Below are 57,671 nucleotides of genomic sequence, written 5' to 3' on the forward strand. Positions count from 1 at the left end.
GTGACTCCCCCTCCTACTCGATCCTGCTATAAAGTGCAGGCAAAAAAAGAGCGGTGACTCGCAAGGAGTTACCGCTCTTTGTGTTTCGGACCTGTAGAGATAGTTTTAGCGATCCGGCACCGCTATAGACAGATCAAACCCACCGCCAGGACGGGGTGTTAATGTGATCGGGCCTTCGTTAATGCCATGGGGCACCTGGATCGTATCAATACCCGGCGGGTTGCCTATGGTGAAGTTCAGGTTCTGGCCATCAAACCCAACGCCCAGTTGATCGTTCAGAAAGGTCTGACTGAACGGCTCATCCGGTATCTGGGCCTGCTGCCCGAAGATAATGGGCGGAATGGTGGGGGTAAACTCCGCAGGCGGCTGCGCCCGGGCAAGTTCTTCTTGTGGCAACAGCAAGGCACGACGGAGGAATTCCTCCTCCGCGCTCTCAAGGGCACCTTTCTTGCCTTCCCGTTCGAAGCGTTCAAGGGCTTCGCGATAGGCTTCCTCTTCCGCTTCCGTTAGCACCGGCTCACCCGGAGAAATGGTCAGGGAGCGGATAATCTTCTGCCGGTCCGCGTCGGGTTTCTGCCGTTCTTTAGGCACCACGATGACGGCGGAATCCTTCACGTAGGTTTCAACCATTTCGTCAGAGGTCAGGGTCTGCACCCCGGCCATCAGCGGGGAGCTAAACGAAACAGCCAGGCTGGCCGTACCAGCCAGAGCGATGTACAAGGGTGTTCGGCGGTTCATGGCGTAGCCTCTTGCCGTGTCCAAACGCGAAATGGAGGCGCTTCCGACACTAAACTGCAGTCAGTACGCTCCTTGGTAGCAGTATTCTTCTCAGAGATTCGGATTTCAAGGCGATTTTGTGGTGTTTGTGATCAGAATCGGACTATTGTCAGTATTCTTCTGTAAAACCACGCAAACGTGTTTATATAACAGGCGTAACCATCCAGTTTTTGTAACAGGACTCTTATGTTGAAGGCATTTCGTTCGCGATGGCAGCGCTGGGTCAACCAGCGGATTCCGCGAGCCGATCAGCGAATATTCGGACAGCGCAATGTTTTTATCCTGCCCACGGGTGCCGGGGTGGTGTTTGCCGGTTTACTGTTGATCATGCTGATTACCGGAATTAACTACCAGAACAGCCTGATATACATGCTCACATTTCTGTTGGGCGCAGTAGTTGTTGCGGCCATGCACCAGACCCACCGCAACCTGTCGGGGCTGGAACTGACACTCATACAGGCCGGTGATGGCTTTGCCGGCGATACGATACCCTTCCGTTTAAGGGCTGTGTCGCCCCGTCATGATTCGCTGGCGATATCCCTGTTCTGCGATGACAGTCAACTCGAAAGCCAGCACGTGCCAGCCGGGCAGCAGGAGGATATGACCCTGGCGATACCGTCCTATCAACGTGGCTACCTGCAGCCGGAACGTATCCGCGTGGAAACCCGCTTTCCTTTTGGCCTTTTCAAGGCCTGGTCCTGGCTGCGGCCGGTCACGTCCGGCATTGTCTATCCAAACCCTCTGGCCGCCCCGGATGTGACCAGCACGGTTCAGGACGGAGAGGAGCAATCGAAGGCGCGCTCGACGGATGGTAATGACCATGCCGACATTCGGCCCTGGCGGGAGGGGGATCTGAGCCAGAGGGTTCAGTGGAAACGATACGCCCGTACCGGTGAGATGGTGATTACCGATTGGGAAGGTGAACAGGGCAGCCCCCACTGGCTGGACTATGACGCCTTCAGGGGCGTGGACCGTGAGCTGCGCCTGGGTTACCTGGCTCATCAGGTGATGGAACGGGCCCGCAACAACAGCCGTTTCGGGTTGAATCTGCCGGGGCAGGTGATTGAACCGGACACCGGTGCTGTTCACGCCAACCGGTGCCTTAAGGCGCTGGCCATCTTTGGCCTTGAACAACCAAGGGAAGGTGGTCCTCTGCCCCATGGTACCCGCTCCGAAGAGGTTGGGAATCGGACCTCTGCGTCGTCTGGTTTCGGGGAGCGACGGGCATGATTCGCAGGTTCCTGAGTAATTCGCCGAGTTCACGCTCCTTACAGGCTGCGGAATTGGTATCGGGCCGCGCGTTGATATGGCTGATCGCAGGCTTTGGGTTGTTACTGATTCCCCAGTGGGACCGATTGCCGATCTGGCTGGTGGCCAGTTGCGCTGTACTTGCTGGCTGGCGGTGGCTGGCGCAATCCGGGCAGGTCAGGTTACCGGGAAGGTGGATGCGTACCGGGATCATGCTGGTACTGGTGGCCGTTTATATCGCAACTGTGCAGGGGCGTTTCACCGTTGATACTGCGGCGTCGTTTTTTGTGCTGGCGGTGGGGCTTAAATGGCTTGAGACCCGATCCACCCGGGATTTCTATGTGCTGTTTTTTATCCTGGTGTACCTGGCGACAGTCAACTTTCTGTTTCATCAGGAGATTCACTGGAGTGTCATTAACATTGCGGGCGTTGCCTTATTGTTAATCGGCCTGCAGGTGGTGAATGCGCCGGAAATTCCCGGTGCCATGAAGAAGGGATGGCGGCGCTTGGGGCTGATGCTGGTTAAGACCTTGCCGATTGTAGTGCTCCTGTTCGTGTTCTTCCCGCGCATGTCGCCGCTCTGGAGTGTGCCGCTGGTTTCCGGCGAAGCCCGAACTGGAATCAGCGACACCATGACTCCCGGTGATATCTCGAGTCTCGCCCAGAGCAGTGAGCGAGCCTTTCGCGTCACCTTTGGCGGTGAGTTACCGGCCTACCGGGACCGATATTGGCGCGGGCTTATCCTGGATCGCCTTGACGGAGACACTTGGCAACAGGGCCTTGGAAAGCCGTTTCGCCGGCTTGGCCGTGTTGACGTTGATGGTGGCGTAGGGCCGCTCGGGCCCAACCAGTACGAGGTGTTATTGGAACCCACGGACCAGACCTGGGCCTTTGCTCTGGAGAACTCCAGGGCGGTCTCCAATAATGTAAAGCAAACGGATGAGAATCTGTTCCGGTTTGACCGGCCGGCTGACAGCGCGGTCCGTTACTGGATGGAGTTGGTCGGGAACCAAACAACGGAGGATGCCAGTGCGGAGCCCGATAACCTTCAGCGTTATCTCCAGTTACCACAAAGCGGCAACCCGAGGGCAAGGGCGTTCGGGCAACAACTGGCTGGCCAACACGACAACCCTCAGGCATTGGTGCAGCAGCTTCTGACCCGTTTCCGGGAGCAGGCCTATTTCTACACCCTGCGCCCACCCGCTATGCCCGTGGATGGCATCGACAGCCTGTTATTCGATGAAAAGCGGGGTTTCTGTGCCCACTACGCCGGGGCTACCACGTTTGTGTTGCGCGCAGCGGGTATTCCGGCCCGAGTGGTGGTCGGATATCAGGGCGGGTCACCCGGCGCAGATGACGAATATCTGATTGTGCGGCAGTACGATGCCCATGCCTGGGTGGAAGCGTGGTTCCCCGGCCAGGGTTGGGTGCGGGTGGACCCGACAGCTGCCATTGCTCCCGAGCGTATTGAGTTTGGTCTACGGGAGGCGGTGGCTGAGGAAGGCTCGTTCCTTGAGAACGATTGGACATCGCCACAGCGCTACGGCGATTTGGCGATGCTGCAGTGGGCTTCCCTGCAGCTCGATAAGATTAATTACCACTGGCAGCGCTGGGTTGTCGGATATCAGGGGCAGTCACAGATGGACCTGATGTCGCGTTTGCCTGGAGGGATAGGAATGCGGGAGCTTGGCTATATTACCGCGGGCATTGTCGGTATGGCGCTGTTACTGGCGGGTTTGGTTACCGCCTGGCAGTACCGTCGCGTGGAAAGCCGGGACCCGCTTGGTCGTCTCGTCAGCCGCTGGTATCGGTTGTGTGACCGTTCGGGAGTGCCTGTACGTCACGGTGAAACACCCTCCCAACTGGCCTCAAGGCTTGCCCGGGCAAAACCCGCGGCGGCCGGCACAGCAACGGCTTTTGCCCGATTGATCAACAAACATTACTATGGCCGGGGTTCCGAAACCGGTCATCATGGCGAACTGGCGAAAATGAAGCGATTGCTGGCCACGATGAAACGACAGGCGGATCGACCGTCAACCAGTTCATCAAAGGGGTGAATACGTGAACGCATCCATAGCAACCATGGCATGGCTTGAAGACGCCTGGAGCCGACTGCTCCAACGCATCGCCGGCAACAGGATGCCCCATGCCCTGATGGTGACGGGCGAGAACGGCGTGGGAAAGCGTCTGTTTGCCAACGCACTGGCCGGGTTGCTGGTCTGTGAAAAGGCGGATATGGACGCAGGGTCCCCTTGTGGCATCTGTAAGCAGTGCGAGCTGGTTGCCGCGGGCACCCATCCGGATATCCGGATTTATGCACCGGAAAAATCACGGATGATCAAGATTGATCAGATTCGTGCGCTGTCCGCATTCGCGGTCGGCTCTCCCCAGGTGGCCTCCCGCAAGGTGGCCATTATTGATCGGGCGGACCAGTTGAACATCAATTCCGCCAACGCGTTGCTGAAAACCCTGGAAGAACCCGCCAAAGATGTGGTGCTTCTGCTGCTACAGGAGAGTGGCAGGCCGGTATTGCCGACGATCCGTTCCCGCTGCCAGAGTTTGCTGATTGCTACGCCGGACAGGGATCAGGCTGCTGGTTGGCTGGCGACGGCGGTCAAAGCGATGGATGGCGACAACAGACCAACGCCGGAGCAATGCGCCAAGGCGCTGGTACTGGCCGCCAATGCGCCGCGGCTGGCCCTGGAATATGCTACCGGAGAGTTTATTAGCCTGCGGGATGAGGCGTTGGACAACTTCCGCCATTTCATGAAGGGTCAGCTCACTCTTTCCGAGGCTGCAAAGCCGTTCAAGGCAATGGGGCTTGAAAGTGCTCTATGGCTATTTGAAGGCTGGGCTGGTGACCTGGCCCGCATCAGTGCCGGGGGGCAGCCCCGGGATGCGGAAGCGGCGGACATGTTAACGTTCCTTGCCAGAAACAATCCTTCCTGGCGGGCCCATGAACTCCTGGATGCGATCCACGAGTCCAGGTCTGCCGGCGTTTACAACGTGAACCCTGAGTTGGAAGCGGGCCGATTGCTGATCGCATGGCAGAAACTCATGCCGCGCCGCAGGCCAGCTGCGGGATAAACGGAGTGACCAATGGCGCGGCAGGATAGGGCAGTGATTAACAACTACTGCTATGATTGCGGAATATCAGGAGTTTATTGACTCCGGTTGTTATCAATCCGGTTGCTATCAATACAGAGCTATCAATACAGAGAAAGGTGTTTACTATGGGGCCTGGTTTTGGCGCACGCAGTGGCATTCTCACGCTGACCATCAAGGACAAGGCGGTACTCTACGCCGCCTACATGCCTTATATCCGGCAGGGCGGGTTGTTTATTCCCACGCAAAAACAGTATCAATTGGGCGATGAAGTGTTCCTGTTGCTCAACCTGATGGATGAGCCGGAAAAAATCCCCGTGGCGGGCAAGGTGATCTGGATTACCCCGAAGGGTGCCCAGGGCAACCGTGCAGCGGGCATTGGTGTGCAGTTCGATGGTGAAGACGAAACCGCGCGTACCAAAATCGAGTCCTACCTGGCGGGTTCATTGAGCTCGGATCGACCCACCCACACTATGTAAGCGCTTCAATGAACGACACCATTCTGGAAACCCCACCTGATACAACAATGACGTGTCGGGAAATCAACTGGTCCCTTAAACACATCGACCTGGCAGGCCTGCACTGGCCCGCTGCCACGGCCTCTGAAACCTGGCCGGTGCTGATGATCCACGGCTGGCTGGATAACGCCCTGTCATTCGCCAGATTGGCCCCGGCGTTGGCGGGCAATCGCGATGTGTACTCCCTCGATATGGCTGGGCACGGGCGTTCCGGGCACCGGCCTGAAGGCCAGGGTTACCAGTTGATGGATTATGTGGCGGACCTGGCAGAACTGGTTGAGACCCATTTCAAAGACTCGCCGAAAGGGCAGATTGATCTGGTGGGTCATTCACTCGGCGGGATTGTCAGCGTGCTCTACGCGGCGGGGTTTCCGGAACGGGTGCGTCGGTTGGTCATGATCGACAGCATTGGGCCGATCAGTCGTAAACCGGATGAGGTGATCGATCAGATGCGCAAGTCGATCATCAAACGAATGACGGGTTCAGGGAAAGCGGTCGTATACCCTGACATAGAGTTGGCAGCCAAGGCTCGGGAGGGGGGCATGATCCCCCTGTCGCCAGAAGCCGCGAGAATGCTGGTAACGCGGGGCATGAAGTCTTCCGGTGATGGTTTCGTGTGGCAAACCGATCCGCGTTTGCGCCATCCATCGATGATAATGATGGACGAAGCGCAAGTGACCGCTTGCCTGAAGAAAGTCGTCACGCCAACACGTTTCCTGCGTGCGACGCAGGGGCTCCTGGCCAGTCGCCCGGAACTTGATTCACGTTTGGATGCGATCGCGAACCTGGATGTGGTGGCCGTGCCCGGAGGCCACCATTGCCACCTGGACGGGAATGTTGAACCCGTCATTGATGCAGTCAGAGGCTTTTTAGACGATGCAGAATAAGCGCTTGTCGCAGTCAGTAGTGTGGGTCGCCGCCATGGTCATGGGGTTTTCGACCATGGTGTCGGCGCAAATGCCACCGCCGGAACCGTTTCCGGAGGCGCGCCTTGATCAGGAAATCAGCATCAAGTCGCCGGGGCACCTGGTGTTGTTCAGCCCGGTTCGTGAGGTGAACAACGAGATCCGCTCCGCGTCCATGGCCCGGCTCCCGGTCAAGGGCGTCGGGCAGTTATATGAAGTCCAGGGCGGTGCCAACCGGGAAGAGGCTCGCGATCACTATCTAAGGGAATTGCAGGCCCGTGGCGCCCAGATATTGTTTGAATGTTCCGGAAGGAATTGCGGGCGCAGTAACGTCTGGGCCAACCAGATTTTCGATCAATCCAGTCTCTATGGGCGGGACAACAATCAGGACTATCTTGTTGCCGGTTCGGTCGATGAGAACGGCCAGCCGTGGCTGACGCTGGTGTATACGGTTACCCGCGCCAACCAGCGTCAGTTTGTCTGGGTTGAGCATTTGGTCGCCCCTCAGGGAACCGATATTCCCGGCATGGGCAACGAAAGCGCCAGAATCAAGGGGCCGGTGATTGTGCCCTGGCAGGGTGGCATCACCTACCGCTTTGAGTGGAGCGGTGCCGACCGGCGCATCATCAATGACTGGGCTGGCGAGGCTGAAGCCCGGGTAGTGCTGACGGCCTATTCCCAGCTCAAGGATAATGAAACCCTGGAAGCGTCTATGGAGCGGGCAGAGGCCGCAGCGCAGTCACTTTCTCAGGTATTGGCCAAAAGTGGTGTTTCCGAAAGCCGCCAGATGATCATTACGGTTGGCCCCACGGTTGTGATACCAAATCCCGACCGTCAAGGTGACCGGGTTGAAGTGATGGTGATTACGAAGTGATGGGGATGAACGGGCCATCCGAGACCGAGCTTCAGGATGAAGAGCAGAAGCCAGCAGACGATATCTCTCAGATTGTCACGAGCACCGGTATATCCGCTGCTCAGTCGACGTCCGAGAAAGGCGATGTCCGGCCGGCTGCCCCCGGTAAGGGCAAGACCGTTGCGCTGACTCTTGGTAGTGGCGGGGCCAGGGGCTACGCCCATATAGGCGCGATTGAGATATTGGTGGAAAGAGGCTACGACATTGTCGCCATTTCCGGCTGTTCCATGGGAGCCTTGATCGGGGGCGTGTTTGCAGCCGGCAAGATGAAGGATTACAAGGACTGGGTAACCGGTCTGGGTCAGTTCGATGTGCTGAAGCTGCTGGATGTGACTTTTAGCTCCGTCGGCGCCATTCGTGGAGAAAAGATATTCTCCGTGGTGCGGGAAATGATTGGGAATACCCGAATTGAAGACCTTCCGATCGCCTATACGGCTGTGGCGACGGATCTCCTTGCCCATAAGGAAATCTGGTTTCAGGAAGGGCCGCTGGATCAGGCCATCCGGGCGTCGGTTGCCATACCCAGTGTGGTGACGCCTCTGGTGTTGAATGGCCGCGTGCTGGTGGACGGCGCCTTGCTCAATCCACTGCCGATCATTCCGACCATTTCCTCCCATGCCGATATGATTGTGGCCGTAAACCTCAGTGGCGAAGATGACCGCGGGCGGCGATTGCCGGATGCGGCGTTTGCAAACCCTGACGACGATGATACCGAGGAATGGGTCGAAAAAATCCGTGACAAGGCCTCCCGCTGGTTTGACTGGGATGCCCTGAAGACCTTCAGTACCAAGAAAGAGGGTGGTTCGTCGGCTTCACCGGAAGAGAAAATCAGCAAGGCGGTGGCGAAGAACGAGCACAATAAAAAGACGCCCGCGATAAAATCGGAACCGAAGAAACATCAGGATGATCACGAGACGATTGACTGGGATAAGCTGGGTATTGGTAAGTTCGATGTCATGAACCTGACCGTCGAAACCATGCAAAGCGCCTTGGTACAATACAAGATCGCTGGGTATCCACCCGATTTGCTGGTGAACATTCCCAAGAACGCCAGCCGCAGCTATGACTACCACAAGGCACCGGAACTGATTCAGCTTGGACGGGAACGCATGGCCGCCGCGTTGGACAGATATGAAGAGAATCAGAACAGCTCTGGCCCGATGGCGATATGACCTCTAAACCGCAATTGCAACGGTGGGCTGCAGCCTGTGCCGGAAAGAGCGTATAATTCAGCGCCTTGATCATTTCCGAACAGGATGAGCGTGCGTGAGTAACCCCATTGATGACCTGCATACCGTCAGAGACTACCTGAGGTACGTTTCTTCTCGCTTTGCCGATTCGCCGCTTTATTTTGGCCACGGCACGGACAACGTGTGGGATGAGTCTGTGCAACTGGTTATGCGCAGCCTCCATTTGCCTCTGGAAAACAATACCCTGTTTCTGGATGCCCGGCTGACCCGGGAAGAACGAGCGTTGATCCTTGATCGCATGCAACGCCGTATTGACGACAGGGTTCCCTTGGCTTATTTGTTGGGTGAAGCCTGGTTTATGGGGCTGCCATTTCATGTGGATGAACGCGTGCTGGTACCGCGTTCACCATTGGGAGAGCTGATTCAAGGCGGGTTGCAACCTTGGCTAGGCAACAAGCCCGTGGGCAGGATCCTGGACTTGTGCACTGGGAGTGGCTGTATTGGCATTGCAGCCGCGAGCATATTTGAGGATGCCGAAGTGGACCTTGCGGATATCTCTACCGACGCCCTCGACGTGGCGGCGGTCAACATCGACTATCACGAGGTCGGTGACCGGGTAAGCACCGTACGGTCCGATGTGTTCGATGGGCTTGAAGGTCGATACGATGTCATCCTCAGCAATCCTCCCTATGTGGACGCTGACGATATTGCGGATATGCCGGCGGAGTATGGCCACGAACCGGAACTTGGCCTTGCTGCCGGGGGAGATGGGCTGGACATCGCTCATCGGATACTCGCGAGGGCAGCCGATTACCTGAACCCGGGTGGCCTCTTGATTGTTGAGGTCGGGAATAGCTGGGTGGCGTTGCAGGAAGCCTATCCGGATATTCCGTTTACCTGGCTGGAATTTGAGAATGGCGGCGACGGTGTGTTTCTGTTGACTGCTGAAGATTTACATTAAATACCCTGGATAAGATACTGAATCATGTCGGGAAATAGCTTCGGAAAACTGTTTACGGTGACCAGCTTTGGTGAGAGCCACGGGGCTGCGCTCGGATGCATAATTGATGGTTGCCCTCCGGGGCTTGAGCTGTCCGAGGCTGATATGCAGCGGGATCTGGACCGCCGCAAGCCCGGCACTTCGCGTCATACCACCCAGCGCCGGGAAGCGGACGAAGTGAAGATCCTCTCGGGGGTGTTCGAAGGCAAGACCACCGGCACCCCCATCGGGCTGGTGATCGAGAATACCGATCAGCGCTCAAAGGATTATTCGAAGATCGCGGAGCAGTTCCGTCCTGCCCACGCCGACTATACCTACATGCACAAGTACGGTGTTCGGGATTATCGGGGTGGAGGTCGATCTTCTGCGCGCGAGACAGCGATGCGGGTCGCCGCCGGTGCCGTCGCGCGGAAGTTTCTGGAGCAGCGTCTTGGCATCACGATCCGGGGTTATCTCTCCCAGTTGGGACCAATCCGCATTGAGAAGATCGATTGGGATCAGGTTCACCAGAATCCGTTTTTCTGCCCGGATGCCGATAAGGTGCCGGAGATGGAAGCCTATATGGATGCCCTGCGCAAAGAGGGCAATTCCATCGGTGCGCGTATCAATGTGGTCGCGGAGGGGGTTCCTCCCGGCTTGGGTGAGCCGATTTTCGACCGACTGGACGCGGACCTGGCTCATGCGTTGATGAGTATTAACGCGGTGAAGGGTGTTGAGATTGGTGCCGGCTTTGGGTGTGTTGATCAGAAAGGCACGGAGCACCGGGATGAGTTGACCCCTGAAGGGTTCCTGTCGAACCATGCCGGTGGTGTTCTTGGCGGCATTTCGTCGGGGCAGCCGATCCTGGCCAGTATTGCGTTGAAACCGACGTCCAGTTTGCGGTTGCCGGGGCGGAGCATTGATGTTCACGGTGATCCCGTGGAGGTGATTACCACGGGGCGGCATGATCCCTGTGTGGGCATTCGTGCGACGCCGATTGCGGAGGCGATGATGGCCATTGTGTTGATGGATCATTATCTGCGCCATCGTGGTCAGAATGGGGATGTCTCGGTCTCTACCCCGAACATAGGCCAACTCTGACCCCAGCCGCATACACCGGTAGGTCGGATTAGGCGAAGCCGTAATCCGACATTTATCAGATCGTATCAACTCGACTGATAGTACGGTGCACGCCACAGCAAGCAGGGCCTCTCAAAACACGCCGCAAGTACGTCCATGTAGGCTCGGTCGGGCCATCCCTGGCCCTCCACGGTTTTGAGAGGCCCTGCTTGCTGTGGCGGTCGGTCTTCTGTGATATCTCATTGGAGAATTCCTATCTACTGGCGCCTTTCAAACCTCTACTTCTGGTTTTTCGCTCTCCTCGGCGGTTTGCTGCCGTATTGGTCCCTGTATCTGGAAGGCCGGGGCTTTTCCTACCTTGAGATCGCCACGCTGATGGCGACAATTCAATTAACCAAGATCGTGGCGCCCAGTGTGTGGGGATGGCTCGGAGATCGAACTGGCCAACGGGTGCGGTTGGTTCGGCTTGGTGCCATTACGGGGTCGCTGTTCTTCGCCGGCGTGTTCATGGAGCCGGGGTTCTATGGGCTGTTGCTGGTCATGCTGGCGTTTACGTTCTTCTGGAATGCGATTTTGCCACTTTATGAAGTGATCACGTTACGGTCGCTGGGAACGCAACGTGAAAAATACGGCAAGGTGCGGTTGTGGGGGTCGGTAGGGTTTATTGGCGCGGTGGCGCTGGTGGGAGGGATTCTTGAGCTGATTCCGATCACTCTGTTGCCGTGGCTGTTGTTGCCGGTGTTTGCGGGGATTGCAGTGTCGGCGTTTCTGGTGCCGTCGGAGCGGGGAGAGCGTAAGCCGCCGGCGCCCAAGGGCAGCTTGAAGGCGATTGTGACTCACCCGGCGGTTGTGACGTTCTTTCTGATGAACTTTCTGCTGCAGGTGTCCCACGGGGCGTACTACACGTTTTTCAGTATTCACCTGGAGCAGCACGGGTACGGTAAGTTGGCGATTGGGTTGTTGTGGTCGCTAGGGGTGCTTGCGGAGATTGGGTTGTTCCTGGTGATGCATCGGTTGACCCGCAATTTCACCGTGCGGCAGATTGCGATTGCGGCACTGGCGCTAACGATGATTCGCTGGGTGTTGATCGCGGAAGTGACGGATGTGGTGGCGGTGCTGATTTTCGCGCAGTTGCTGCATGCAGCCTCTTACGGCGCCCTGCACGCTATTTCGGTGCAGTATATTCAGGGTTTCTTCGGGCAGCATCATCACGGCCAGGGGCAGGCGCTCTACAGTGGGTTGACCTTTGGTGCCGGTGGCGCACTGGGCGCCTGGTTGTCGGGCTTTCTGGTGGACGGGTTCAGTACCTCCGCTGCGTTCTGGGGCGGGGCGGCGGCCATGGCCATTGCCATTGTCATCACTTGGCGGGGCCTGAGGCCGCCGCCCGAGCATTGATTGGTGTTGCTGTGGTGTTTAGCGGGTTTTATTGAAGATCTGCTGCGATATCCAGCAGTGCCTGAGCCTGAGGGCTCAACGATCGGCCTTTCAGCCCTACACCGCCGAGAATGCGGCTCACGGAGTGGGGCACAGAAAGCACCGTGAGCGAGGCGTCGACCATACTCACCGGCAGCACGCTCCACCCAAGCCCGACGCTGGCCATCATCTTGATGGTTTCCAGGTAGTTGGTGGGCATCTGGATTTTCAGGGGCAGGCTCGCATCGAGAAACAGTCGGCTGATGGATCGGTAGGTGGCGGTGCCAGCTTCGGGGAGCAGGGCGTCATACCGGGACAGATCCCCGAGCCCCGGGTTGTCCAGCGAGGCCAGTGGATGTTCCGGCGACACCACGAATGCCATGGCATCTTCCCAGCGCACGTGCACATCGAATGCCTGGTCCATGCTCTCGCTCAGGGTCACGAACGCGAGCTCTGCTGTACGTTTACGCATCTGCCCGAAGGCACTTTCAGAATCCATGAACTGCAGTTCCAGAGACACCTCCGGATAATCCCGGTTCAGCCGCCGTAACCAGGCAGGGAGGTGATGCAGTCCGATGTGGTGGCTGGCAATCACCGACAGCTGTCCTGAAACCGATCCCTCACGATCTGACAGCGCCTGTCGGGCATTGTGCACTTCATCCAGAATTCGCCGGGCATGGGGTAGAAGGCGTGCCCCTGCGTCCGTCAATCGGACCTGTCTATTGCTCCGGTCGATCAGCTTCGTTCCCAGTTGGTTCTCCAAAGCAGCCAGCCGCTTGCTGATTGCGGGCTGCGTCAGGTGTAGCAGTTCTGCCGCCTCGGAGAATGACTCCTGGTCTACGATTGTCAGGAATGCTTTCAGGGAGTTCGCATCCATTGTGGTTACCTCTTTGACTGCGTCCCTTGGTGAAGGTCGCATGCCGGGAAGACTGTTCCAAAAAACGCCCGTTAATACGTCCCTGTAGGGCTCGGTCGCGCCATCCATGGCGCTCCACGTTTTTGGAACAGTCTTCCCGGCATACTCCCCAAGCTAGTGAGTTGCCTGCCATTCATCGTCTATGTGTAGGCCCGGGAAATATCAGAGTAGCGTGGTGGTAAGAGCCTCCCAAAACCGTGGAGCGCCATGGACGGCGCGACCGAGCCCCCATGGATGGGTTTACGGCGTGTTTTGGGAGGCTCTTACCGCCATGCGACTCGCACCCAACACGCAGGCCCGGCTTTAAGGTAGGCTCGCCCAAAGCCTAATATTCCATCATGGAATGCGCAACATAAAAAACATGAATTGAGGTTATTCAAAGCTAGGCGTTAAAATAGAACCATACTGAAAAAACAGAAACCCCCAGAGAGTGAGAGAGAACCATGGCGGGCAAGACCTTATACGACAAATTGTGGGACGACCATCTCGTCAAACAGCGGGATGACGGCTCCGCGTTGATCTACATCGACCGGCACCTGCTGCATGAAGTAACCTCGCCGCAGGCCTTTGAAGGCCTTCGTCTGGCTGGGCGTAAGCCCTGGCGGCTGGACGCCAACCTGGCGACGCCGGACCACAACGTACCCACCACCGACCGTGCCCGGGGCATTGAAGGCATTGTTGACCCGGTATCCCGGATTCAGGTGGAAACTCTGGACAAGAACTGCGACGAGTTTGGCATTCTGGAATTCAAGATCAAGGACCAACGCCAGGGCATCGTGCATGTAATCGGGCCAGAGCAGGGCGCGACACTGCCTGGCATGAGCATTGTTTGTGGCGATTCCCATACCTCCACCCACGGTGCATTCGGCTGCCTGGCTCATGGTATCGGCACGTCAGAGGTGGAACATGTGCTCGCCACCCAGTGCCTGGTTCAGCAGAAAATGAAAAACATGCTGGTGAAGGTGAATGGCAAGCTTGGGCCCGGGGTGACCGGAAAAGACGTTGTCCTCGCCATCATCGGTAAGATTGGCACTGCTGGCGGTACGGGCTGTGCCATTGAGTTTGGCGGCGAGGCGATTCGTGGCCTCTCGATGGAAGCCCGAATGACCATCTGCAACATGTCCATCGAGGCCGGTGCGCGGGTGGGCATGGTCGCGGTCGACCAGACCACCATTGATTATGTCAAGGGTCGCCCATTTGCCCCCAAGGGCGAGATGCGCGAGCAAGCCATTGAATACTGGAAGACGTTGCACAGCGATGACGATGCAGTGTTCGACAAGGTTGTTGAGCTCGACGGTTCCGAAATTATGCCGCAGGTGAGCTGGGGGACGTCTCCCGAGATGGTCGCAGGCGTTGGCGGTAATGTGCCGGACCCGGAAGCGGAAGCCGATCCCATCAAGCGCGAGGGAATTGTCCGTGCCTTGAAGTACATGGGCTTGAGGCCGAACATGCCGATTACCGAGATCAAGCTGGATCGTGTGTTTATTGGCTCCTGTACCAACAGCCGTATAGAGGATCTTCGTGAAGCAGCGGCGGTCGTGAAGGGGCGGAAGGTGTCGTCATCACTCAAGCAGGCGATGGTGGTGCCTGGTTCCGGTCTGGTGAAAGTTCAGGCGGAACAGGAAGGGCTGGACAAGATCTTTATTGAAGCCGGTCTTGAGTGGCGTGATCCGGGCTGCTCCATGTGTCTGGCCATGAACGCCGACAAATTGGGGCAGGGAGAGCATTGCGCCTCCACTTCCAATCGTAACTTCGAGGGCCGCCAGGGCTTCGGCGGGCGTACCCATCTGGTTAGCCCGGCCATGGCAGCGGCGGCGGCGATCAACGGCCACTTCGTTGATGTCCGCGAGATGATGAACTGATCCACAGGAGAGACACCATGCGAGCTTTAAAGCAACACCAGGGCATTGTTGCCCCCATGGACCGGTCCAATGTGGATACGGACATGATCATTCCCAAGCAGTTTCTGAAGTCCATCAAACGTACCGGCTTCGGGCCGAACCTGTTTGACGAACTGCGTTACCTTGATGAAGGCAAGCCGGACCAGGACTGCTCACAGCGGCCCATCAATCCTGATTTCATGCTTAATCAGGATCGCTACAAAAATGCCAGCGTGCTCCTGGCGCGGCGCAACTTTGGTTGTGGCTCCAGCCGCGAGCACGCCCCCTGGGCGCTTGAGGATTTTGGGTTCCACGTTATCATTGCGCCCAGTTTCGCCGACATTTTCTATAACAACTGCTTTAAGAATGGCTTGTTGCCAATTGTTTTAGATGAAGAAATTGTAGATCGGCTGTTTCATGAAACCGAGGCGGAAGAGGGCTATCAGTTGGCGATAGATCTCGAAGCCAAAACCGTTACCACGCCGTCCGGCGAATCGTTCAACTTTGAAGTTGATGATTTTCGTCGACATTGCCTTCTGAACGGCCTGGACGATATCGGTGTTACGCTCGAAGACGCGGAGGTCATAAAGGCCTACGAAGCGTCGAGGCGCGAAACGGCACCCTGGTTATTTGATGCCGGTCGCTGATCCGCCCTGAATTACCACAACGAATCGACCTTCAAGGAATCACTATGCCCCGTTCTATCCTGATGCTTCCTGGCGATGGCATTGGCCCGGAAATTGTTGCCGAAGCGGAAAAGGTTCTGCGTAAGATAAACGAGCAATTCGGTCTGGAACTGCACTTCGAGTCCGCCCTGGTTGGCGGTGCCGCCATCGACGAAACGGATACGCCACTTCCGGAGGATACCCTGGACAAGGCGCGTAAGGCGGATGCAATCCTGCTGGGCGCCGTGGGCGGCCCCAAGTGGGACAAACGCCCGATGGCCAGTCGTCCTGAAAAAGGACTGCTTGGGCTGCGCTCCAACCTTGAGTTGTTCGCCAATCTGCGCCCGGCCATTCTGTATCCCCAGCTTGCTTCTGCATCCTCACTGAAGCCAGAGGTGGTCTCCGGCCTTGATATCATGATTGTTAGGGAGTTAACCGGCGGCATCTATTTTGGCCAGCCACGGGGCGTCCGCGAACTGGAAAGTGGCGAGCGTCAGGGCTACAACACGTACGCCTATACGGAATCGGAAATTCGTCGTATTGGCCGTGTCGCCTTTGAAGCGGCCCAGCAGCGTGGCAAGAAGCTCTGCTCTGTCGACAAGGCGAATGTGCTGGAAGTGACTGTTCTGTGGCGGGAAATCATGGAAGATCTGCGCCGGGAGTACCCGGATGTCGAGCTCTCCCATATGTACGTGGATAACGCCGCCATGCAGCTGGTCAGGGCACCCAAACAGTTTGATGTGATTGTGACTGGCAACATGTTTGGTGATATTCTTTCTGACGAAGCGGCTATGCTGACGGGGTCGATCGGGATGTTGCCCTCTGCGTCTCTGAACTCTGAGAAGCAGGGTATGTACGAGCCCTGTCACGGGTCTGCACCCGATATTGCAGGCAAGGGCATAGCCAACCCGCTGGCTACGATCCTCAGTGGCGCAATGATGTTGCGGTACAGTCTTGGCGAGGAGAAAGCCGCCGAGGCGATAGAGGCGGCGGTCAGCAAAGTGCTGGATCAGGGCCTGAGGACAGCGGATATCATGTCTTCTGAGGGCCGGAAGGTATCGACCCGAGAGATGGGCGATGCCGTTCTGGCGGCACTCTGAGGCCGGCAAGTTTTGAGACCCGACGACAACGCGATGCGGTTGTCGCGGGATCATCCATCCTGTCCCTGCCAGCGATACAGGTAGAGGGCGGGCATAAAACGAGGTTCAAAGGTCGCACATGAAGCGAGTTGGACTTATTGGCTGGCGCGGTATGGTGGGCTCTGTCCTCATGCAGCGCATGCGCGAAGAAAACGATTTTGCAGATATCGAACCGATCTTCTTTACCACTTCCCAGGCCGGAAAGCCGGCACCGGACGTAGGCAAAGAGGGTGTGCCTGCGCTGCAGGATGCCTTCGATATCGATACCCTGAAAACGCTGGATGTGGTGGTTACCTGCCAGGGCGGGGATTACACCGGTGCCGTGTACCAGAAACTCCGTGATGCCGGATGGCAGGGGTACTGGATTGACGCCGCTTCCACGCTGCGGATGGTCGATCATTCCGTCATCGTTCTTGATCCGGTCAACCGCAACGTGATTGACGATGCCCTGGCGAAGGGCGTGAAGGACTACGTTGGTGGGAACTGTACTGTCAGCCTGATGATGCTGGCCCTTGGCGGGCTGCTGGAGCAGGACCTGATTGAATGGGTATCGCCTATGACCTATCAGGCGGCGTCTGGTTCCGGTGCCCAGAACATGCGGGAACTGCTCAACCAGATGGGCGAGCTGAAGGGCAGCGTGAGTGACGAGCTGGCGGATCCATCCTCGGCTATCCTCGATATCGATCGCAAGGTAACCGAAACCATGCGTTCGGACGGCTTTCCCACCGAGCACTTTGAAGTGCCTCTGGCAGGCAGCCTGATTCCGTTTATCGACAAGCAGCTTGATAACGGCATGAGCAAGGAAGAATGGAAAGCGGGCGTCGAGACCAACAAGATTCTTGGTCGCAGCAGCAATCCGATTCCGATCGACGGCATCTGCGTTCGCATCGGTGCCATGCGTTCCCACAGTCAGGCCTTGACCATCAAATTGAAGAAGGACCTTCCGGTTTCCGAGATTGAGTCCATCCTGGCCAAAGCCAACGACTGGGTGAAGGTGATTCCCAATGAGCGGGATGCCACCCTTCGGGAGCTCACCCCGGCGAAGGTTACGGGTACGTTGAGTGTTCCCATTGGCCGTATCCGCAAGCTGACCATGGGGCCTGAGTACATCTCAGCGTTCACGGTTGGTGATCAGTTGCTGTGGGGTGCGGCGGAACCGCTCAGGCGGATGCTTCGCATACTGCAGGAGCAGTAACGCAGTCCCGCAGCGGGCAATATTATGCCAACTGTGTCCGGTTTCAGAGAACCGGCTGGGGGCGGAGGCTGAAATACGCCTCCGCCCCTGTTATTTTCGGAAGCGTTTTGTACATGTTTGGGTTCTTGTGGGCTAGACTTTGGCTATTCGGGGGCACCGGATCATCGTTCGGTAACAATATGTTCCCGACCATTTATGAAAAAATGGTGCAAGGACTGCGGCTGATTGATTGATAAAAGAGGTTTTATCAACAATACTTGCCGGGCTGAATATTAAAAACTTTACATAATAACGATAGTAATCAAGACGGAAGTCATCCAACCTCGTCCGATTCTGTTTGTGAAAACAGTAACGAATAACGGAGACTGGTAAGGAAAAAGCATGAAGGTACGCAAGCTTGCGGTTGCTCTGGCTCTGGCGGGAGGGCTTGGTTCTGGCGTCGCACAGGCCCTGGGTCTGGGTGAGATTGAATTACAGTCCTATCTGAATGAGCCTCTGGACGCGGATATCAGTCTGCGTAAAAGCGAGGGCGTCGACCCTGGTGATGTATTTGTAAACATCGCTCCCGATTCGGCCTATGAACGGGTTGGTATCGACCGGAACTATTTCCTTACCAAACTTGATTTCCGCGTCACCACAGCCAGCGATGGCAGTCTGGTGGTGAACGTGTCGTCCCGTGAGCCATTACGGGAACCCTACCTCAATTTCCTGCTTGAAGTGACCTGGCCCAATGGGCGGCTGATGCGGGAATACGCGGTTCTGGTTGACCCCCCGGTTTATGCGGAGGAGTCCGGTGTGCGGGAAGAGGTTGCCGCTCCAACCACTCGCCAGGTTTCCGAGCCAGCCCGTCAACAGCAGGCCAGATCGACATCCCAGGAGCCCCGGCGCACAACCACTCAGCGTGCGAGGACTCTCGGGCCCACCGGGCCTTCCGATACCCTCTGGAATATTGCTGAGAGTGTTCGCCCCGACAGCAGTGTGTCCATGCAACAGGTCATGCTTGCGCTCCAGGACCTGAACCCTGACGCGTTTATTGCGGGCAATATCAACCGGCTCAAGCGTGGTGAAGTGCTGCGGGTGCCGGATATGGAACAGATTCGCAGTCGTTCCCGTACCGAGGCTAATCGACAGGTGGCCGCACAGAACGAAGCGTTCTCGACGCCGCAGCGCACGGTGGATGCCACGGATACCGAAGTTGCTTCAGGGCAAGCGGGTGGTGAACAGACTGGCGGTGATGAGCTTCGATTGCTTGCAAGTGAAGACAGCAGCACTCGTGATGCCGAAGAGGGCGGTTCTGCCGGCGGTGACGGTGATACCGCCGGTGGTGTAGACGCCGGCTCCGCCGTCGTCATGGAAGAGCTCGAAAGCGCCCGGCGAGAAAATGAAGAGCTGGGTGGTCGGGTTGATGATCTTCAAAATCAGGTGGAAACCCTTCAGCGTCTGCTGGAACTGAAAAATACACAGCTTGCCGAAATGCAGCAGGCTCAAGGTGACAGCGGCCAACCCGCAGATGCACCTCAGGCGGAGACATTGTCTGAGCAAGTCGCTGAAGAGGAGATGGAAACGCCCCCCGATGGCGACGCTACTGATATGGCCGCAGAAGACATGGATGCCGCGGACGGTATGGCCACCGACGAAGATGCGGCTGATCCTGCGGCAACCGACATGGATGAAACCACCGCAGCGGGCGCCGAAGAAGGTGCTGACGCACCGGCGATGGGTGATGATGCCGATATGCCAGAGGCCGACGTTGCGTCCGATGAGATGGATGCCGGTACCGCGCCTGAGGAAGAGGCCGGTCAGCAGGAAGCCGATGTAGCATCACCGGCATCCGAGCAGCCTGCCAGCGAGGTGTCAACATCACCGGCGGAGTCTGACAAGGGCTTTCCGGATAACATCATCAGCGCGATTACCAACAACCCGATGTATCAGATAGCGCTTGGCGGTGGTCTGGTTGTTCTGTTGTTGCTTCTGCTGTTGCTGGCGCGTCGCAATGCCAATCGTGAAAAAGCGTTTTACGACCAGCTGAATAGTGAAACCGACGCGGAGACCGATACCTTCGATCTCACCCTGGATGACGAAGACGGTGCGGATGCACCGGAGAGTGACCCTCTGGCGGAAGCCGACGCCTACATTGCGTATGGGCGCATGGATCAGGCGGCACAGTCTCTGGAAACCGCAATTTCCCGTGAACCCAGTCGTACAGATCTGCGCTTGAAACTGCTTGGGGTGTACGCGGATACCCAGGACAGACAATCCTTTGAGAAGCAGCTCGGTGAGGTTGAGACCCTGGACGACGAACAGGCTATCGCCGAAGCTCACGAAATGCGCGCTCGCCTCGAAGAGGCTGAGTCAATGCCTAGCATTGACGATCTGGAATCTCAGCTGAGATCGGATTCTTTCGACACCAGCTCACGTGACGAGGATACCGTATTTGATGAGCCGGCTTTGGACAGCACATCGGAAGATGAGGCTGAAGATGAGTTTGGTAGCCTGGAGACGGATTTTTCCGATCTGGACGAAACTGACGACACCTACGCCGAGGAATCCGAAAAGGAACCGGGCCCGGATGATCTGATCGAGTATGACCTCTCTGGTATCGATACCTCGAGTGGTAAAGAAGAGGCGACCACAGAAAAATCCGATGATCTGGCTGACGACGCCTTCGACTTTTCACTGGAGGACGATTCAGCCGAGGAGCCGAAAACATCCGAGGAAGACGATGATCTGAGCCTCGATTTCGCGGAGGATGAACAGGAATCCAGCGAAACAACGGACGACTCGGATGAATTCGACTCACTGGAACTTGATGAGGACGATCTGGAAACAGCCAGCGCTGACGACTCTGAAGGTCAAGAGCCGGAAGTTGACAGCCTGGAAGAAGGCGACCTGGAAGAAAGCGATCTGGATTCCCTGGACGAATCCTTCCTGGACGAACTGGATGCTGAGCTGGATAAAGTTGCCGGCGAAGATGAGACGTCTTCCGACGACGAACAAAGCGAACTTGACGACCTTGAGCTTGACGTTTCCGACGAGGACCTTGCGCTTATGGAAGAGTTTGCCGATTCCGGCGATTCCGCCGGTACAGATGCGAATAACGATCAGCAGGAGGAGGATTCTACTCCTCTGGATGAAGAGCTCGGCCTTGAGGATACCCTGACGGGTGAGGAGCCCGCAGATCCGGAAGAGACCGTTGCAGGCGTCGAGGAAGTGGAAGAAGATCTTCCAGAACTCAGCGATGATGATCTCGCGGCTGCCGAGTCCGGGGAGGAAGAGTCAGGTGAGCCTCCCGTGGCATCTGATCCCGCATCCTCAAAGGCTGCGTCCAGCGCGGATGACATCGAAGAAGCCGATCTTGGCGACGACGATGACTTCGATTTCCTGACAGGCACCGACGAAGCGTCAACCAAGCTTGACCTTGCCAGAGCCTACGTGGAAATGGGCGACGTCGATGGAGCCAGGGATATCCTTGAGGAAGTGGCTCTGGAAGGAAATGAGGAGCAGAAAGCGGAAGCGCAGGATCTCCTTAAAAATCTGTCCTGATTCGATATAATCAGTACAGCGAATGCGAAACGCCGGTTACCGGGCCCGTCCCGGATTAAAGCCGGCGTTTTGTTTTTTATTATCAGCTTGCCAATCCGGACACTTCATTGTTTGTTACGCCACAACCACTGACCACTGACGGCGCCATCGGGGCGGGGCGGGTCGCGCTTGCCTTTGAGTACGATGGCCGGGGCTTCCACGGCTGGCAATATCAGAAATCAGGCGTGCGGTCGGTTCAGGGAGAACTGATCCAGGCAGTTTCAAAGGTTGCTGACCATCCTGTTGAACTCGTATGCGCGGGCCGCACAGATGCGGGCGTGCACGCCAGTTACCAGATTGCCCATTTCGAGACGCCCTCGGTGCGTAATCCCCGGTCCTGGGTTATGGGAATCAACACTTCATTGCCGCAGGATATTGCGGTTCATTGGGCCGGTAATGGGGTGGATGACTTCCACGCCCGTTTTTCCGCGACGTATCGCCGATACCGTTATGTGATCTATAACCATGCGGTAAGGCCGGGCATCCTTCATGGCCAGGTTAGCTGGACGTTTCGCCCCCTGGATGCAGCGCTGATGCATCAGGCTGCCCAGTTTCTTTGCGGTGAGCACGACTTCTCCTCATTTCGTGCGGCTGGCTGCCAGTCGAGGTCACCCACTCGGTTTCTTGAAGCCATCGAGGTAACCCGAAAAGGGAACTTCGTCGTAATAGATGTGCAGGCAAATGCGTTCCTGCATCATATGGTTCGCAATATCGCCGGTGCACTGATGTCGGTGGGTACAGGGAAGCGGCGGCCGGCCTGGATTCGTGAGATACTTGAGGCCAGAGATCGGACTGTTGCAGGCGTAACAGCACCGCCCCATGGACTGTATCTGGTAGATGTAGGGTATCCGGAAGGGTTCTCTATCCCGGCAGCTCAGTGCGGGCCAGCGTTCGTCGCACCCTGGTTTGAGGCTGATGAAAATCGACCACGCAGCCCGACTCACATACATCGAAAACAGCGATAGACGGCTTATGAGAACCCGGGTCAAGATCTGTGGTATCACCCGAAAGCAGGACGTTATTGCCGCTGCCAACGCCGGAGCGGATGCCCTGGGCTTTGTATTCTACGAGCCCAGCCCAAGGTATGTGACACCTGATGCCGCCAGGGAGCTGGTGGATGCGGTTCCTCCCTTTGTAGCGGCAACGGGGCTGTTTGTTAACCCCGAAGCGTCATACGTCCGGGAGGTGCTGTCACAGGTGCCGCTGGGGCTTCTCCAGTTTCATGGCGATGAATCTCCGGAATTTTGCAACAGTTTCGGTGTTCGCTGGATCAAAGCCGTGCGGGTGCGCGAAACTGATGATATCGAACATGCCTTTGAGCATTACCGTAACGCCAGCGGCCTGCTGGTGGATGCATGGGACCCGAAGAAATACGGCGGTACCGGACAGTCCTTTAACTGGTCATTGATACCGTCCACGCGCCCATTGCCTCTCATATTGGCCGGCGGCCTGGCTTCTGATAATGTATTCCGCGCTGTTGCGCAGGTGCGCCCCTGGGCCGTCGATGTCAGTGGTGGTGTGGAAAGCAGCAAAGGCATCAAAGACGACGAAAAGATCACTGATTTTATAAACGAGGTTCACCGTGTCGATGAAACTGACTGAAGAAATGCTCAAGGCGCTTCCGGATGCACGGGGTCACTTTGGTGCTTACGGCGGAAGATTTGTCTCCGAAACCCTGTTTGATTCGCTGATGACCCTGGAGCGTGAGTACAAAAGACTAAAGGACGATCCGGAGTTTCAGGCGGAGTTTGATCGGGATCTGGCGCATTATGTTGGCCGGCCCAGTCCGCTGTACTTTGCTGAAAGACTGAGCCGGGAAACCGGTGGTGCGCAAATCTGGCTGAAGCGTGAAGATCTTAACCACACGGGCGCGCACAAGGTAAATAACACCATCGGTCAGGCACTGCTCGCGAGTTTCCTGGGTAAAAAACGGGTCATTGCGGAAACGGGTGCCGGGCAGCATGGCGTTGCTACAGCGACCGTGTGCGCGCGCCTGGGCCTTGAGTGCCACGTGTTCATGGGCGCCGAGGATGTAAAGCGACAGTCCCTGAACGTTTACCGGATGAAACTGCTTGGCGCTGAGGTTCACTCCGTTCAGAGCGGAACGCGCACACTCAAGGACGCCATGAACGACGCGATGCGTGACTGGGTGGCGAACGTTGACGACACCTTCTACATCATTGGTACGGTTGCCGGGCCTCACCCTTATCCACTGCTGGTGCGTGATTTCCAGTCAGTCATCGGGCGAGAAACCCGCGAACAGTCCCTGGCCCAGGCGGGTAAACTGCCGGATGCGCTGGTGGCCTGTGTCGGTGGTGGTTCCAACGCCATCGGCATGTTCTATCCGTTCCTGACCGACGAGAGTGTGGAGATGTACGGTGTGGAAGCCGGTGGCCTGGGTATTGAGACCGGAAAACATGCGGCGCCGCTGAGCGCGGGACGTCCGGGTGTGCTTCACGGTAACCGGACGTACCTGATGGAAGACGAGAATGGCCAGATCGCGGGCACCCATTCGGTCAGTGCCGGCCTTGATTACCCGGGCGTCGGGCCTGAGCACAGCTGGCTCAAGGACATTGGCCGGGCCCACTACGTGTCGGTGACCGATGATGAAGCTCTGGATGGCTTCCGGAAGCTGACACGGGTGGAGGGTATTATGCCCGCGCTTGAGACCGCCCATGCGGTGGCCTACGCTATCAAGCTGGCCGCTACGATGGATAAGGACCAGATGGTGGTGATCAACGTCTCCGGTCGCGGTGACAAGGACATACACACCATCGCTCAACTGGATGGCATAGAAGTTTAAGCAGTTGCCCGGTATCTGACGGCAGGTCGCCGGGCTGGTACGGACTGCAGTGCAGGAATAATCACAGGAGCAGGCATGAGTCGAATCGAAGGGGTGCTGAAAGCCCTGAAAGGGCAGGGTCGCAAGGCGCTGATTCCGTACATTACCGCTGGCGATCCACATCCGGATCTGACCGTTGACCTGATGCACACTTTGGTGTCGGCGGGTGCTGATATCATCGAACTGGGCGTACCGTTCTCCGACCCAATGGCGGACGGCCCGGTGATTCAACAGGCGTGTGAGAGAGCGTTGGTGCACGGGACGTCATTGCGTCAGGTGCTGGGAATGGTGAAAACGTTCCGTGAGAAAGACAATGCCACACCGGTCGTGCTGATGGGTTACCTCAACCCGATGGAGGCCATGGGTCAGGAGAAATTCGCTGACGCGGCTGTTGATGCCGGGGTTGACGGTATCCTGACGGTGGATTTGCCGCCGGAAGAGGCGGACGAAGTGGCGCCATTGTTCACGGCCCGGAACCTTGATGCGATTTTTCTGTTGGCACCAACCACGACGGACGACCGAATTCGTGCAATCAGTGAGCACAGTTCGGGCTATGTGTACTATGTTTCATTCAAGGGTGTTACGGGCGCCGGTAAGATCGATGTGGATGAAGTGGCCTCGAAGGTGTCCCATATTCACGAACTGACTGCGCTTCCGGTGGGTGTTGGATTTGGTATTCGTGACGCTGCAACAGCGGCAGCGGTCGGTCGGGTATCCGATGGTGTAATTGTCGGCAGTGTACTGGTCGATACAATAGCCCGAAATCAGGCGGATCCTGATCAGCTCAAACGGGCATTGTCGGATCTGCTCCACCCGATGCGAGAAGCACTGGACAGCCTGGCTTCGTGACAGTCGGGTTCCCGCAGGCATCAAAGGACAGGATGAGATCATGAGTAACTGGCTGGACAAGATCATGCCGAGCAAGATCCGCTCGGAATCCAAACAACGGACCGGTGTTCCTGAAGGTCTGTGGAAGAAATGTCCCAAGTGCGGGGCGTTTTTGTACAAGCCGGAGCTGGATAAGAATCTGGACGTGTGCCCCAAGTGCCAGCATCACCTGAGGATAACTGCCCGCCGTCGTCTGGATGTTTTCCTGGACGCCGACGGCCGCCAGGAGATCGCGGCTGATCTGGAACCTTGGGACCGCCTGAAGTTCAAGGACAGCAAGCGTTACAAGGATCGCCTGAGCCAGAACCAGAAAGCCACTGGCGAGAAAGATGCCTTGGTTGCCATGCGTGGCTCCTGCCTGGATATTCCGCTGGTTGCGGTGGCCTTTGAATTCAACTTCCTTGGCGGCTCCATGGGGCAGGTCGTGGGTGAAAAGTTCGTTCAGGCGGCCAATGTGTGCCTGGAAGAGCGGATTCCATTGGTGTGTTTCTCTGCCAGCGGTGGCGCACGGATGCAGGAGGCAATCCTGTCGCTGATGCAGATGTCCAAGACGGCCGCCGTGCTTGAGCGCATGAAGCAGGAGGGCATTCCCTATATCTCGGTCATGACCGACCCGGTATTCGGTGGCGTTTCCGCAAGTCTTGCCATGCTGGGCGATCTGAACATTGCGGAACCTTATGCGCTGATCGGTTTCGCCGGTCCTCGTGTTATCGAGCAAACTGTTCGTGAAAAGCTGCCCGAAGGTTTCCAGCGCAGCGAGTTCCTGCTGGAGCATGGCGCCATCGACATGATTCTTCATCGGCATCAGATGCGTGAGCGCATTGCTGCCTTGTTGGCCAAGTTTACCGATCTGGATAAGCCGGCCACGGAAGCGCCCATCGAGTTCGAAGTGTCGGAGCGACCGGAAACCGATGCCCCCGCAGAATAGCCCTGTCGCCCGGGGCAATGCTGTCCCGGGCGATAAAGCCACGCTTGACCAGTGGCTTGGTTACCTCGAATCGATCCACCCTTCTGAAATCGACCTTGGCCTCGACCGCGTGCTGCTGGTGTTGCGACGCCTGTTTCGCCGCAATCCGGCCGGGCGAATCATCACCATCGCAGGTACCAATGGAAAAGGCAGTGCGGTAGCGGCACTTGAGAAGCTGTTAATGGCATCGGGGCGGTCCACCGGGGCCTATACCTCTCCCCACCTCCAGAACTATAACGAGCGGGTAAGGATCAACGGGGCGGATGTTAGCGATGACCAGTTGGTCCGTGCGTTTCCCCGGGTAGAGGAAGCTCGCCGTGATACCACGCTAACGTATTTCGAGTTTGGAACCCTCGCTGCTTTTGTACTGTTCCTGGAAGCGGGTGTCGAGGACTGGGTTCTTGAAGTTGGGCTGGGCGGGCGCCTGGATGCGGTCAACGTTCTGGATCCGGATCTGGCCATTATTACCTCCGTTGATATCGATCACGTTGCCTTTCTCGGAGACAACCGTGAGGTCATCGGTTTTGAGAAAGCGGGCATCCTTCGCCCCGGCATACCCGCTGTCTACGCCGATATCGATCCACCTGAGTCGGTATTGCAGCAGGCGGCCGCCCAGAAGGTCCAGCTGGAAAGGCCTGGAGAGACGTATCAATTGGTGCCGTGCGACCCAGGCATAGCACCAGCTGGCAGTCTTTGGCTGGAGCAGCCTCGCTACGGCGACCGGGTATTGCTTCCAGACAACGGGCTTCCCGTCCACAGTCTGGCCGCAGCAGTCGTTGCTGTCAGACAGTTGGCGCCGGAATTGGCGCCCAGTGCCATTGAGCAGGTTATCGCCCGGCTGACGTTGCCGGGTCGCTATGAAGTCTTGCAGCAGCAACCTCGGGTGGTGGTTGATGTCGGCCACAATCCCCACGCCGCCAACTGGTTGGCGGCTCGAATCGGGCGGCGGGAGCCCGGGGCCGGTCGTGTTATTGCTGTCTACGCCGCCCTCGAAGACAAGGATGTGGAAGGGGTAGCGGGCGCAATGGCTCCGGTAGTCGACGAGTGGCACCTGGCTGGTCTGGACGTTCATCGTGGGTTGTCCGGTCCTGAGCTGGTTGACCGAATAGGTGGTCTGCTTCGGCTGCCTGCAGCCACAGTTTCCGTCTCGGTCTCAGCGGCGGTGGAGGAAGCTCTGGGTGGCGCCGGTCCGGAGGATATGGTGGTGATATTCGGCTCCTTCTACACGGTAGCGCAGGCCAGGATGTCCCTGGGGAGAACGGCGCCTTAAATATCCTTCATTCCGTCGTCGAAGCTTTGAGTTCTCAGCATTGGGCGGTTAGTATCGGGCACAGAAAGTCGTCAATGATGGCGGGGCAGGAACAAACAGGGGACAACCTAACGTGGACGGACTGAAACAAAGAATCATCGGGGCTCTCGTGCTGGTGTCACTTGCCGTAATCTTTGTGCCGATGATGTTCGATGAACCACATTCCGAGCGCGAATCCACCACAATCAAGATCCCGGAAGAGCCGCCGTTCCCCGAAGTGGATGCACCCGAGCCAGAACTTTCCGATGCCCCGGCGTACCGGCTTGAGGAAAGCGATGCGGCTGGCGAGCCGGACTCGACCCCCCAGCCGTCAAACGACCAACCAACACCCGATGCTGACATGGCGGGTACAGAGCCTCAACCTGTCGCCAATGCCGTCGAAGAACCTCAGAATCCTCCAGAGCCAGCGCCATCTGAAGAGCCGTCGTCATCCGCCACCACCGGCTCCGCTGATCCGGCCACTGAGACGGATTCAGCGGAGTATACCCGCTCGCTGGAAGGCGCGTGGGTTGTCCAGTTGGGCAGTTTTGGCAGTGGTGATAACGCCAGGCGGTTGCGTGACAAGGTTCGTGACAAGGGTTACAACTCCCACCTGCAGCAGGTGACACGCGGTGACACCGAGCTGACCCGTGTCTTTAGTGGTCCTTTCGCGGAAAAGGCGGAAGCTGAAAGAGCAAAACAGGCGCTCGACAAAGCCTTTGGTCTCAACGGCCTGGTGACCTCCGGCGACAAATAACCCGGGCTTCTCCGGTCACTTATGCGCACAGGGCGGTTTGGTCGGGTGACGTTTCCTGATAGAATTCGCGCTTCCTTATTTTCACCGGGTTTTCCATGGATGCGCTGATCTGGATCGACTGGGTCATCATTGCCCTGATAACTGTTTCCACCCTAATCAGCCTGAAGCGTGGCTTTGTGAAAGAGGCGCTCTCGCTGATCACGTGGGTGGGGGCGTTTATCCTTGCCCGGACATTCCATCCCCAGATGCAATCTCTCCTCGAGAGCACCGTTGAAACGCCGCTTGTGCGGCTTGTCGCTGCCTTCGCGATCCTGTTCTTTGGTACCCTTATTGTTGGTGCCATAATCAATAACATGATCGGCCATCTGGTCAGGGCGACCGGGCTTTCCGCCACTGACAGAGTGCTCGGTATGGGATTCGGCCTGTTACGGGGCGTTGTGGTGGTGATTGTCGGGATTGCACTTACCCGCTATACGCCGCTGGCACAGGACACCTGGTGGCGTACGTCCATCATGATAGACCGTCTGGCCGTGGTGGAAGATTGGTCAAGAAGAACCCTCGGAGACGAATTTGCCCGCTTTCTCGGGCCGGCAGGCGGGGAAATGGATAACCCCTCCGGTTCTCAGCAGGAAGATAACGTGGAACCCGCTTCCGCGTCCCGCTAACATTCAGTATTAACGCTTCGGAGATTACCGTATCCATGTGTGGCATTGTCGGCATAGTCAGTACTTCCAACGTGAATCAGACGCTTTACGATGCGCTGACCGTATTACAACACCGGGGCCAGGATGCGGCGGGAATTGTTACCTTTCAGGATGAGCGTTTTTACCTGCGCAAGGACAACGGCCTGGTGCGGGATGTATTTCGTACCCGTCACATGCGCCGCCTGGTGGGTAATGTTGGTATCGGCCATGTTCGGTATCCCACGGCGGGCAGTTCAAGCTCGGCGGAAGCGCAGCCGTTTTACGTCAACAGCCCCTACGGCATTACCCTGGCCCATAACGGCAACCTGACCAACGCCGACGACCTTAGCCGTGATCTGTTTCGCACCGATCTCCGCCACATCAACACCAACTCTGATTCCGAAGTCCTGTTGAACGTGTTTGCCCATGAGCTTCAGAAACTGGGCAAACTCGACCCGACCAAGGAAGAAATTTTTGCGGCTGTTCGGGCCGTGCACAAACGCTGCCGCGGCGCCTATGCGGTCATAGCCATGATCACCGGATATGGCATCGTCGGTTTCCGAGACCCCAACGGCATTCGCCCGGCCTGTTATGGCGTGCGCAAGACCGAAGAGGGTGAGGAGTACATGATTGCCTCCGAGAGCGTGGCGCTGAGTGCCGCGGGCTTCAAACTGGTGCGGGACATCGCGCCGGGTGAGGCGGTGTACATTGAAACCGATGGCACGCTTTATACCCAGCAGTGCGCTGAGGAAGCCCACCTTTACCCCTGTATATTCGAGCACGTGTATTTTGCGCGGCCAGATTCCATTATCGACAAGGTATCGGTCTACAAGGCGCGGCTGCGGATGGGGGAAACTCTGGCGGAGAAGGTGCTGCGGGAGCGTCCGGACCATGATATCGATGTGGTGATGCCGATACCGGATACCAGTCGCACCTCTGCGATGCAGATGGCGCATCGGCTGGGGGTGAAGTTCCGTGAAGGCTTTATCAAGAATCGCTATATCGGCCGTACCTTTATCATGCCGGGCCAGAAGATGCGGAAGAAGTCCGTGCGCCAGAAGCTGAACCCGATCGATCTCGAGTTCCGGGGCAAGAACGTCATGCTGGTGGACGATTCCATTGTGCGGGGAACCACCTGCAAGGAAATCGTGCAGATGGCCAGAGATGCCGGTGCCCGTAAGGTTTACTTCGCGTCAGCAGCGCCCCCGGTTCGTTACCCCAATGTCTACGGCATTGATATGCCGTCGGTGAACGAGTTGATCGCCCACGACCGAAGTGTTCAGGAGATTGGCGAGCTCATCGGCGCGGACTGGTTGCTGTACCAGGATCTGGATGATCTCATTACCTGTGTGAATGACGTTAATCCGGAGATCGAGGGGTGGGAGTGTTCCGTCTTTACCGGCAATTACGTTACCGGTGATGTGGACGCAGCCTATCTCAATAAACTGGAGGCGGCCCGCAATGACGAGAACATGTCCCAGGCCAGCGCCGGAGATTCCTCCGACAACGGCATTATTGATCTGTATAACGACGAAGACTGACCCAGCATGGCCATAAACAGGAGTTTGTCATGACCTATCGCCGCGAAGAACATGTTCTGATCCCCGAGTCGGATCTTGAGGGCATGTCGGTGGACACTCTCGCGGTCCGTGCCGGTCAGATTCGCACCGGCCAACTGGAGCATAGCGACGCAATTTTCCCAACGTCGAGCTTCGTTTATGGCAGTGCCGCACAGGCAGCGGCCCGGTTTGGTGGTGAGGAGCCGGGCAATATCTATTCCCGTTTTACCAATCCCACGGTACAGGCGTTTGAATCCCGTATTGCGGCGATGGAAGGCGGTGAGCGTGCTGTAGCGACGTCGTCCGGCATGGCGGCCATCCTGGCGACCTGCATGGCGCTGCTGAAAGCGGGTGATCACGTGATTTGCTCGCGGGGCGTGTTTGGCACCACCAATGTGCTTTTTCAGAAGTACCTGGCGAAGTTCGGTGTGGACACCACCTTTGTGGGCCTGACGGATATGTCGCAATGGCAGGCTGCGGTGCGCCCTGAAACCCGGATGCTGTTCATCGAAACGCCAACGAACCCGTTGTGCGAAGTCGCCGACATGGAGGCACTGTCCGGGTTGGCCCGGGCGAATGACGCCTTGTTCGTCGTGGACAACTGTTTCTGTACACCCGTGCTGCAGCGCCCATTTGAGCATGGCGCCGATGTTATCATTCACTCTGCCACCAAGTATCTGGATGGCCAGGGCCGATGTGTCGGTGGTGTCGTTATTGGTCCCAACACACTGATGGAGGAGGTCTACGGCTTCCTTCGTTCTGCCGGTCCCACCCTGAGCCCATTCAACGCGTGGGTTTTCCTCAAGGGTCTGGAAACCTTACCAATCCGTATGCGCGCCCATTGTGACAATGCGTTAGAGTTGGCGACATGGCTTGAAGAGCAGGGCGCGGTGGATCATGTATTCTATGCCGGTTTGCCCGATCATCCACAGCATGAATTGGCGAAGCGTCAGCAAAGCGGGTTTGGTGGAGTCCTTTCCTTTACCGTGAAAGGTGGCCGGGAAGAGGCCTGGGCGTTCATCGATGCGACGCGAATGATCTCCATTACCGCCAATCTTGGTGACGTCAAAACCACGATTACCCATCCGGCCACAACCACGCACGGTCGCCTGTCTCCGGAAGACAAGGTTCAGGCGGGTATTACCGAAAATCTGGTACGGATCTCGGTGGGTATCGAAGCTGTTGAGGACCTCAAAACCGATCTGCAACGCGGGTTTGAGGCTCTTGAAAATTACCGTCAGGGAACTGTCTGAGCATTCATGGCTGAGAGCGTAAAAGCGAAAAAATCCGGTGAGTTGACCGAAAAACAGGAGCGGTTCCGTCGCTTCCTGGCCCAGGGAGCCAGGGAAGGAGCGGTGATCGCCCTGATCGCACTGTGCATTTATCTGGGAATGGCGCTGGTTACCTTCAGCCCTTCGGATCCTGGTTGGGCCAGCATTGGCCACGACACCAGTGTGCAGAATTACGCAGGCCGAACGGGCGCCTGGTTGGCCAGTCTACTACGTGACTTTTTCGGCCATGTCGCCTTTCTGTTTCCCGTAATGATCGCCGGCTATGCGTTGATGTTGATTCGCCGCCGGAATGATCCTATCGACATGCACATGCCGCTGTTTCTGCTACGTTTTGGCGGTTTCCTGTTGATCTTGCTGTCGGCGACAAGCCTACTGTCGCTCTATTCTGTGTTCGGTCTTGGGGTAACGTCGGGCGGTGTGCTGGGCTCCGCGGTGTCTGAGGCCATGGTGCGCTTCTTCAACCTGCCGGCCACGACGCTGCTGCTCATTGCGATTTTCCTGTTTGCACTGACGGTCAGTACGGGGATGTCCTGGTTCTGGCTGATGGATCAGGTTGGCAATCTGACGCTCCGTATCGGTAATGCCATCAAAAACCTTTTCTCCTCTTCCGACAAGGAAAAGCCCAAACCGGCAGCAAAAGCCCCGGCTGCACCCGAACCCGCGAAGAAACCAGCGGAGCCGCCCACGGTGCGGGACAGGGTGGCAACCCAGAAAACCCCGGCGGCAGGCAACTCCTGGTGGCGGCGCCTGTTGGGCCTGGGTCCGCGTGCTGAAAAGGTCAAGGCACCTGCATCACGCCCAGAGCGAAAAGAACCGGGCCTGGAAGGCGTACTGCCAGTTGATGATGCCGAACCCGCTCGGCTGGAAAGCTTCAGCTCCCAGGATGACACGACACCGGTGGCCAAACCGTCGCCAAAGGGGAATTCCAAGCCGCCCGGGAAATCCCTGAAGATATCCCCGTTCAAGCGGGATGATCAGTCCGCCGGCAGCACCAATGGCGCCAAGAGCAAACAGGCGTCGTTGCTGGAAGATATTGAAAGCACCATTCCGCCCATAACCCTGCTGGACCCACCGGAGGAGCACAAGGAAAGGGGTTATTCCGAGGAGTCGCTTCAACACATGTCGCGGTTGCTGGAAGAAAAACTCGCGGATTTCGGCGTTTCCGTGGAAGTGGTCGAGGTTAACCCCGGGCCGGTTATTACCCGGTTTGAGATTAAACCCGCGCCAGGCGTCAAGGTCAGCAAGATTTCCAACCTGGCGAAGGATCTTGCCCGTTCCTTGGCGGTCCTTAGTGTTCGCGTGGTTGAGGTGATTCCGGGCAAGTCCGTGGTGGGTATCGAGATACCGAACGAAGAGCGGGAAATGGTCCGGCTCAGTGAGGTGTTGAACGCCCGGGTGTTCCAGGACTCATCGTCTGCCTTGACCCTGGCGTTGGGTAACGACATCGGCGGTAACCCGATGGTGGCCAATCTGGCGAAGATGCCGCATCTGCTGGTGGCCGGCACAACCGGTTCCGGCAAGTCGGTGGGCGTCAACGCCATGATACTGAGCATGCTGTTGAAAGCCACTCCCGAAGAAGTTCGTTTCATCATGGTCGACCCCAAGATGCTTGAATTGAGCATCTATGATGGTATTCCGCATCTGTTGGCGCCGGTGGTCACCGATATGAAAGACGCGGCCAACGCGCTGCGTTGGTGTGTAGCGGAAATGGAGCGCCGGTATCGGCTGTTGGCGAGCCTGGGTGTACGCAACCTGGCCGGCTACAACCGCAAGGTTAAGGATGCAGCCGCCGCGGGTGAGCCACTGCTGGACCCAACGTGGAAGCCGGATGAGTACCTGGCGGATGACGAGCAGGAACGCCCGGAACTGGAAACCCTTCCGTTCATCGTGGTGGTCATCGACGAATTTGCTGACATGATGATGATCGTTGGGAAGAAGGTCGAGGAGCTCATTGCGCGGATCGCCCAGAAAGCCCGTGCCGCCGGCATTCATCTGATCCTGGCTACACAACGGCCGTCTGTGGACGTTATCACGGGCCTGATCAAGGCCAACATTCCGACGCGGATGTCCTTCCAGGTATCGTCCAAGATCGATTCCCGCACGGTACTGGACCAGGGTGGGGCGGAACAGTTGTTGGGGCATGGTGACATGCTCTACCTGCCCCCGGGCTCTGGACTGCCGGTACGGGTGCATGGTGCCTTCGTAGACGATGACGAAGTCCACCGGGTTGTCAGTGCCTGGAAGGCTCGTGGAGAGCCCGTTTATGTGGACGATGTACTGAACGGGGCCGAAGGCGAGAACCTGCCTGGCGTGCCTAACCTGAGTGAAGGCGGCGGTGACAGTGAGGGGGATGCTCTGTTCGACGAGGCAGTAGCCTTTGTTACTGAGGGCAGGCGGGTGTCAATTTCATCCGTACAACGTAAATTCAAGATCGGCTATAACCGGGCCGCGAACCTGGTCGACGCCATGGAAGCATCCGGTGTGGTCAGCGCAGCCGGGCATAATGGCGCCCGTGAAGTTCTGGCACCACCGCCACCGAGAGATTAGGAGTAGCGATTCATGAGAGTTTCAGCAAAAGCCCTTTGGTTGGTCACCGCGTTTTCGGCCCTGATATCGGTGATCACGCCGGCCATGGCGGAAGATACCAGTGCAAAGGCCGCAGCGGATCTGTCTGCGCTGCTCAAGAATTACGAATCCTTCCAGTCTGATTTTATTCAGATCGTGGTTAACGAAAACGGCAATCGCGTTCAGGAGAGCCGTGGCTCCCTGAAGGCCAAGCGTCCTGGGTTGTTTTACTGGGAAACCCGAAAACCCCATTCACAGTTCGTCGTCAGCAACGGTGAAACCGTGGAAGTCTACGATCCGGATCTGGAACAGGTCACCATCCACAACCTGGACGAGCGTGTACAGACAACACCAGCGCTTCTTTTGAGTGGTGAGGTTGATAACCTCAATGAGACCTATCGCGTGTCCTCCCGCTCTCCTGGGGAGAATATCCGTGAGTTCACCCTGGAACCGCGAAGCGAGGATTCCCTGTTCGTATCCCTGAGGCTGACCTTCCATAACGGTGAGCTGCAGGAAATGCGCATGCAGGATTCACTGGCGCAGCTCAGCGTTCTCAGTTTCGAGGACATTCGCCTGAACGCCCCGGTGGAGGACAATGCGTTTACCCTGAATTACCCTGACAGCGTGGATGTGATCCGGGACGGGGCCTGATGCAGGATAGCCTGTTCGCGGAACAGCAGGGTTTCCGCCCGCTGGCTGCGCGAATGCGCCCGGCGAGCCTTGATGAATACGTCGGCCAGTCACATCTGGTGGGCGAGGGCAAGCCGCTCCGCAGGGCGGTTGAGCAGGGACAGCTCCACTCCATGATCCTGTGGGGCCCTCCGGGTGTCGGTAAGACCACCTTCGCCCGCCTGCTGGCCAACCTCAGTGATCTCAGCTTTGAGACCGTTTCGGCCGTTCTCAGCGGTGTAAAGGATATCCGTCTCATTGTTGAGCGGGCGAAAGACCGCAAGCGCAGCGAAGGGCGCGACACCCTGCTGTTTGTCGATGAAGTTCACCGTTTCAATAAAAGCCAGCAGGACGCGTTTCTTCCTCACATTGAAGACGGTACTTTCATCTTTGTCGGTGCCACCACCGAGAACCCTTCCTTTGAACTGAACAGTGCGTTGCTCTCCCGTACCCGCGTCTATGTACTGAAGAACCTTGAAGAAACCGACATTCTGGAACTGCTTGGGCGGTCACTGTCTTCACCAGAGGGGCTGGCAGGGCGATTCACCGTGGAAAAGAGCGTCCTGGAGCTGATGGCAACCGCATCGGGCGGCGATGGCAGGCGTGCGCTGAATATTCTGGAAGTGGCAACGGATCTTGCAGAGCCTGATGAAGACGGCGCCGCCAGAATTACCTCCGATCATCTGGAACAGGTGCTGCAAACCAGCTTGAGGCGGTTCGATAAAGGCGGCGATGTCTTCTACGACCAGATATCGGCACTTCACAAGTCTGTGCGGGGCTCCGACCCCGATGGCTCCCTGTACTGGCTATGTCGCATGCTGGATGGCGGTTGTGATCCGTTGTATGTGGCCCGGCGTCTGGCGCGAATTGCCAGCGAGGACATAGGCAATGCCGACCCGAGGGCGCTGCAGATTGCCATGGACGCCTGGGAGGCCCAGGAGCGACTGGGTTCCCCTGAGGGCGAACTGGCGCTCGCTCAGGCAGTTACCTATCTTGCCCTTTCGCCCAAGAGTAACGCGGTCTATTCCGCCTTTAACCAGTGTATGGCCGATATCCGCAATGACCCGGACTATGAGGTCCCCGTTCACCTGCGCAACGCCCCCACCAAACTGTTGAAGTCCATGGGGCACGGTGACGAATACCGTTATGCCCATGACGAGCCGGAAGCATTCGCCGCCGGAGAATCCTATCTCCCCGAGGCCATTCACCAGCGCCGTTACTATGAGCCAGTCCATCGGGGCCTGGAAATCAAACTCGCCGAAAAGCGTGACCGGCTCGACGACTGGAACCGCAACAGCGACCGCAAGCGTTACCCGCAACGCTGAAATCCGCTAGCCGCTTTCGCCCGCTGTGGTCATAGCCGGCCGCGCAGGTATAATGCCCAGTCAATCGTGAACAACAGAAACAGGATAATCATGCTCGATCCCAAACGTGTCCGCACCCAGACTGAAGAGATCGCCCGTCGCCTTGCTATCAAGGGGTACACCTTTGACAAAGCCACATTCGATCAGCTCGAGGAGCGCCGTCGCGCGATCCAGGTGAAAACGGAAACTCTGCAGGGCGAGCAGAACCGCCGATCCAAATCCATTGGCAAGGCCAAGGCGGCCGGTGAAGACATCCAGCCATTACTGGACGAAGTGGAAGACCTGAAGAAACAGAAGTCAGAAGCGGAAGACGAGTTGCGGGTGTTACAGGAGGAATTGAACGACTTCCTCGCCAGCATACCGAACCTGCCCGACGACACCGTGCCGGCCGGAGAAAGCGAAGACGATAACGTTGAGGTGCGTCGCTGGGGTACCCCCAAACACTTTGATTTTGAACCAAAGGACCACGTTGCCCTGGGCGAAGCCCTTGGTGGCCTGGACTTCGAGACCGCCACTCGTCTGGCTCATTCCCGTTTTGCTGTGATGCGCGGCCCGGTTGCCCGCCTGCATCGGGCGCTTGCCCAGTTCATGATCAACCTCCACACCGACGAGCATGCGTATACGGAAGCCTACGTGCCGTACCTGGTCAACGCAGACACGCTCTTTGGGACGGGCCAGCTTCCCAAATTTGAGGAAGATCTTTTCCGCATGGACGGGGAGAAGCCTCTTTACCTGATTCCCACGGCGGAGGTTCCGGCCACCAACCTGGTTAGCAACACCATTCTTGATGCAGCAGAACTGCCCCTGAAGCTGGTCTGCCACACTCCCTGTTTCCGTAGTGAAGCCGGCTCTTACGGCCGTGATACCCGCGGGATGATCCGCCAGCACCAGTTTGACAAGGTGGAGCTGGTGCAGGTCGTTCGCCCGGAGGACTCCGAAGCGGCGCTCGAGGCGCTGACCGGGCACGCCGAAAAGGTACTGCAGCTCCTCGAACTACCGTACCGGTTGGTTGACCTCTGTGGCGGCGACATGGGTTTTGCGGCCGCCCGTACTTATGACATCGAAGTCTGGTTACCGGGCCAGGACAAATATCGCGAAATATCTTCCTGTTCCAACGCCAGGGATTTTCAGGCACGGCGCATGCATGCACGCTGGCGTAACCCGGAAACCAATAAGCCGGAGCCCGTTCATACCTTGAACGGATCCGGGCTTGCCGTTGGCCGCGCACTGATTGCGGTGATGGAGAATTATCAACAGGAAGACGGCAGCATCCTGGTTCCCGAGGTCCTGAAACCGTATATGGGAGGCGTAGACAGAATACAATGAGTGACAGACTCGACGATGCACCATGGAAGGGCGTTGGTGCAAAGCCTGCACCAGTTCGGTACCACAAGAATCCGGTAACGGAAAATCCGAATAGCTCCGAAGGGGAGGTTGCACTCGTGGGTGCCGGCCCCGGTGATCCGGAGTTACTGACATTGAAGGCGTGGCGCCTGATCCAGTCAGCGGAAGTGGTGTTGTACGACCGCCTGGTGTCGCCGGAAATCCTGTCGCTTATTCCTGAATCCGCCGAGCGTATTCATGTGGGCAAGCAGCGTGCTAACCACACCTTGCCCCAGGATCAGATCAACAGCCGCTTGGTCGAACTCGCCCGCAAGGGACGCAAAGTGGTGCGGCTCAAGGGTGGTGATCCCTTTATTTTTGGCCGTGGCGGCGAGGAGATTGAAACCCTCGCGGCGGCCGGTGTGCGCTTCCAGGTGGTGCCCGGTATTACCGCTGCTTCCGGTTGCGCCGCCTACGCCGGCATTCCGCTTACGCACCGGGACCACGCCCAGTCAGTTCGGTTTGTCACCGGCCACCTGAAGAATGACACCTGCGACCTGCCTTGGAAGGATTTCGTCCAGAACAACCAGACCCTGGTGTTCTACATGGGCCTGGTCGGGCTACCGATTATCTGCCAGCAACTGGTTGCCCACGGTATGTCTCCGGAGATGCCGGTGGCGCTCGTTTCAAGAGGGACAACGCCCCACCAGCAGGTTGTGACCGGGGACCTGACAAACATCGTGGAAAGGGTGGAGAGGAATGCGGTGCCTGCCCCCACATTGGTCATCATCGGCAACGTGGTGACCTTGAGAAGCAGGCTCGACTGGATCGGGGGCTGAAATCAGCCCCGACGCTTCGGCAGAACGTCCTTCAGTTTCTCCCGCATGTCACGCAGGGCTTTTTCAGTGGTCTCCCAGTCAATACAGGCGTCCGTCACGGACACACCGTATTTAAGATCGGCCAGGTTTTCAGGAATCGACTGATTGCCCCAATTCAGGTTGCTTTCCACCATCAAACCCTGGATGGACTGGTTGCCCTCAACGATCTGATGGGTGATGTCCTGCAATACCAGAGGCTGTATGGCCGGGTCCTTACTGGAATTGGCGTGGCTGCAGTCAACCATGATCGACTGACGGAGTTTGGATTTCTCCAGTGCCTGCTCACACAGGGCAACGTTGACTGAGTCATAGTTGGGTTTGCCACCGCCGCCACGCAGAACCACGTGACCGTAGTTGTTGCCCCGGGTACGGATGACCGCGACCTTGCCTTGCTGGTCAATGCCCAGGAAGCTGTGAGGGTGGGAGACCGACTTCATGGCATTAACCGCAACGTCCAGGCTGCCATCGGTACCGTTCTTGAAGCCAATGGCCATGGACAGGCCACTGCTCATTTCCCGGTGAGTCTGAGATTCTGTGGTGCGCGCGCCAATAGCGGACCAGGAGATTGTATCCTGCAGGTATTGCGGGGAGATAGGATCCAGTGCTTCTGTCGCCGTGGGCAGTCCCAACTCGGAGATATCCAGGAGCAGGCGACGGCCGATGTGCAGGCCCTGTTCAATGTCGAAGGTGTCGTTGAGGTGGGGGTCGTTAATCAACCCTTTCCAGCCAACGGTGGTGCGAGGCTTCTCGAAATACACCCGCATGACGATCAGCAGGGTATCGCTGACTTCTTCTGCCAGCTTCTTCAGCCTGGCGGCGTATTCCCGGGCAGCTTCGACATCATGAATGGAGCAGGGGCCCACCACCACAAACAGGCGATGGTCCTTGCCGTCCATGATGTCATAGATGGCCTGGCGGCCTTTTTCCACGGTTTCCGCGGCCTTGCCGGAAAGCGGCATCTCCTGCTTGAGCGCTTCAGGGGTAATCAAAGGTTCCTGACTCGCCACATTCAGATTCTCTAGTTTGGTGCCCGACATTCTGTTGTTATCCCCGTCGCATAAAACATGACTGGCCGGCGCTTAGTTGCGGTAAACCCCGGCGAGTTGGTTATACTGCGTTATTTGATGAACCTTTTCAACGCTTCTGACGCGCGGGGAACGGATGCAGCAGAGTACGCAGAAAAAGCGCAAAGTACTGTCCCGGAAACAGGTGGTAAAGAGGATTGGGGACGTGCTTTCAGGCATTCGTGTACCCGATCTTCCCTATCCCGCGGGAAAGGTTGCTGCAGACGCAGCCAGCGACTGGCGCCCATTGTTGCTGTCCTGCTGGACGGAGCAGCGGGATGAGCCCGTGACCCGCGTTATCCGCTCGGTATCCTTGACCTGGTCGGTTAGGCAGATCAATTCCGCCTATGTGGCGGACCGAATCATGGATGTGTTTCTCAAGACCAGCGGCCTCCATCCCGAACTGGCCCTGCGAATTGCCCGCCTTCGGTTCTTTCTCGCCTGGCGAATGAACCTTGAGGGAGCTGGAGCGCTGAACGATACCATCGTGCACTGGCTTGACAGCCTGCAGGACTGCAGGGGCTGGAGTGGTTCCGGCGGGCGCTCAGGGAGGGCCCTCCTGGATCAGTTGGATTCACTGACCATAGCGGTGTCCGGCTGTTTCGATTCCGGGGACGTCGGGCCGGTTATCGAATTCTGCCGTCAGTGGGAAGAGGATGCGGGAAAGCGCGAACAGCAGAATGAGCGTTTACGTCAGCGGTTGCTGGAAACCGAGCAGGGCGCCGCCCGTCAAAGAAAGTCGGAACAGACGGCTAGGGCATTGGTGGGCCGGGCCCTCCAGAATCGTCAGCTGCCGCAAGCCGTGGTTCGGTTTATCTTTGATCACTGGTTTGCCCTGATCAAGCAGATTGTCTGGCAGGAAGGCACCGAGGGCGACAACTGGCGGCATGCCAGCAAACTATTGGAATGGCTTGTCTGGATTGGTGATCCGGCGCTTTCTGACAAGGACAGGAACCGCCTCTATACGGTGGGGGAGCAAATTGGTGACCGGATCAGCGACGTCTGGAACCGCGTCAACGGCAAGCCCCTGGATGACTCGGCCCTGCAGGGGGTTCAGTCGGTTATGGTGGATCGTCTGAGGGGCGAAACACCCGAGCTGGTTTCCGCGTTGCCGGAAGACGACCGATTCTCGTGGGACCCTTCCTGGTTATCATTTTCCGCACCGCCCGAGTCCGAGGTTGAGCCGTTGTTGGGAAAGTGGTTTGTGGAAGGCGAGGGGGCCGCGGAGCGACGTCGGTATTTCTTTGCTCTGCTACCGGATACCTGCGAAGTGCTCTGGACCAATGGTGCCGGGGTCAAACTGGGAATAATGCCCTGGCCAAGGTTCTCCTCGGCTCTCGATAGCGGCACCCTGAGACCATTACCACCACTGACCCCCTTCGGTCAGGTGCTGGCGGAAACCATTACCTCGCTATCTGTGGTGCTTGAACGCCAGACGTTGCAACGGGAAGAAGCCGCCAGGGAGGCGAGAGCCCGGGCAGAAACCTTGCGTCGGGAAAAGGCGGAAGCGGAACAATTGCGCCAACAGGAGGAAGCCGCCAGGCAGGCTGAACTCGCAAGGCAGAAGAAAGCGGCAGAAGATCGACGTATCGCTGATGAAGAAGCCGAGCAGCAACGCCTGTTGCAGGAGCGGGAGACCGCTGCGAGGGAGTTGGTGGAAGGCATCAAACTGGGCGGTTGGATCGTCGAGGAAAGTAGCAGTGAGGGCAAGGATGCCGTTCGCCTGAAGCTGGCCGTACGGATCAATGCCTCCCGGAAGTTGGTTTTTGTGGACCGACTGGGGCTGAATCGCCGCGAATTCCTGGTGGATGAACTCGTGGATCACGTGGTGATGGGCCGGGTACGCGTACTTGGTAGCTCTGCAGAGTTTGATGACGCTCTGTCGCGGGTGGTTGGCCGTATCAGGGTCGGTCGAAACTGACCGGATAAAACACTATCGGATAGATGATCATGAGCGATATCGATTACAGTTTTGGCGACTACGAGGATGCTCCGGAATCTGGGGATAACCGTTCCGAGTACCGGCTGGCTGCGAGCGCAAGTGTGACCCTGGAGCTGGAATCACCGATTCCGGATGTCGAGGGGGATCAGTCCGGGCGGTCTCTGGTATCACGCACCAGCGATGTCTCTGCCCGTGGTATCCGGTTGACGACCGCAGAACCGGTAACCCAGGGTGCACTCTTACCTGCCTGGGTCAGTCTGGAGGATGACAATAAGCCGTTTGGTCTGATGGTGGAGGTTGTCTGGTGTCGTGCAAGCACTGACACCAGTTGGCTGGTGGGACTTCAGATACTGGAGTCGGATGACACATCCTATCTGGAGTGGGTGGAAGCTGTCGCAAAGGCGATGTCTGAGGGTTAAGTCGCCCCGGCAAGGCCCGAAAGCCCTGCCGGGAAAACCGGGAGCTTCAGTCTTCCAACTCGCCCATGCCGGTAATGTTGAAGCCGGCATCAACGTACATGATTTCACCAGTAATGCCGCTGGCCATGTCAGAACACATGAAGGCAGCAGCGTTACCCACTTCGTCGGTCGTCACGTTGCGGCGTAACGGTGCCCGCCTGGCATTCTCGGCCAGCATACGGCGGAAGCTCTTGATGCCAGAGGCCGCCAGGGTCTTGATTGGCCCTGCCGAGATGGCGTTGACCCGGATGCCATCACGCCCCAGGCTGCCGGCCATATAGCGAACGTTCGCCTCAAGGGAAGCCTTGGCCAGTCCCATGACGTTGTAGTTCTGCAGTACTTTCTCGGCACCCAGGTAGCTGAGGGTCAGCAGGGAGCTGTTTTCATGCATCATCTTGCGACCGGCCTGGGCCAGGGCAACAAAGCTGTAGGAGCTGATGTCGTGGGCGATGCGGAAGCCTTCCCGCGTGGTGACGTCCACATAGTTGCCATCCAGCTCGTTGGCCGGGGCGTAACCGACAGAGTGGACAATAATGTCGATGTCGTCCCAGTGCTTGCCCAGTTCGGTGAACACAGCTTCTATTTCGTCATCGCTGGCAACATCGCATGGGAAAATCAGCGAACTGCCCCAGCCCTCGGCGAATTTTTCTACCCGGGATTTGAGCTTTTCATTCTGGTAAGTGAATGCCAGCTCGGCGCCTTGTTTGGCAAAGGCTTCGGCGATGCCATAAGCGATCGAGTGTTTGCTTGCAACGCCGACAATCAGTGCTTTTTTGCCACTGAGTAATCCCATAACGATTCTCCCTGTGTTTCAGTTTAAGGCATTATCCATGAACCGCAGCGGTGCGGGTAACGCTCAATTGGTCGTAGTAATCGGGCGTGGCCTGTCATTGCGCTTTATTGGCTGTAGAACAGGGCCGCCCCAAGCAGTTCACGGGTGTAATCGTGCTTTGGTGTATTGAATATCCCGGCGGCATCGCCGTATTCCACGACCCGACCACTCTTCAGTACCAGCAATTTGTGGCTCAGTGCCCGGACCACGGCCAGATCGTGGCTGATAAACACATAGCTTAGACCATATTTGTCCTGGAGATCCCGCAGCAGGTTAATCACCTGTTTTTGCACCGTCCTGTCCAGGGCAGAGGTGGGCTCGTCCAGAATGATGAGTTCCGGCTGCAGCACCAGCGCCCGGGCGATGGCAATGCGTTGGCGCTGACCGCCGGAGAATTCATGGGGGTAGCGGTGACGGGCCTGTGGGTCGAGCCCGACGTCGGTGAGCGCCTGTATGACCCTTCGGTCCTGCTCTTCGGGTGTTGCCGGTACGTGTATTTCCAGGCCTTCACGCACGATCTCGGCGACTGACATCCGCGGGCTGAGGCTACCGAATGGGTCTTGGAACACAATCTGAATACGGCTGCGCCATGGCCGGAACTGCTTCTGGTCGAGCGGACCGAGTTCTTCGCCGCTGAGCCGAATACTGCCGCGACTGGAAGTGAGCTTCAGCAGTGCGTGGCCGATCGTGGTCTTGCCACTTCCGCTTTCACCAACGATACCCAGGGTTTCGCCTTCGTTGAGCGAGAAACTGACGTCATCGACCGCCTGAAACCACGACTGAGGCCGACCAAACAGGCTTTTGCGGGTGACGAAGCGCACATCTAGGTTGTTCACGTCCAGCAGCGACTTGTTGTCGACCATAGCGCCCGACGGCGAGGCCGGTGGTTCCGCGTCCAGCAAGCGACGGGTATAGGCATGCTGTGGGTCTTCAAACAGCTGCGCTGTCGGCGCTTCCTCGATCAGTTGTCCCTGCTCCATCACCACGACATGGTCTGCATAGCGCCGCACGATGGACAAGTCGTGGGTGATCAGCAAGATCGCCATGCCCAGCTTTTGTTGCAGGTCTTTCAACAATTCCAGTACCTGCTTCTGGACAGTGACGTCGAGTGCCGTTGTCGGCTCGTCCGCGATCAGCAGGTCCGGCTCGTTGGCGAGGGCCATGGCAATCATTACGCGCTGCTTCTGGCCGCCGGAGAGCTGATGAGGGTAGCTCGTCAGGCGCTCTTCAGGCGAGGGGATGCCGACCAGATCCAATAGTTCCACGCAACGGGCGCGAGCCTGTGGGCCACGCATCCCCTTGTGCAGTGCCAGGGTTTCACTGATCTGCTTTTCCACCGTGTGCAGTGGATTGAGCGAGGTCATTGGCTCCTGGAAAATCATGCTGACGTGACGGCCTCGGATCTGTCGAAGACGTTTCTGGCTGGCCTTCAGCATATCCTCTCCCTGGAACAGGATGGCACCCGAGGGATAACTGGCGTGGCGTTCGTCGAGCAGTCGGAGGATGGACAGGGCGGATACCGATTTCCCGGAGCCGCTTTCTCCCACCAGGGCGACGGTTTCACCATTGTCGATACTCAGCGACAATCGATCCACGGCCTGAATGGTGTCGTCAAAACGTATGGACAGATCCCGGATTTCCAGCAGTTGTGACATATCAGTTCTTTCTCGGATCGAAGGCATCACGGACGGCTTCACCGACAAACACCAGCAGCGTCAACATGATGGACAGGGACACAAACGCCGATATACCCAGCCACGGGGCATGGAGGTTGGATTTACCCTGGGCGATCAGCTCACCCAGTGAGGGTGACCCGGACGGTAGGCCAAATCCCAGGAAGTCCAGTGACGTCAGGCCAGTTATGGCACCGGTCAGGATGAACGGTAGAAAGGTGAGGGTGGCCACCATCGCGTTGGGCAGGATATGGCGGAACATGATCTTGCGGTTGCCCAGACCCAGGGCTCTCGCGGCCTTCACGTATTCGAAATTGCGGGCGCGCAGGAATTCCGCGCGAACCACATCCACCAGCCCCATCCAACTGAACAACAGCATGATGCCCAGCAGCCACCAGAAATTAGGTTGCACGATGCTGGACAGAATAATCAGCAGGTAGAGCACCGGAAGCCCTGACCAGACTTCGATAAACCGCTGCCCCAGCAGATCAACCTTACCACCGTAGTAGCCCTGGATAGCACCCACAACCACGCCCACGATGCAGCTGAGAATGGTCAGCACAAGCCCGAACAGGACGGAAATGCGGAACCCGTAAATCACCCGCGCAGCCACATCCCGGCCCTGGTCATCGGTGCCGATCCAGTTTTCAGCGCTGGGTGGGGCCGGAGATGGTACCTCAAGGTTATAGTTCGTGGTGTTGTAGCTAAAACGAATGGGAGGCCAGATCATCCAGCCATTTGCCTCGATTTCATCGGCGATAAACGAATCGCGGTAATCGGCTTCGGTGGGCAGAAACCCGCCGAACGTCTCCTCGGGTACACTTTCCACGATCGGAAAGTAAACATCCCCTTTGTAGTAGGCGACCAGTGGCACGTCATTCGCAATCACCTCGGCGATAAGCGAGAGCCCAAAGAGGGCCAGGAAGATCCACAGGGACCAGAAGCCACGACGGTTATTGCGGAAGTTGCGCAGTCGCCGTTGCTGGATGGGAGAGAGCGTCACCATACCTACGATCCCTCCCGGCTTTCGAAATCGATGCGGGGATCCACCAGAACGTAAGTGATATCGCTGATCAGCTTCAGTACCAATCCCATCAGCGTGAAGATATAGAGGGTGCCGAATATCACCGGATAATCCCGGTTCAACGCAGCCTCAAAGCCCAGTAATCCCAGGCCATCCAGGGAGAAGATCACTTCAATCAGCAATGAGCCTGTGAAGAATAGCGACACAAGCACGCCGGGAAGGCTGGCAATGACGATCAGCATGGCGTTGCGGAACACATGCCCGTAAAGCACCTGTTTCTCTTCCAGACCCTTGGCCCTGGCGGTCACCACATACTGCTTGCTGATCTCATCGAGGAAAGAGTTCTTGGTCAGCAGGGTGAGGGTGGCAAAGCCACCGATGACATTGGCCGTTACAGGCAATGCGAGGTGCCAGAAGTAATCTCCGATTTTCTGGTACCAGGTCAGTTCATCGAAATTGGACGACGTCAGCCCCCGCAGCGGAAACCAGTCCAGATAACTGCCCCCTGCGAACAGGACGATCAACAGTATCGCAAACAGGAAGCCTGGTATGGCGTAACCCACCACGATGGCAGAACTGCTCCAGACGTCGAATCGCGATCCGTCGGTGACCGCCTTGCGGATGCCGAGGGGGATCGAGATCAGGTAGATGATCAGGGTGGACCACAACCCCAGGGAGATGGACACCGGCATCTTGTCCAGAATCAGTTCGATCACCGAGCGGTCCCTAAAAAAGGACTCGCCAAAATCAAAGGTGGCGTAATCCCCGAGCATCTTCAGGAATCGCTCGTGGGCCGGCTTGTCGAAGCCGTACATAACCTCTATTTCTTTGAGCAGCTCTTCCGGCAGGCCACGGGAGCCGCGGCTGTCGCCACTTGAGGAGGTAACCTCGCCGCCGGCACCACCGCCGCTGGCCCGGGAAAGGGCGCTACCACCGTGCCCCTCGGTTTCCGCAATCAACTGCTCAACGGGACCGCCAGGGGCGGCCTGAACAATGACGAAATTGAGCAGCATGATCCCGAGGAGGGTGGGGATTATCAGCGCAAGGCGCCTGAGGATATAACTGCCCATTCAGCGGAACTCCGTCAAAGTTGTATCAGAGATCTGCGTCATTGGTCAGTGCTTTTTACCCACCAGTTGTTGATGTCCACACCGTTTTTGGGAACCGTCTCCGGCCGTTGAAGGAACGACCAGTAGGCGATCCGATCCTTGGCCAGGTACCAGTTTGGAATCACGTAGTGTCCATGCAGCAGCACACGGTCCAGCGCCCGCGTACGATGAACAAGCTCCTCCCGGGTAGGCGCCTGGATGACCAGGTTGACCAATTCATCCACCACCGGGCTATCCACCCCCATATAGTTGCGCGAGCCCTTCACATCGACATTGGAGGAATGCCAGTACTCCCGCTGCTCATTGCCAGGAGAGTCGGACTGGCCGATGCCCTGGACGGTCATGTCGTAGTCGAACTCACGAAGGCGCTGGATGTACTGGTTGGTATCCACCAGGCGTACGGACACATCAATGCCGAGTCTTTCGAGGTTGTTCTTGAAGGGCAGCACCACCCTTTCAAAGGTTTTCTGAAAGATCAGGATCTCGAAGGCCAGGGGATTACCGGTTTCCCGGTTCACCATGGTGCCATCCCTGACCTCATAGCCGGCCTCCCGTAACAACGTCAGGGCGGTACGGAAGTTATCGCGAAGCCCACCTTTACCCGCCGTCGAAGGGGGTTGATACTCTTCATTGAATACATCGTCGGGCAATTGATCGCGGTAAGGCTCAAGGATCTCCAGTTCGCGGCCTTCGGGCAGTCCTGATGACGCCAGCTCGCTGTTCTCGAAGTAGCTTGAGGTACGGGTGTATTGCCCGAAGAAAAGATTTTTGTTGGCCCATTCAAAGTCAAACGCGTAAGCCAGCGCTTCCCGTACACGAGGGTCGCTGAATACCTGGCGGCGGGTGTTCATCGCGAACGCCTGCATGCCGGCAGGGCGGCCATGCTCGACGGCTTCAGTTTTAACCTTGCCGGAGTCAAACTGGTTACCGGTGTAGGCGGTGGCCCAGTTCTTAGCCGAGGACTCTACCCGAAAATCGAAATTACCGGCACGGAAGGACTCCAGGGCGACGGTGTCATCTTTGTAGTAGTCATAGTGAATTTCATCGAAGTTATACCGCCCCTTTCGCACTCCGATGTTCCTGGCCCAGTAATCCTCAACCCGTTTGAAGGTGATGGAGCGGCCCGCCTCGAAGTCGCTAATGCGATACGGACCGCTACCAACGGGCGGTGTCAGACCGTTGTCGCCAAATTCACGATCTTTCCAGTAATGACTTGGAAGAACGGGCAGTTGGCCAAGAATCAGTGGTAGTTCACGGTTGTTGGTGTCACCAAACTCGAAGCGGATAGTCCGCTCATCTTCGATGATTACCTCGGACACGTCTGCATAATAGTTGCGATAGAAAGGATGGCCTTTGGTGGTCAGAACATCGAACGAAAACTTCACGTCCTTCGCGGTAATGGGTTCACCATCCTGGAACCGGGCTTCATCACGCAGATGAAAGGTCACGTAACTGCGGTCTTCCGGGGTTTCAATAGACTCGGCAATCAGGCCATACGCGGAAAAGGGTTCGTCCGCCGACGGTTCCATCAGCGTATCGTATAGGTATGTGTTAATGCCCGCCGCGGCTACACCGCGAATAACGAAAGGGTTAAAGGTGTCGAATCCATTGGCCACCACGGCCATTCGAAGGACGCCGCCCTTGGGCGCCCTGGGGGTAACGTAGTCAAAGTGCGGGAAGCCTTCGTCGTATTGGGGCTCGCCGTGCATGGCGATGCCGTGACGTGCGTCCGGCTCGGCTGAAGCTGATTGCCATGGGAGGAGAACCATGGCGGTAACGGTCAAAACACTGATGAGGGATGAGGCTTTCCGTGTTCTTGTCATAGATCTCGCACGTTTCGGTTCAGACTCAGGGGCTGTTTCTTATGTCGACATAGAGTACCAGACTTTGCCCGGGCTGAAGATAACGTGAGGTGTTGAGGTCGTTCCAGCTTGCGATGTCTCTCACATTAACCGCAAACCGGCTGGCGATGGTCGACAGGGAATCCCCTTTGCGGACCTGATAGCCCACCTTGCGTACCATGCCTTTGCCACGATTGGTGCTGGCCAGCATGGCGGGTTGTTTCGACTTGGACCAGATGACCAGTTTCTTGCCGGGCATCAGAGGATCACCAGGTGCCATGCCATTCCAAGACGCCAGCTGGCGGACGGACACCCGATGCTCGCGGGCAATATCCCAGAAGGTGTCCCCGGAGCGAACCTTGTAGTCAACCCGGGTGCCGTTGGCGTTCTTGCCGCTCCGTTCCTGCTTTCTGGCGAGTCGTTCACTGGCGCTCAGGGAATAGGTGCCCGCCTGTTCGGCAGCAGAGGGAATCATCAGCCGTTGGCCGATGCGAATGATGTGACTGTCGAGGTTGTTGACCTGCTGTATCACCGAGGGTGTGGTGGAGTAGCGTTTGGCAATGGTGCTCAGGGTGTCGCCGGATTCCACCTTGTAGTTCCGCCAGGAAACGCGCTTCGCCGGATCCATGCCCTTGAGGGCCGTCGCGAAGGTTTCAGCATGGTCGCGGGGAACTAGCAGACGGTGGGGGCCATCCGGTGATGTCGCCCAGCGATTGTACGAGGGGTTGAGCAGGTAAATCTCGTCGATATCGACACCGGCGAGTTCCGCTGCCTGGGCCAGATCAAGCTGCGAACCGGTGTCCACGATTTCAAAGTAGGGCTCGTCGTCCAGCGGGGGCAGTTCAATACCGTAAGCCTGCGGGTCATCGAAGATCTTCGCCAGGGCGATCAGTTTGGGGACGTAATGGCGGGTCTCGCGGGGTAGGTCCAGAGACCAGTAATCCGTTGGTTGATTGCGCTTGCGATTGCGGCGCATGGCGCTGGAAACCGTGCCCCCACCACTGTTATAAGCTGCAAGTGCCAGCATGTAGTCGCCGTCAAATCGCGTTGCCAGTCGGTCAAGGTACGTCAGCGCCGCGTCGGTGGCAGCAATGATGTCGCGGCGATCGTCATGCCACCAGCTTTGGGTCAGGCCAAAATACTTACCCGTGGAAGGAATGAATTGCCACAGGCCGGCAGCACGGCCGTGGGAGTACGCAAACGGATCGAAGGCACTCTCCACCACGGGCAGTAGGGCCAGTTCCGTGGGCAGCCCACGTTTCTCGGCTTCGGAAACAATATAGTGCAGGTAGCGGCTGCCACGATCGACGACTCGATCAATGTAGCGCGGGTGCTTTTTGTACCAGTTCAGTTGCGCCTGGACCCTGGGTTCGCTGGCATCGTGATCCAGCGCGAAGCCTGCCCGCAGGCGGTGCCACAGGTCCGGTGTGGCGTCATTCTCTTCCGCGATCTTCTGGTCAGGATCGTCCAGCTTTTCCCTGGCGTCTTCCGCGGTTTTCTTGAGCGTTGGGTCGATGGCGTCGTCGAGCTTCGTCCGGGACGCGCGGCCGGTTGATTCGTCACCAGGCGAGGACTCAATCGCTTCTTTAAGCTCATCGTCACCGGCGGCCACGGTCAGTTTTTCTGAGGCCAGTACGTCACTTGATGGAGACTCTGAGAAAGGATCAAGAGCGCTGCAGCCACTGGCAAGTGCGCCAAGGAGAAACAGGGTGGAAAATCGCGAGACCGTCATATGACTACTTCCGGTGGCTGGTCGACGCCGGGGTGAACTGTATGAAAACCCGGCATATTTAATGAGTTATGACACAAAAGTTTCACGGATTCTATTGGAAGGCTTTTCGGGGGGTCAACAAGACTCGCGTTACGTCATTGATAGAAATTGTTACCCGCCTCTGAGCGTATCCTTTAGAACGTGTCCTTTAGAATGTGTCTTTGCCGTGCCTTGTGGCTGCGAACACGTCGTTGTCTGATTCGACGGCCAGGCCCGCTTTCTGAGCGTATTGGTGCGCAGCTTCGATGACCGCCTTGTCGTCCCAGCGCAGGAAAGGGTTAAGTTGCTTTTCCTCACCAAGGATGGATGGAACGGTGGGCATGCCATCGTCGCGACGTTTCTGGCAGCGGGCTTCGAAATCCCTGAGCGGCCCGTCATCAGGTAGCCAATGACGGGCGAACTTAAGGTTGGCTAGTGTGTATTCGTGGGCGCAATACACGGCTGTGTCGTCTGGCAGGCCCCTAAGGCTTTCCAGCGAGCGTTTCATTTGCTCTGGAGACCCTTCAAACAGGCGTCCACAACCGCACACAAACAGGGTATCGCCACAAAACAGGACCGGACGGTCGTTGACATGAACGTCGGTATAATAGGCAATGTGGTCGAGAGTGTGCCCGGGAACACCAAGGACACTGAATGTGAGCTGTTGCCAGACCACGTCATCCCCGGGGTGAACTTCACTGGTGGCGCCCTTGAAGGGAGAATTCGCCGGGCCGATGATTCTGCAGTCGGATACTGTTCTGGCGAGTTTGCTCACGCCGCCAACATGGTCAGGGTGGTGGTGGGTCACCAGGATGGTGTCCAGTTCCAGTCCGTTGTCTGCCAGGAACTCGATGACCGGCTCCGCCTGCCCGGGGTCCACGATCAATGCCTTACGGTCCTCACTGTTGGACAGGCACCAGATGTAGTTGTCATTGAAGGCTGGAATAGCGTTAATGGTCAGCATAGGCTCCACATGTGCGATACGAGTGTGACTGTTATCATAGAGTATTAATCCCGGTGCCCCAACACCGGAGAAACGAACCAGGGGAACGCAGCAATGAGCCCAACAGGTGACGTTGACTATCCCGCCCGACATGACAGCTTCGAGAGCTGGTTCCAGACGCCCCTGGGCCGTTCACTGCTGGCTGACCAGCGCGCCTGCGTTGAGCGCCATGTTCGCGCCCTCTCCGGTGCGAGACAGTTGCAGGTTGCCGTCAGTCATCGCCTGCCACTGGCCAGTGGGACGGATTTTGCCCAACGTGTTCTGACGACGCCGAACTGGCAGTCTTCCATTCCCGACGGTGTGGCGGTCTGCGATGCCGATGAGTTGCCCTTTCCCGGTGACTCCATGGACCTGGTGATTCTCCACCACACGGCGGATTTTTCGCCGCATCCCCACCAGGCTTTGCGAGAGGCCTCCAGGGTGCTTAGGGGGGAGGGCATGATGGTGCTGATCGGGTTTAACCCGTTTAGCCTTTGGGGCGTGAGGAAACTGGTTTCCAGGCACCATGAAGGCCCCTGGGGTGGTCGTTTTCTGATGAAGGGACGCATGGAGGACTGGCTCCGGCTACTGGACTTTTCCGTGGAGTCCTCGGGCTCCTCGTTTTTCCAGGTTCCGCTTCAGCGGGCGGCACTCGCAGAGCGCAGGGGCCTGATGGAAAGGGTGTGCGGCAACCGTTTCCTGCCGGTGGGGGCTTATTACTGTATCCTTGCCAAAAAACGCGTTTACTCCAGGTTACAACGGAGACCAGCCTGGCAGGGGCAGAAAGTCATTGCCTTGCCAGGACGGGGCGCAGTGGGAGCTTCCCGTGACTACCCGGCGCGCCCCGAAAACGGTCGGTGCGCCATACTGAAACACAAGCATGTCGAGGAGTATTGATGGCCGGTAAGGTTGTTCTCTATACCGATGGCGCCTGCAAGGGCAACCCTGGGCCAGGAGGCTGGGGCGTTGTTCTGAGGTACGGCGATGCCAACAAGATGTTGCACGGTGGTGAAGCGAATACCACCAATAATCGCATGGAGTTGATGGCTGCGATACAGGGTTTGAAAGCGCTCAGGCGCGCCTGCGACGTGGAGCTTTATACCGATTCCCAATATGTCCGTAAGGGCATCACCGAATGGATGACGGGCTGGAAGCGAAACGGTTGGAAAACATCCGCAAAGAAGCCGGTCAAGAATGAAGATCTCTGGCGGGAGCTGGACAATGAGGTGGCCCGCCACAAGGTCAATTGGCATTGGGTGAAAGGGCACTCGGGCAATCCTGACAACGAGCTGGCAGACGAGCTGGCCAATCGCGGTGTGGAAGAACTGGCGAACGCCGGATAACAACGGCGTAACCAATGGGGTAACCATAGGAAAACCATGAGACAGATTGTACTGGATACGGAAACCACCGGTATCGACCCGACGGAAGGTCACCGGATTATCGAAATTGGCTGCGTTGAGTTGATGGAGCGTCAGATTACCGGTCGGCACTATCACGTCTACATTAACCCGGAGCGGGAAGTGGAGGCGGAAGCCATAACGGTTCATGGCATCACCAACGAGTTCCTGGCGGACAAGCCAAAATTCGCCGAAATAGCCGACGAGTTCTTTGAGTTCATAAAAGGGGCCGAGCTGGTTATTCACAACGCGGCGTTCGATATTGGATTCATGGATTCCGAATTCGCCCGTCTGAAGCCTGTTCGCAGGACGACTGAACATTGCGGCGTGGTGGACTCCCTTGCCATTGCCCGCAAGAAGCATCCCGGCCAAAAAAATAATCTGGACGCCTTATGCAAGCGTTACGGGATCGACAACAGTAATCGCGAGCTGCACGGCGCTTTGCTGGATGCGGAAATCCTTGCTGACGTCTATCTTTTGCTGACTGGCGGGCAGACAGCACTCTCCCTGGATGCTGGCGGTGACGAAGCTGGCGGTGAGGGCGGTATCCGTCGCCTGGCGGATAATCGCAATCCGTTGCCGGTACCCAGGGCCAGTGACGATGAGCGCTCCGCCCACGACGAATTCATGGCATTGCTGGCAAAGCAGGCCGGTACAACTGTATGGGATAAGCTTACAGCTGAAGAATAAGCCGAGCTAAGCAGAATATTCTTTTGGCAGTGCGAACTGTGTGTCGCGCTGTACGTTTTGTTACATTCCTGCTTTCTTGAGCTACTTGAGTTTTGTGTTATAAGTAATGATAAGTTCGCGAGTTTTCGCGAACTTTTTATTTTAGCCGGGAAGGGTAAATCTGGCTCATAAAGTGATTCTTCAAACAACCGAAAAGATCACATTCCAAGAACAGGACGCGGTAGTTTCCGCATAATTTACAGGAAGCGTTTATGGTTCAATCGTCTCTGGCGACGAAATCACAGTCATTTGATCTGGTCAAAAGTGAGATTGAGCAGACCATCAGACAGGCAGAGTCCAGCCTTGAACGCTTTCAGGAAAACCGTGAAAGCGGTGAGGATCTGCAGAACTGTGTGGATTTTCTGAATCAGCTCCGCGGTATTTTCATTCTTGTCGAACTGCGTGCCGGCACTCTGTTGTGCCAGGAAGCCGTCAGTATGGCCAATGATGTTCCCGTTGGCGCCAACGATGACAAGAATATCCTCCTGACGACTCTCAACAGCGCATTGTTCATTTTGCGCCGTTATGTTGAATACTATCATCAGCAACGTGCGGACCATCCGGAGCTGCTGCTGCCGGTTATCAATGATCTGCGCGAAGCCCGCAAGGAAAAACCCTACCCGGAATCCTGTTTCTTCGATGTTGATGTCAAGGAACGGCCGGACTTCTGCTCGGGGCTTTCTCTTAAGGCGTTTGACGGTAACGAAGCGGAATACGAGATACTGGCCCGCCGTATGCGTTTGACGTTCCAGGTCGCGCTGTTGGGTGTGCTTCGTGAAAAGAACGATGTGGTGAGTAAAAAGTTGTTTGGTCGGGCGGCGCGTGGATTTGCTCGGCTTTGCCAGGGGCAACCCATGGGGCAGATGTGGTGTCTGGTTGCCATTGTGGCGGATACCATGCTTGATCGGGTCATGGGGTTCAGCAAAGCCCGCAAGCGCATGTTCATGCGTATCGAGAAATATTCCCGTGAAGTCGTATACGTCGGCAAGGTGGCCACGGCCAAGGATGCGCCGGATTCTCTCATTCGTGATCTGGTGTACCTGCTCTATAGAAGTGGATCGGCAAATCCCGAGGTAACCTCCGTGTTGTCAGCTTATCGACTGACGCCCGCGGAATTCCCGGACTCCATGCTTGATGCCCATGCCCGTCGTCTTTATGGCCCGGGCACCGATGTTCTCAAATCGTTGTCGACGGCGTTGCAGGACGAACTGAATCAGCTCAAGGACAAGCTGGACATTGTTGAGCGCGGCATCGAGCCGGACCTGGCGGAGTTGTCCTCCATTGCAGATGCGCTTGAGCGCCTTGCCAATACACTGGTGATGCTGGATCTCAACCAGCTGGGAACCATGGCCCGGGGTGAGGCCGTGAAGTTGCGGACCTGGGAGGAAGAGAGTCGCCTGCCAGCGGACGATGAGCTCTACAAGCTGGCCGATTCCGTATTGGGTATCGAGGACGCCGTGATGCAAATCGTGGTTCGTGGCATCACCTCGGAAACCGACGCTCTTGCTGGTGGGCAGCGTACCCGTGAAGAATCTCTTTACCTTCAGGAAGCCACCTACGTGGTGGCCGACGAAGCGAAAAGTGCGCTGACCCTCGCAAAACGTGCCATAACGGCGTTCATCGAGTCCGACTACGACAAGCTCCACCTCGCCAACCTGCCTGCTACGTTGCACAGTATCTGGGGTGGTCTGCACATGCTGGACGATCCCGGCGCGGCTTCGGTGTTGGAGCGCGTGGCGGCGTCCATTCAGGAACGATTGCTGGATGCCAGGGAAGCGCCTCAGGCTCAGGAGTTGGAAGCACTGGCGGACGCACTAACGTCCCTTGAGTACTATATAGAGAGTGTAGGCAGGCGCGAAGATCGAAATGCTGACCTGTTGAAGCTGGCGGAATCCTCATTGGAGGACGTGGGGCTTTAGTCCTGTTGCGTTATTCAATGGCCATAAAAAAACCTGCCGTTTGGGCAGGTTTTTTTATGGCGTTCAAAGAGCGATCAGCCTATCGATCAGCCCATGTTGAACAGCTCGCCCAGCTTGGTTGCCAGCATCATGTCGCCTTCAGCGCGCAGCTGACCGGCCATAAAGGCTTGCATGCCATCGGTTTCGCCGGAAACGATGCCCTGCAGGGTTTCGGAGTTCATGATCAGGGTGACGGAAGGATCGTCATGGGCGCCTTCAGCCATCTTGCAGGTGCCATCCTTGATAACCAGGTGATAGGTCTTGTCGTCCTCGATGTCGAACTGGAATACCAGATCCAGGCCTTCAGCTGCGTCCGCGTTAAAATTTTGTTCGAGTTTCTCGAATATCTGAGCTACAGACATTATTTTACCCTTATTGATGGTTGTCGTGGCGTATTGACGGCTTCTGGTTCCTGGCCTTTCGCCTGCATGGAAGCCCGGGTGAGCCGACGTAGCCATTCGACTTTAGGGTTAGACATTACTGGTGTCAAGCTCGATCGAACGCTTGTTTTAATTTGTTATTGGTTCTATGGCTTGTACCTCAGGGCACCTCGGTTACAATCGAGCGCTCAAGAATAATCCTGGAGAAGCAACTTGGAATTTCTGACAGAGTTCGGTTTGTTTATTGCGAAAACGGTCACCCTCGTGGTGGCGCTTCTGGTCATTGTTTCAGTGGTTTTATCCGCTGCCCACAAAGACAAGGACGATCAGGGGAGTGACGGAGAGCTGCGGGTCCGCAAACTCAACGAGAAATACCGTAAGCTGAGGGAGTCACTTCAGGCCAAACTGCGCAGCGATTCGGAACGCAAGGCTTTCGAAAAAGCCCGTAAAAAGGAAGACAAGGCCAAGCAGAAAGCCGAGAAGGCCAAGCGCAAATCCGGCGATGCTGAGGAAAAACCCCGTCCCAAGGTATACGTGTTGGACTTCGACGGCGATATCAAGGCCAGCGATACGGACTCTTTGCGCCGCTCAATCACAGCAGTGCTCAGCGTTGCGGAGCCTGAAACCGATGAAGTGGTGATACGCCTTGAAAGTGGTGGTGGCCTGGTTCACTCATACGGGCTTGCGGCTGCCCAGTTGGACCGTATTCGAGCCAAAGGTATCCGGCTTACGGCCTGCGTCGATAAGGTTGCTGCCAGTGGTGGTTACATGATGGCGTGCGTGGCTGACAGGATTGTCGCGTCGCCGTTTGCGATTCTGGGGTCCATTGGTGTTGTAGCCCAATTGCCCAACTTCCATCGTTTGCTCAAGAAGAACGACGTCGACTTCGAGATTCTGACGGCCGGTGAACACAAGCGCACCATGACCGTTTTCGGCGAAAACACCGATAAAGGAAGAACCAAATTCCTTGAAGACCTTGAGGATACCCACGTGTTGTTCAAGGAATACGTGGGTGAACGCCGCCCGGAACTGGATATTGCCGCCGTTGCAAATGGCGATATCTGGTTTGGCAGCCGCGCCCTGGAGGTCAAGCTGGTGGACGAGATCAAGACCTCCGACGAATATCTCATTGAAGCCTGTGACAAGGCCGACGTAATCTCTGTAGGTTTTCAGCGCAAACGCACGTTGCCGGAAAAGCTTGGCCTGGCCACCAGTGCAGCACTTGAGCACACCGTATGGCGGGTACTGGGCGCGTTCCGCAACCAGAAAATTCAGTAAAGCTACAGTAACGGGAACAGAGTCATGACAAACAACACTGAGTTCAAGGCATGGCGCGTTCAGGAGCAGGGCGGAGAGTTCGCGGGTTCTGAGCAAACGCTGCACGTATCCGATCTGCCCGAAAACGATGTCCTTATTAAAGTCAGTCATTCGTCCCTGAACTACAAGGATGCCTTGTCCGCCTCCGGCAACAAGGGCGTTACACGTAACTTCCCCCACACTCCAGGTATCGATGCTGCCGGGGAAGTGGTGGAAGCCTCCTCTGGCTCCTTTTCAGCCGGCGACCAGGTACTGGTAACCGGCTACGACCTGGGCATGAACACCGACGGCGGCTTCGGCGAATACATCCGGGTACCGGCCGAGTGGTGTGTGGCAATGCCCAAGGGCTGGAGCGCCCGCACCGCCATGATATACGGCACGGCCGGCCTTACGGCGGGTCTGTGTGTACAAAAACTATTGACCATGGGTGCCAGGCCCGAGCAGGGCAAAGTCGCTGTCAGTGGTGCCAGTGGCGCTGTCGGCAGCGTAACGGTTGAGCTGCTTGCAAGCCTCGGCTTCGAAGTCGTGGCTATCAGTGGCAAACAAGGCCATGCCGATGCACTCAAAAACCTTGGTGCCACGGAAGTGCTGGGACGCGAAGCTCTGGCAGCCGAAAAGAAGCCAATGCTGAA

The 57,671-nt window shown here is 57.2% G+C and carries 48 protein-coding genes and 1 pseudogene (1 of these 49 running past the window's edge); 38 read left to right on the top strand and 11 right to left on the bottom strand.

Annotated elements, in window-relative coordinates; genetic code table 11:
* Positions 1-105: 105 nt before the first annotated feature.
* On the bottom strand, positions 106-738 hold the full coding sequence (locus B2590_RS11110) for a hypothetical protein (protein ID WP_075195246.1): 633 nt from the start codon (positions 736-738) through the stop codon (positions 106-108).
* Between the two features lie 225 nt (positions 739-963).
* Between B2590_RS11110 and B2590_RS11115 the strand changes: the two genes are divergently transcribed.
* The 10 genes from B2590_RS11115 (at position 964) to B2590_RS11160 (ending at position 12,110) form a co-directional block, all read left to right on the top strand.
* The gene (locus B2590_RS11115; RefSeq protein WP_036205473.1) at positions 964-2,007 is read left to right on the top strand and encodes a DUF58 domain-containing protein; all 1,044 of its coding nucleotides are present in this window, start codon (positions 964-966) and stop codon (positions 2,005-2,007) included.
* Positions 2,004-4,082: a transglutaminaseTgpA domain-containing protein gene (locus B2590_RS11120; RefSeq protein WP_075195245.1), complete on the top strand. Its 2,079-nt coding sequence runs from the start codon at positions 2,004-2,006 to the stop codon at positions 4,080-4,082. The genes B2590_RS11115 and B2590_RS11120 overlap by 4 nt, the downstream gene beginning before the upstream one ends.
* A 25-nt stretch (positions 4,083-4,107) precedes the next feature.
* Positions 4,108-5,112, top strand: coding sequence for a DNA polymerase III subunit delta' (gene holB / locus B2590_RS11125; RefSeq protein WP_273066193.1), 1,005 nt, complete (start codon positions 4,108-4,110; stop codon positions 5,110-5,112).
* A 146-nt stretch (positions 5,113-5,258) separates the two neighbouring features.
* Positions 5,259-5,609: a PilZ domain-containing protein gene (locus tag B2590_RS11130; protein WP_007152597.1), complete on the top strand. Its 351-nt coding sequence runs from the start codon at positions 5,259-5,261 to the stop codon at positions 5,607-5,609.
* 8 nt (positions 5,610-5,617) lie between these two features.
* Positions 5,618-6,535, top strand: a complete 918-nt coding sequence (locus B2590_RS11135; protein ID WP_286811168.1) for an alpha/beta fold hydrolase — start codon at positions 5,618-5,620, stop codon at positions 6,533-6,535.
* On the top strand, positions 6,525-7,427 hold the full coding sequence (locus B2590_RS11140) for a DUF4892 domain-containing protein (protein ID WP_286811169.1): 903 nt from the start codon (positions 6,525-6,527) through the stop codon (positions 7,425-7,427). The genes B2590_RS11135 and B2590_RS11140 overlap by 11 nt, the downstream gene beginning before the upstream one ends.
* Positions 7,427-8,638 (top strand): patatin-like phospholipase family protein, encoded by a 1,212-nt coding sequence (locus B2590_RS11145; protein WP_286811190.1) that lies wholly within the window; start codon positions 7,427-7,429, stop codon positions 8,636-8,638. Before B2590_RS11140 ends, B2590_RS11145 begins: the two co-directional genes overlap by 1 nt.
* A gap of 94 nt (positions 8,639-8,732) precedes the next feature.
* Positions 8,733-9,617, top strand: a complete 885-nt coding sequence (prmB, locus tag B2590_RS11150; protein WP_286811170.1) for a 50S ribosomal protein L3 N(5)-glutamine methyltransferase — start codon at positions 8,733-8,735, stop codon at positions 9,615-9,617.
* A gap of 24 nt (positions 9,618-9,641) precedes the next feature.
* Positions 9,642-10,736, top strand: a complete 1,095-nt coding sequence (gene aroC, locus B2590_RS11155; RefSeq protein ID WP_036205479.1) for a chorismate synthase — start codon at positions 9,642-9,644, stop codon at positions 10,734-10,736.
* Between the two features lie 210 nt (positions 10,737-10,946).
* A complete protein-coding gene (locus tag B2590_RS11160) occupies positions 10,947-12,110 on the top strand; it encodes an MFS transporter (protein WP_286811171.1) in 1,164 nt (387 codons plus the stop codon).
* Positions 12,111-12,138: 28 nt separating this feature from the next.
* Here the strand turns inward: B2590_RS11160 and B2590_RS11165 are convergent, their stop codons facing one another.
* Entirely contained in the window at positions 12,139-13,005 is an 867-nt protein-coding gene (locus B2590_RS11165; protein ID WP_286811172.1) for a LysR family transcriptional regulator, read from the bottom strand.
* 482 nt (positions 13,006-13,487) lie between these two features.
* Here B2590_RS11165 and leuC point away from each other — a divergent pair, with 482 nt between their 5' ends.
* From leuC to cobA, 20 genes and pseudogenes are all read left to right on the top strand, one after another.
* Positions 13,488-14,906 (top strand): 3-isopropylmalate dehydratase large subunit, encoded by a 1,419-nt coding sequence (gene leuC, locus B2590_RS11170; protein WP_041333288.1) that lies wholly within the window; start codon positions 13,488-13,490, stop codon positions 14,904-14,906.
* A 17-nt stretch (positions 14,907-14,923) separates the two neighbouring features.
* Positions 14,924-15,571: a 3-isopropylmalate dehydratase small subunit gene (gene leuD / locus B2590_RS11175; RefSeq protein ID WP_036205483.1), complete on the top strand. Its 648-nt coding sequence runs from the start codon at positions 14,924-14,926 to the stop codon at positions 15,569-15,571.
* Between the two features lie 44 nt (positions 15,572-15,615).
* Entirely contained in the window at positions 15,616-16,689 is a 1,074-nt protein-coding gene (gene leuB / locus B2590_RS11180) for a 3-isopropylmalate dehydrogenase (protein WP_041333292.1), read from the top strand.
* Between the two features lie 118 nt (positions 16,690-16,807).
* On the top strand, positions 16,808-17,923 hold the full coding sequence (asd, locus tag B2590_RS11185; RefSeq protein WP_036205486.1) for an aspartate-semialdehyde dehydrogenase: 1,116 nt from the start codon (positions 16,808-16,810) through the stop codon (positions 17,921-17,923).
* A gap of 381 nt (positions 17,924-18,304) precedes the next feature.
* A complete protein-coding gene (locus tag B2590_RS11190) occupies positions 18,305-21,466 on the top strand; it encodes a FimV/HubP family polar landmark protein (protein ID WP_075195243.1) in 3,162 nt (1,053 codons plus the stop codon).
* Between the two features lie 107 nt (positions 21,467-21,573).
* Entirely contained in the window at positions 21,574-22,470 is an 897-nt protein-coding gene (gene truA / locus B2590_RS11195; RefSeq protein WP_041333295.1) for a tRNA pseudouridine(38-40) synthase TruA, read from the top strand.
* A 7-nt stretch (positions 22,471-22,477) separates the two neighbouring features.
* Positions 22,478-23,107 (top strand): phosphoribosylanthranilate isomerase, encoded by a 630-nt coding sequence (locus tag B2590_RS11200; protein ID WP_041333298.1) that lies wholly within the window; start codon positions 22,478-22,480, stop codon positions 23,105-23,107.
* The gene (gene trpB, locus B2590_RS11205; protein ID WP_197061310.1) at positions 23,100-24,308 is read left to right on the top strand and encodes a tryptophan synthase subunit beta; all 1,209 of its coding nucleotides are present in this window, start codon (positions 23,100-23,102) and stop codon (positions 24,306-24,308) included. Before B2590_RS11200 ends, trpB begins: the two co-directional genes overlap by 8 nt.
* Positions 24,309-24,383: 75 nt before the next feature.
* Positions 24,384-25,196, top strand: a complete 813-nt coding sequence (gene trpA / locus B2590_RS11210) for a tryptophan synthase subunit alpha (protein WP_036205493.1) — start codon at positions 24,384-24,386, stop codon at positions 25,194-25,196.
* A 40-nt stretch (positions 25,197-25,236) separates the two neighbouring features.
* Positions 25,237-26,163, top strand: a complete 927-nt coding sequence (gene accD, locus B2590_RS11215) for an acetyl-CoA carboxylase, carboxyltransferase subunit beta (protein ID WP_041333302.1) — start codon at positions 25,237-25,239, stop codon at positions 26,161-26,163.
* Positions 26,147-27,472 carry a bifunctional tetrahydrofolate synthase/dihydrofolate synthase gene (gene folC, locus B2590_RS11220; RefSeq protein ID WP_286811173.1) on the top strand — a complete coding sequence of 442 codons (1,326 nt, stop codon included), beginning with the start codon at positions 26,147-26,149 and terminating at the stop codon, positions 27,470-27,472. The genes accD and folC overlap by 17 nt, the downstream gene beginning before the upstream one ends.
* 112 nt (positions 27,473-27,584) lie before the next feature.
* Positions 27,585-28,247, top strand: a complete 663-nt coding sequence (locus B2590_RS11225) for an SPOR domain-containing protein (RefSeq protein WP_286811174.1) — start codon at positions 27,585-27,587, stop codon at positions 28,245-28,247.
* A gap of 95 nt (positions 28,248-28,342) precedes the next feature.
* Positions 28,343-28,912, top strand: coding sequence for a CvpA family protein (locus B2590_RS11230; protein WP_036205497.1), 570 nt, complete (start codon positions 28,343-28,345; stop codon positions 28,910-28,912).
* A gap of 35 nt (positions 28,913-28,947) precedes the next feature.
* Positions 28,948-30,471: an amidophosphoribosyltransferase gene (gene purF / locus B2590_RS11235; RefSeq protein ID WP_075195240.1), complete on the top strand. Its 1,524-nt coding sequence runs from the start codon at positions 28,948-28,950 to the stop codon at positions 30,469-30,471.
* Between the two features lie 29 nt (positions 30,472-30,500).
* On the top strand, positions 30,501-31,742 hold the full coding sequence (locus B2590_RS11240; protein ID WP_286811176.1) for an O-succinylhomoserine sulfhydrylase: 1,242 nt from the start codon (positions 30,501-30,503) through the stop codon (positions 31,740-31,742).
* A gap of 6 nt (positions 31,743-31,748) precedes the next feature.
* Positions 31,749-34,328 (top strand): DNA translocase FtsK, encoded by a 2,580-nt coding sequence (locus tag B2590_RS11245; RefSeq protein WP_085680550.1) that lies wholly within the window; start codon positions 31,749-31,751, stop codon positions 34,326-34,328.
* Positions 34,329-34,340: 12 nt separating this feature from the next.
* On the top strand, positions 34,341-34,997 hold the full coding sequence (lolA, locus tag B2590_RS11250; protein ID WP_036205504.1) for an outer membrane lipoprotein chaperone LolA: 657 nt from the start codon (positions 34,341-34,343) through the stop codon (positions 34,995-34,997).
* Positions 34,997-36,340 carry a replication-associated recombination protein A gene (locus tag B2590_RS11255; protein WP_091643882.1) on the top strand — a complete coding sequence of 448 codons (1,344 nt, stop codon included), beginning with the start codon at positions 34,997-34,999 and terminating at the stop codon, positions 36,338-36,340. The genes lolA and B2590_RS11255 overlap by 1 nt, the downstream gene beginning before the upstream one ends.
* 90 nt (positions 36,341-36,430) lie before the next feature.
* Positions 36,431-37,705: a serine--tRNA ligase gene (gene serS / locus B2590_RS11260; RefSeq protein ID WP_041333307.1), complete on the top strand. Its 1,275-nt coding sequence runs from the start codon at positions 36,431-36,433 to the stop codon at positions 37,703-37,705.
* Positions 37,706-37,719: 14 nt separating this feature from the next.
* Positions 37,720-38,541: pseudogene (gene cobA, locus B2590_RS11265) on the top strand (uroporphyrinogen-III C-methyltransferase); the annotation flags it as partial.
* A gap of 2 nt (positions 38,542-38,543) precedes the next feature.
* Here cobA and B2590_RS11270 read toward each other — a convergent pair.
* Positions 38,544-39,617, bottom strand: coding sequence for a 3-deoxy-7-phosphoheptulonate synthase (locus B2590_RS11270; RefSeq protein ID WP_036205509.1), 1,074 nt, complete (start codon positions 39,615-39,617; stop codon positions 38,544-38,546).
* Positions 39,618-39,741: 124 nt separating this feature from the next.
* Between B2590_RS11270 and B2590_RS11275 the strand changes: the two genes are divergently transcribed.
* Complete coding sequence (locus tag B2590_RS11275) at positions 39,742-41,565, top strand: DUF1631 family protein (RefSeq protein ID WP_286811177.1); 1,824 nt, start codon at positions 39,742-39,744, stop codon at positions 41,563-41,565.
* Between the two features lie 29 nt (positions 41,566-41,594).
* Positions 41,595-42,005, top strand: coding sequence for a PilZ domain-containing protein (locus tag B2590_RS11280; protein WP_286811178.1), 411 nt, complete (start codon positions 41,595-41,597; stop codon positions 42,003-42,005).
* Between the two features lie 46 nt (positions 42,006-42,051).
* On the opposite strand, the gene B2590_RS11285 is transcribed toward B2590_RS11280, so the two are convergent.
* The 7 genes from B2590_RS11285 to gloB all read right to left on the bottom strand — a co-directional run bounded on the left by B2590_RS11285 (position 42,052) and on the right by gloB (position 51,237).
* On the bottom strand, positions 42,052-42,837 hold the full coding sequence (locus tag B2590_RS11285) for an enoyl-ACP reductase FabI (protein ID WP_036205512.1): 786 nt from the start codon (positions 42,835-42,837) through the stop codon (positions 42,052-42,054).
* Positions 42,838-42,941: 104 nt separating this feature from the next.
* Positions 42,942-44,531 carry an ABC transporter ATP-binding protein gene (locus B2590_RS11290; RefSeq protein WP_199447555.1) on the bottom strand — a complete coding sequence of 530 codons (1,590 nt, stop codon included), beginning with the start codon at positions 44,529-44,531 and terminating at the stop codon, positions 42,942-42,944.
* Position 44,532: 1 nt separating this feature from the next.
* The gene (locus tag B2590_RS11295) at positions 44,533-45,552 is read right to left on the bottom strand and encodes an ABC transporter permease (RefSeq protein WP_227517939.1); all 1,020 of its coding nucleotides are present in this window, start codon (positions 45,550-45,552) and stop codon (positions 44,533-44,535) included.
* A 5-nt stretch (positions 45,553-45,557) separates the two neighbouring features.
* Positions 45,558-46,643: a microcin C ABC transporter permease YejB gene (locus tag B2590_RS11300; protein WP_041333313.1), complete on the bottom strand. Its 1,086-nt coding sequence runs from the start codon at positions 46,641-46,643 to the stop codon at positions 45,558-45,560.
* Between the two features lie 38 nt (positions 46,644-46,681).
* A complete protein-coding gene (locus tag B2590_RS11305; RefSeq protein ID WP_286811180.1) occupies positions 46,682-48,505 on the bottom strand; it encodes an extracellular solute-binding protein in 1,824 nt (607 codons plus the stop codon).
* A gap of 25 nt (positions 48,506-48,530) precedes the next feature.
* Positions 48,531-50,255 carry a lytic transglycosylase gene (locus B2590_RS11310; RefSeq protein WP_286811181.1) on the bottom strand — a complete coding sequence of 575 codons (1,725 nt, stop codon included), beginning with the start codon at positions 50,253-50,255 and terminating at the stop codon, positions 48,531-48,533.
* Positions 50,256-50,442: 187 nt separating this feature from the next.
* The gene (gene gloB / locus B2590_RS11315) at positions 50,443-51,237 is read right to left on the bottom strand and encodes a hydroxyacylglutathione hydrolase (RefSeq protein ID WP_286811182.1); all 795 of its coding nucleotides are present in this window, start codon (positions 51,235-51,237) and stop codon (positions 50,443-50,445) included.
* A 93-nt stretch (positions 51,238-51,330) separates the two neighbouring features.
* Here gloB and B2590_RS11320 point away from each other — a divergent pair, with 93 nt between their 5' ends.
* The 4 genes from B2590_RS11320 (at position 51,331) to B2590_RS11335 (ending at position 55,303) form a co-directional block, all read left to right on the top strand.
* Positions 51,331-52,152, top strand: coding sequence for a class I SAM-dependent methyltransferase (locus B2590_RS11320; protein WP_085680564.1), 822 nt, complete (start codon positions 51,331-51,333; stop codon positions 52,150-52,152).
* Complete coding sequence (gene rnhA / locus B2590_RS11325; RefSeq protein ID WP_091643897.1) at positions 52,152-52,598, top strand: ribonuclease HI; 447 nt, start codon at positions 52,152-52,154, stop codon at positions 52,596-52,598. The genes B2590_RS11320 and rnhA overlap by 1 nt, the downstream gene beginning before the upstream one ends.
* Positions 52,599-52,634: 36 nt before the next feature.
* Positions 52,635-53,345: a DNA polymerase III subunit epsilon gene (gene dnaQ / locus B2590_RS11330; protein WP_036207494.1), complete on the top strand. Its 711-nt coding sequence runs from the start codon at positions 52,635-52,637 to the stop codon at positions 53,343-53,345.
* Between the two features lie 251 nt (positions 53,346-53,596).
* Positions 53,597-55,303, top strand: a complete 1,707-nt coding sequence (locus B2590_RS11335) for a chemotaxis protein (protein ID WP_286811183.1) — start codon at positions 53,597-53,599, stop codon at positions 55,301-55,303.
* An 86-nt stretch (positions 55,304-55,389) separates the two neighbouring features.
* Here B2590_RS11335 and B2590_RS11340 read toward each other — a convergent pair whose 3' ends face one another.
* On the bottom strand, positions 55,390-55,704 hold the full coding sequence (locus B2590_RS11340; protein ID WP_007154761.1) for an SCP2 sterol-binding domain-containing protein: 315 nt from the start codon (positions 55,702-55,704) through the stop codon (positions 55,390-55,392).
* 231 nt (positions 55,705-55,935) lie between these two features.
* Between B2590_RS11340 and sohB the strand changes: the two genes are divergently transcribed.
* Together sohB and B2590_RS11350 are read left to right on the top strand one after the other, a co-directional pair.
* Entirely contained in the window at positions 55,936-57,000 is a 1,065-nt protein-coding gene (gene sohB / locus B2590_RS11345) for a protease SohB (protein ID WP_286811184.1), read from the top strand.
* Between the two features lie 24 nt (positions 57,001-57,024).
* Positions 57,025-57,671 carry the 5' portion of a YhdH/YhfP family quinone oxidoreductase gene (locus B2590_RS11350; RefSeq protein WP_286811185.1) on the top strand. It continues 352 nt past the right edge of the window, so only the first 647 of its 999 coding nucleotides appear in the window; the start codon lies at positions 57,025-57,027; its stop codon lies beyond the right edge, outside the window.

The organism is Marinobacter sp. UBA3604 (genome assembly GCF_002375325.1).
Lineage (GTDB): Bacteria > Pseudomonadota > Gammaproteobacteria > Pseudomonadales > Oleiphilaceae > Marinobacter > Marinobacter salarius.

What these genes read in the sequence shown, in the direction of transcription:
- B2590_RS11110 (WP_075195246.1), bottom strand. Translation starts at nt 738, where the DNA reads ATGAACCGCCGAACACCCTTGTACATCGCTCTGGCTGGTACGGCCAGC.
- B2590_RS11115 (WP_036205473.1), top strand. Translation starts at nt 964, where the DNA reads ATGTTGAAGGCATTTCGTTCGCGATGGCAGCGCTGGGTCAACCAGCGG.
- B2590_RS11120 (WP_075195245.1), top strand. Translation starts at nt 2,004, where the DNA reads ATGATTCGCAGGTTCCTGAGTAATTCGCCGAGTTCACGCTCCTTACAG.
- holB (WP_273066193.1), top strand. Translation starts at nt 4,108, where the DNA reads ATGGCATGGCTTGAAGACGCCTGGAGCCGACTGCTCCAACGCATCGCC.
- B2590_RS11130 (WP_007152597.1), top strand. Translation starts at nt 5,259, where the DNA reads ATGGGGCCTGGTTTTGGCGCACGCAGTGGCATTCTCACGCTGACCATC.
- B2590_RS11135 (WP_286811168.1), top strand. Translation starts at nt 5,618, where the DNA reads ATGAACGACACCATTCTGGAAACCCCACCTGATACAACAATGACGTGT.
- B2590_RS11140 (WP_286811169.1), top strand. Translation starts at nt 6,525, where the DNA reads ATGCAGAATAAGCGCTTGTCGCAGTCAGTAGTGTGGGTCGCCGCCATG.
- B2590_RS11145 (WP_286811190.1), top strand. Translation starts at nt 7,427, where the DNA reads ATGGGGATGAACGGGCCATCCGAGACCGAGCTTCAGGATGAAGAGCAG.
- aroC (WP_036205479.1), top strand. Translation starts at nt 9,642, where the DNA reads ATGTCGGGAAATAGCTTCGGAAAACTGTTTACGGTGACCAGCTTTGGT.
- B2590_RS11165 (WP_286811172.1), bottom strand. Translation starts at nt 13,005, where the DNA reads ATGGATGCGAACTCCCTGAAAGCATTCCTGACAATCGTAGACCAGGAG.
- leuC (WP_041333288.1), top strand. Translation starts at nt 13,488, where the DNA reads ATGGCGGGCAAGACCTTATACGACAAATTGTGGGACGACCATCTCGTC.
- leuD (WP_036205483.1), top strand. Translation starts at nt 14,924, where the DNA reads ATGCGAGCTTTAAAGCAACACCAGGGCATTGTTGCCCCCATGGACCGG.
- leuB (WP_041333292.1), top strand. Translation starts at nt 15,616, where the DNA reads ATGCCCCGTTCTATCCTGATGCTTCCTGGCGATGGCATTGGCCCGGAA.
- asd (WP_036205486.1), top strand. Translation starts at nt 16,808, where the DNA reads ATGAAGCGAGTTGGACTTATTGGCTGGCGCGGTATGGTGGGCTCTGTC.
- B2590_RS11190 (WP_075195243.1), top strand. Translation starts at nt 18,305, where the DNA reads ATGAAGGTACGCAAGCTTGCGGTTGCTCTGGCTCTGGCGGGAGGGCTT.
- B2590_RS11200 (WP_041333298.1), top strand. Translation starts at nt 22,478, where the DNA reads ATGAGAACCCGGGTCAAGATCTGTGGTATCACCCGAAAGCAGGACGTT.
- trpA (WP_036205493.1), top strand. Translation starts at nt 24,384, where the DNA reads ATGAGTCGAATCGAAGGGGTGCTGAAAGCCCTGAAAGGGCAGGGTCGC.
- accD (WP_041333302.1), top strand. Translation starts at nt 25,237, where the DNA reads ATGAGTAACTGGCTGGACAAGATCATGCCGAGCAAGATCCGCTCGGAA.
- folC (WP_286811173.1), top strand. Translation starts at nt 26,147, where the DNA reads ATGCCCCCGCAGAATAGCCCTGTCGCCCGGGGCAATGCTGTCCCGGGC.
- B2590_RS11230 (WP_036205497.1), top strand. Translation starts at nt 28,343, where the DNA reads ATGGATGCGCTGATCTGGATCGACTGGGTCATCATTGCCCTGATAACT.
- purF (WP_075195240.1), top strand. Translation starts at nt 28,948, where the DNA reads ATGTGTGGCATTGTCGGCATAGTCAGTACTTCCAACGTGAATCAGACG.
- B2590_RS11240 (WP_286811176.1), top strand. Translation starts at nt 30,501, where the DNA reads ATGACCTATCGCCGCGAAGAACATGTTCTGATCCCCGAGTCGGATCTT.
- B2590_RS11245 (WP_085680550.1), top strand. Translation starts at nt 31,749, where the DNA reads ATGGCTGAGAGCGTAAAAGCGAAAAAATCCGGTGAGTTGACCGAAAAA.
- lolA (WP_036205504.1), top strand. Translation starts at nt 34,341, where the DNA reads ATGAGAGTTTCAGCAAAAGCCCTTTGGTTGGTCACCGCGTTTTCGGCC.
- B2590_RS11255 (WP_091643882.1), top strand. Translation starts at nt 34,997, where the DNA reads ATGCAGGATAGCCTGTTCGCGGAACAGCAGGGTTTCCGCCCGCTGGCT.
- serS (WP_041333307.1), top strand. Translation starts at nt 36,431, where the DNA reads ATGCTCGATCCCAAACGTGTCCGCACCCAGACTGAAGAGATCGCCCGT.
- B2590_RS11270 (WP_036205509.1), bottom strand. Translation starts at nt 39,617, where the DNA reads ATGTCGGGCACCAAACTAGAGAATCTGAATGTGGCGAGTCAGGAACCT.
- B2590_RS11275 (WP_286811177.1), top strand. Translation starts at nt 39,742, where the DNA reads ATGCAGCAGAGTACGCAGAAAAAGCGCAAAGTACTGTCCCGGAAACAG.
- B2590_RS11280 (WP_286811178.1), top strand. Translation starts at nt 41,595, where the DNA reads ATGAGCGATATCGATTACAGTTTTGGCGACTACGAGGATGCTCCGGAA.
- B2590_RS11285 (WP_036205512.1), bottom strand. Translation starts at nt 42,837, where the DNA reads ATGGGATTACTCAGTGGCAAAAAAGCACTGATTGTCGGCGTTGCAAGC.
- B2590_RS11290 (WP_199447555.1), bottom strand. Translation starts at nt 44,531, where the DNA reads ATGTCACAACTGCTGGAAATCCGGGATCTGTCCATACGTTTTGACGAC.
- B2590_RS11300 (WP_041333313.1), bottom strand. Translation starts at nt 46,643, where the DNA reads ATGGGCAGTTATATCCTCAGGCGCCTTGCGCTGATAATCCCCACCCTC.
- B2590_RS11305 (WP_286811180.1), bottom strand. Translation starts at nt 48,505, where the DNA reads ATGACAAGAACACGGAAAGCCTCATCCCTCATCAGTGTTTTGACCGTT.
- B2590_RS11310 (WP_286811181.1), bottom strand. Translation starts at nt 50,255, where the DNA reads ATGACGGTCTCGCGATTTTCCACCCTGTTTCTCCTTGGCGCACTTGCC.
- gloB (WP_286811182.1), bottom strand. Translation starts at nt 51,237, where the DNA reads ATGCTGACCATTAACGCTATTCCAGCCTTCAATGACAACTACATCTGG.
- B2590_RS11320 (WP_085680564.1), top strand. Translation starts at nt 51,331, where the DNA reads ATGAGCCCAACAGGTGACGTTGACTATCCCGCCCGACATGACAGCTTC.
- rnhA (WP_091643897.1), top strand. Translation starts at nt 52,152, where the DNA reads ATGGCCGGTAAGGTTGTTCTCTATACCGATGGCGCCTGCAAGGGCAAC.
- dnaQ (WP_036207494.1), top strand. Translation starts at nt 52,635, where the DNA reads ATGAGACAGATTGTACTGGATACGGAAACCACCGGTATCGACCCGACG.
- B2590_RS11335 (WP_286811183.1), top strand. Translation starts at nt 53,597, where the DNA reads ATGGTTCAATCGTCTCTGGCGACGAAATCACAGTCATTTGATCTGGTC.
- B2590_RS11340 (WP_007154761.1), bottom strand. Translation starts at nt 55,704, where the DNA reads ATGTCTGTAGCTCAGATATTCGAGAAACTCGAACAAAATTTTAACGCG.